34 protein-coding genes and 2 pseudogenes are annotated in these 41587 nt (G+C 57.9%); 19 read left to right on the top strand and 17 right to left on the bottom strand.

Features of this window, described 5'->3' with window-relative positions; genetic code table 11:
- Nucleotides 1-408: 408 nt before the first annotated feature.
- Entirely contained in the window at nucleotides 409-666 is a 258-nt protein-coding gene (locus BMZ42_RS15460; RefSeq protein WP_091524252.1) for a DUF6074 family protein, read from the bottom strand.
- Nucleotides 667-905: 239 nt separating this feature from the next.
- Between BMZ42_RS15460 and BMZ42_RS15455 the strand changes: the two genes are divergently transcribed.
- Nucleotides 906-1859: a Gfo/Idh/MocA family protein gene (locus BMZ42_RS15455; RefSeq protein ID WP_091524249.1), complete on the top strand. Its 954-nt coding sequence runs from the start codon at nucleotides 906-908 to the stop codon at nucleotides 1857-1859.
- Between the two features lie 86 nt (nucleotides 1860-1945).
- On the opposite strand, the gene mnmA is transcribed toward BMZ42_RS15455, so the two are convergent.
- Nucleotides 1946-3136 (bottom strand): tRNA 2-thiouridine(34) synthase MnmA, encoded by a 1191-nt coding sequence (gene mnmA / locus BMZ42_RS15450; protein WP_091524247.1) that lies wholly within the window; start codon nucleotides 3134-3136, stop codon nucleotides 1946-1948.
- A 280-nt stretch (nucleotides 3137-3416) separates the two neighbouring features.
- Here mnmA and sciP point away from each other — a divergent pair, with 280 nt between their 5' ends.
- Nucleotides 3417-3692 (top strand): CtrA inhibitor SciP, encoded by a 276-nt coding sequence (sciP, locus tag BMZ42_RS15445; protein ID WP_091524245.1) that lies wholly within the window; start codon nucleotides 3417-3419, stop codon nucleotides 3690-3692.
- A gap of 262 nt (nucleotides 3693-3954) precedes the next feature.
- Here sciP and BMZ42_RS15440 read toward each other — a convergent pair whose 3' ends face one another.
- On the bottom strand, nucleotides 3955-4329 hold the full coding sequence (locus tag BMZ42_RS15440) for a flagellar export protein FliJ (protein WP_091524242.1): 375 nt from the start codon (nucleotides 4327-4329) through the stop codon (nucleotides 3955-3957).
- Nucleotides 4330-4777: 448 nt separating this feature from the next.
- Between BMZ42_RS15440 and ctrA the strand changes: the two genes are divergently transcribed.
- Complete coding sequence (ctrA, locus tag BMZ42_RS15435; protein WP_091524239.1) at nucleotides 4778-5473, top strand: response regulator transcription factor CtrA; 696 nt, start codon at nucleotides 4778-4780, stop codon at nucleotides 5471-5473.
- 112 nt (nucleotides 5474-5585) lie between these two features.
- On the opposite strand, the gene BMZ42_RS15430 is transcribed toward ctrA, so the two are convergent.
- Both BMZ42_RS15430 and chpT read right to left on the bottom strand, forming a co-directional pair.
- On the bottom strand, nucleotides 5586-5954 hold the full coding sequence (locus BMZ42_RS15430; protein WP_091524258.1) for a response regulator: 369 nt from the start codon (nucleotides 5952-5954) through the stop codon (nucleotides 5586-5588).
- 197 nt (nucleotides 5955-6151) lie between these two features.
- The gene (gene chpT / locus BMZ42_RS15425; RefSeq protein WP_091524237.1) at nucleotides 6152-6781 is read right to left on the bottom strand and encodes a histidine phosphotransferase ChpT; all 630 of its coding nucleotides are present in this window, start codon (nucleotides 6779-6781) and stop codon (nucleotides 6152-6154) included.
- Nucleotides 6782-7107: 326 nt separating this feature from the next.
- Here chpT and BMZ42_RS15420 point away from each other — a divergent pair, with 326 nt between their 5' ends.
- Together BMZ42_RS15420 and BMZ42_RS15415 are read left to right on the top strand one after the other, a co-directional pair.
- Nucleotides 7108-7698, top strand: coding sequence for a DUF1134 domain-containing protein (locus BMZ42_RS15420; protein WP_091524234.1), 591 nt, complete (start codon nucleotides 7108-7110; stop codon nucleotides 7696-7698).
- Nucleotides 7699-7815: 117 nt separating this feature from the next.
- Nucleotides 7816-8925 (top strand): coiled-coil domain-containing protein, encoded by a 1110-nt coding sequence (locus tag BMZ42_RS15415; protein WP_091524232.1) that lies wholly within the window; start codon nucleotides 7816-7818, stop codon nucleotides 8923-8925.
- Nucleotides 8926-8972: 47 nt separating this feature from the next.
- On the opposite strand, the gene BMZ42_RS15410 is transcribed toward BMZ42_RS15415, so the two are convergent.
- The 10 genes and pseudogenes from BMZ42_RS15410 to BMZ42_RS15360 all read right to left on the bottom strand — a co-directional run bounded on the left by BMZ42_RS15410 (nucleotide 8973) and on the right by BMZ42_RS15360 (nucleotide 18178).
- The gene (locus BMZ42_RS15410; RefSeq protein WP_091524229.1) at nucleotides 8973-9776 is read right to left on the bottom strand and encodes a TrmH family RNA methyltransferase; all 804 of its coding nucleotides are present in this window, start codon (nucleotides 9774-9776) and stop codon (nucleotides 8973-8975) included.
- Between the two features lie 14 nt (nucleotides 9777-9790).
- On the bottom strand, nucleotides 9791-10141 hold the full coding sequence (locus BMZ42_RS17820) for a heavy-metal-associated domain-containing protein (RefSeq protein ID WP_244523290.1): 351 nt from the start codon (nucleotides 10139-10141) through the stop codon (nucleotides 9791-9793).
- On the bottom strand, nucleotides 10119-10427 hold the full coding sequence (locus BMZ42_RS15400; protein WP_091524222.1) for an ArsR/SmtB family transcription factor: 309 nt from the start codon (nucleotides 10425-10427) through the stop codon (nucleotides 10119-10121). The genes BMZ42_RS17820 and BMZ42_RS15400 overlap by 23 nt, the downstream gene beginning before the upstream one ends.
- A 161-nt stretch (nucleotides 10428-10588) precedes the next feature.
- The gene (locus BMZ42_RS15395; RefSeq protein ID WP_091524219.1) at nucleotides 10589-11374 is read right to left on the bottom strand and encodes a HugZ family pyridoxamine 5'-phosphate oxidase; all 786 of its coding nucleotides are present in this window, start codon (nucleotides 11372-11374) and stop codon (nucleotides 10589-10591) included.
- 33 nt (nucleotides 11375-11407) lie between these two features.
- On the bottom strand, nucleotides 11408-12565 hold the full coding sequence (locus BMZ42_RS15390) for a CaiB/BaiF CoA transferase family protein (protein ID WP_280139877.1): 1158 nt from the start codon (nucleotides 12563-12565) through the stop codon (nucleotides 11408-11410).
- 17 nt (nucleotides 12566-12582) lie between these two features.
- Nucleotides 12583-13344, bottom strand: coding sequence for a 3-hydroxyacyl-CoA dehydrogenase (locus BMZ42_RS15385; protein ID WP_091524215.1), 762 nt, complete (start codon nucleotides 13342-13344; stop codon nucleotides 12583-12585).
- Nucleotides 13345-13475: 131 nt separating this feature from the next.
- Nucleotides 13476-14119, bottom strand: a pseudogene (locus tag BMZ42_RS18515) (GGDEF domain-containing protein).
- Between the two features lie 947 nt (nucleotides 14120-15066).
- Nucleotides 15067-16248: a choline ABC transporter ATP-binding protein gene (choV, locus tag BMZ42_RS15370; protein WP_091524210.1), complete on the bottom strand. Its 1182-nt coding sequence runs from the start codon at nucleotides 16246-16248 to the stop codon at nucleotides 15067-15069.
- Nucleotides 16245-17105 carry a choline ABC transporter permease subunit gene (gene choW / locus BMZ42_RS15365; RefSeq protein WP_091524207.1) on the bottom strand — a complete coding sequence of 287 codons (861 nt, stop codon included), beginning with the start codon at nucleotides 17103-17105 and terminating at the stop codon, nucleotides 16245-16247. Before choW ends, choV begins: the two co-directional genes overlap by 4 nt.
- A gap of 125 nt (nucleotides 17106-17230) precedes the next feature.
- Complete coding sequence (locus tag BMZ42_RS15360; RefSeq protein WP_091524205.1) at nucleotides 17231-18178, bottom strand: choline ABC transporter substrate-binding protein; 948 nt, start codon at nucleotides 18176-18178, stop codon at nucleotides 17231-17233.
- 202 nt (nucleotides 18179-18380) lie between these two features.
- Here BMZ42_RS15360 and BMZ42_RS15355 point away from each other — a divergent pair, with 202 nt between their 5' ends.
- From BMZ42_RS15355 to BMZ42_RS15295, 13 genes are all read left to right on the top strand, one after another.
- Nucleotides 18381-18992, top strand: coding sequence for a thymidine kinase (locus BMZ42_RS15355; RefSeq protein ID WP_091524202.1), 612 nt, complete (start codon nucleotides 18381-18383; stop codon nucleotides 18990-18992).
- An 85-nt stretch (nucleotides 18993-19077) separates the two neighbouring features.
- On the top strand, nucleotides 19078-20103 hold the full coding sequence (locus tag BMZ42_RS15350) for a fatty acid desaturase (protein ID WP_091524201.1): 1026 nt from the start codon (nucleotides 19078-19080) through the stop codon (nucleotides 20101-20103).
- 100 nt (nucleotides 20104-20203) lie between these two features.
- A complete protein-coding gene (locus BMZ42_RS15345; RefSeq protein WP_091524198.1) occupies nucleotides 20204-21292 on the top strand; it encodes a hypothetical protein in 1089 nt (362 codons plus the stop codon).
- A 27-nt stretch (nucleotides 21293-21319) separates the two neighbouring features.
- Complete coding sequence (locus BMZ42_RS15340; RefSeq protein ID WP_091524195.1) at nucleotides 21320-22465, top strand: hypothetical protein; 1146 nt, start codon at nucleotides 21320-21322, stop codon at nucleotides 22463-22465.
- Between the two features lie 12 nt (nucleotides 22466-22477).
- On the top strand, nucleotides 22478-24388 hold the full coding sequence (locus BMZ42_RS15335; protein ID WP_091524193.1) for an AAA family ATPase: 1911 nt from the start codon (nucleotides 22478-22480) through the stop codon (nucleotides 24386-24388).
- Complete coding sequence (locus BMZ42_RS15330; protein WP_091524191.1) at nucleotides 24388-25680, top strand: DUF6638 family protein; 1293 nt, start codon at nucleotides 24388-24390, stop codon at nucleotides 25678-25680. Before BMZ42_RS15335 ends, BMZ42_RS15330 begins: the two co-directional genes overlap by 1 nt.
- A 3-nt stretch (nucleotides 25681-25683) precedes the next feature.
- Entirely contained in the window at nucleotides 25684-26805 is a 1122-nt protein-coding gene (locus tag BMZ42_RS15325) for a DUF2333 family protein (protein WP_091524189.1), read from the top strand.
- Nucleotides 26806-26945: 140 nt separating this feature from the next.
- Nucleotides 26946-28625 carry a formate--tetrahydrofolate ligase gene (locus BMZ42_RS15320; protein ID WP_091524187.1) on the top strand — a complete coding sequence of 560 codons (1680 nt, stop codon included), beginning with the start codon at nucleotides 26946-26948 and terminating at the stop codon, nucleotides 28623-28625.
- A gap of 20 nt (nucleotides 28626-28645) precedes the next feature.
- Entirely contained in the window at nucleotides 28646-29356 is a 711-nt protein-coding gene (locus BMZ42_RS15315; protein WP_091524185.1) for a phosphatase PAP2 family protein, read from the top strand.
- Nucleotides 29357-29565: 209 nt separating this feature from the next.
- Complete coding sequence (locus BMZ42_RS15310) at nucleotides 29566-31755, top strand: anthranilate synthase (RefSeq protein ID WP_091524182.1); 2190 nt, start codon at nucleotides 29566-29568, stop codon at nucleotides 31753-31755.
- Between the two features lie 2 nt (nucleotides 31756-31757).
- Entirely contained in the window at nucleotides 31758-32663 is a 906-nt protein-coding gene (locus BMZ42_RS15305) for a cation diffusion facilitator family transporter (RefSeq protein WP_420492478.1), read from the top strand.
- A 113-nt stretch (nucleotides 32664-32776) separates the two neighbouring features.
- Complete coding sequence (locus tag BMZ42_RS15300; RefSeq protein WP_091524179.1) at nucleotides 32777-33247, top strand: group III truncated hemoglobin; 471 nt, start codon at nucleotides 32777-32779, stop codon at nucleotides 33245-33247.
- Nucleotides 33248-33442: 195 nt separating this feature from the next.
- Nucleotides 33443-35455, top strand: a complete 2013-nt coding sequence (locus tag BMZ42_RS15295) for a GumC family protein (protein ID WP_091524176.1) — start codon at nucleotides 33443-33445, stop codon at nucleotides 35453-35455.
- 527 nt (nucleotides 35456-35982) lie between these two features.
- Here the strand turns inward: BMZ42_RS15295 and BMZ42_RS15290 are convergent.
- Together BMZ42_RS15290 and BMZ42_RS15285 are read right to left on the bottom strand one after the other, a co-directional pair.
- Entirely contained in the window at nucleotides 35983-39570 is a 3588-nt protein-coding gene (locus tag BMZ42_RS15290; RefSeq protein WP_091524174.1) for a diguanylate cyclase domain-containing protein, read from the bottom strand.
- Between the two features lie 219 nt (nucleotides 39571-39789).
- A complete protein-coding gene (locus BMZ42_RS15285) occupies nucleotides 39790-40056 on the bottom strand; it encodes a DUF982 domain-containing protein (protein WP_091524171.1) in 267 nt (88 codons plus the stop codon).
- A 1308-nt stretch (nucleotides 40057-41364) separates the two neighbouring features.
- Here BMZ42_RS15285 and BMZ42_RS15275 point away from each other — a divergent pair.
- A pseudogene (locus tag BMZ42_RS15275) lies at nucleotides 41365-41587 on the top strand (IS21 family transposase); the annotation flags it as partial.

Below are 41587 nucleotides of genomic sequence, written 5' to 3'. Positions count from 1 at the left end.
GAAACCGGAGGCATTTTGATGACCCCACGTTAAGGGGTCCCGTTTGGACGAAAATCACCCCTTAAACAGGGTCCTCATTCCATGAAAAATCACAGACATCATCCGTCCTCCGCTACCATCAAATCGCTAGTGCGATTTAACCGTCATCTTAGCGTTTTTTATTATAAAACTCTGACACATATCGAGTTTTGTCCGGTAATTGCGGGACAAGAGTAGTGTGTCTTGAGCGTGCGATTTCAATCGGTGCGCTGGTGCATCGGACGATGTTCTCGACAGCGAATGTCGCTATCTAGTCGTGCATGGATCAATGACGAGCGCCTATCCGCTAACATGAAATAATCAAATAGCCCGGCGATGCTATTTGCAGCGCGGGCTATTCGGTAACTTGAAGCGTCTGAAGTGAACGCTTTACGCGTTGAGCGCACTGGCGCCTGCCTGGTGCGCGCGATGCTGGATTTCGTACTGAACAGCATCCTGAAGGCTCAGGATCTGCTCGCGAATCGTGTCGTCATTCAGTCCGTCTGCACGCAGCCCAGAAACAATTCCGGCTATGCGCGTACGCCAGTAGGTGTTGGCTTGAGGGCCGTGAACCTGATCGAGTTCATCGGCGATTGATCGGATCAGTGAAATACGCCGCGCAAGCGGGAATGGAATCGAGTTGCTCATGATTCACATGTTCGTCTGATTGTGGTTTATCAATTGTAAACACGCGAGAACATGATCCATCGTTGGGCCGCCGTTTCGAACTGCGGCAGAAAACAGGGCGATTTCAACGTCGAGTCGAACGAACTTCATCTGGAAAATGCGCTTGCACGGTCAAACTCGTGTCTTTTCGCATTTGCGGGGTTGAGTTCATGGAGCCGCAAGATTATGTCTCCAGTCAAACTTCTCCGGTCACAGGGTCCATGAAACCGCGTATCGCCGTCCTCGGATGCGGCTATTGGGGTTCCAATCACATCCGCACGCTGAAATCGCTTGGCGCCTTGCACGCCGTCTCTGATGCCAATGCGGCTCGGGCGGAGGGCTTCGCCAGCGAACAAGAGTGCCTTGCGATTGCGCCCGATGAGCTGTTTGAGCGTCAGGATATTGACGCGATTGTCATGGCATTGCCGCCGCAATACCATGCTGATGCTGCTATTCGCGCCGTCGAAAGCGGCAAAGACGTGCTCGTTGAAAAGCCGATCGCGCTGAATGTAGCGGACGCTGAGCGCGCTGTGGCGACGGCTCGCGCCCGGAACCGCATTTTCATGGTCGGCCATGTCCTTCGCTTCCATCCCGCCTTCGAGAAGCTCAAGGAGTTGATCGACACCGGTGAGTTGGGAACGATCAAATACATCCACTCGCACCGTCTTGGGCTGGGCAAGTTCCACACCGAAAGCGATGCTTTGTGGGATCTGGCCCCGCACGACCTGTCGATGATCCTTGCGATTACCGGCGCAGCGCCAATTGATATTCGCGGGGAGGGGGCAGCACTTCTGGACCACCTCAGCGATTTCGCGCATGTGCACATGCGTTTTCCTGGCGGATTGCGCAGCCATCTGTTTGCATCGCGGCTCAATCCATATCGTGAGCGGCGCCTTACCGTTGTCGGCACCAAGGCGATGGCGGTATTCGATGACGTCGAGGCGTGGGATCGCAAGCTGGCGGTCTATCGCCATGCGGTCTGGCAGGACAGTGGGCACTGGGCGTTCACGACACATGAGCCGTCATATGTTCCGGTCGAGCCGGGCATGCCTTTGACGCGTGAACTGGAGCATTTCATCCAGTGCATCGAGACGCGCCAGGAGCCACGCACTGATGGTGACGAAGCCATCGGCGTCTTGCGCATTCTGACAGCAGGCTCTGTGACGCACGACTGATCTGGTCGCGGACCCATTCACTTAAAGATCACTGATGAAGATGATCCATCCTCGAAAATCGAGGATGGAAAATGTCTGCTGAGTGCTTACGCGCTCTGGCGCTGCGCCGGCATGGCTGCCAGGCGGGAGAGCATCGCTTCTGCCTCGGCGTCGCGCTCCGAGCGCTCAATGAACCCACCGCCGAAAACGCGGGCGTGGTTGCCGTCGTCGGAATAGAGCACGCAGGCCTGTCCGGGCGCGATGCCGCTCTCACCGTCGACCAACTCGACCCAGGTCATGCCATCGCGACGATGCAGAACCGCCGGGCGAGGGGGGCGCGTGGAGCGAACCTTGGCGAAGACTTCAATGCCTTCCGGTGCAGTTGCGACAAGCGGTTCGTCGCCCAGCCAGTTGAAGTCGCGCAGGAAAATCTTGTGCGTCTGCAAAGCCTCTCGCGGTCCGACAATGACACGGGCGCGTTCAGCGTCGAGGTGGACAACATAAAGAGGCTCGCCGGAAGCGATGCCGATGCCGCGTCGCTGACCGATCGTATAGTGCAGGATACCTTCATGACGACCGAGCACGCGGCCATCAATGTGGACGATGTCACCCGGATTGGCCGCCGCAGGCTGAAGCTTGGCGATGATATCCGAATATTTTCCCTGCGGCACGAAGCAGATGTCCTGACTGTCCTGCTTGGTGGCAACCGACAGCCCCATAGCTTCGGCCGCTTCGCGGACCGCCGGCTTGGAAAGGCCACCGAGGGGAAAGCGCAGGAAGTCGATCTGCTCCTGTGTGGTGGCAAACAGGAAGTAACTCTGGTCGCGGTCGGCGTCGACAGGGCGATAGAGTGCGCGATGTGCCCCGTTCTGCTTGCTGCGGATATAGTGGCCGGTGGCCAATGCGTCAGCGCCCAATTCGCGCGCGGTAGCAAGAAGGTCGGCGAACTTCACGGTCTGGTTGCATGAAACGCAAGGGATCGGCGTCTCGCCAGCCACATAGCTTGCCGCGAACGGATCGATCACTGCCTTGCGGAAGCGCTCTTCATAATCGAGCACATAATGTGGGATGCCCAGCGTTTCCGCCACGCGCCGAGCATCATCGATATCTTGACCAGCACAGCATGATCCAGCACGGTGAACCGCCGCACCGTGATCATAAAGCTGCAGCGTCACGCCCAGAACGTCATATCCTTCCTGTTTCAGCAGGCCGGCAACGACAGATGAATCCACGCCGCCGGACATGGCGACGACGATACGTGTGTCTTCCGGGCGACCGGGAAGATCGAGGCTGTTCATGGTTCTGGCTCCATCTGGGCCGATTATCAGTCTGGCTGGCGGGGCGGCTGGCTCTCTTGCCGCCTAAATGTCGCTCCGCGCAAGATACGTCAAGGGCGCGCACTTCACCAGTATGTGTGGAGGGCAGAGATAATCGTTCACATTTGACTAAACTGGCCGCCCAAACCCTAACGCGGGATTCATACTCGTTACTTAAGCATTAGGAGGCGCTTAGGCAATTTTTAAAGCTGACGCGCTAATGTGGTGTCGATTGGTTCCTTGAGTTTGTGTAGAGAGTACGATGACCGATCTGGTTAGACCGCGGGTAAAATATGTCATAGGGCCAGATGGCAGTCCGCTTACTGTCGCAGATTTGCCGCCTACAAATACGAGGCGGTGGGTTATTCGACGGAAGGCGGAAGTTGTCGCGGCGGTTCGTGGGGGGTTGCTGAGCCTTGAAGAGGCTTGCCAGCGCTACAAATTGACGGTCGAGGAATTCCTGTCCTGGCAGGCGTCCATTGACGAATACGGCCTTGCAGGGCTGCGCACAACGCGCATCCAGCAGTACAGGCACTAGTTCAGGTTTGTTCGCCCGGCAAATTGCGGTCGGGTGCGCAGGCTGACTAGGAACAGTCGAGAATTGATGAGGGCCGTGTCGTCGAAACGATACGGCCCTCATGGTTTGTGACGATGAATGTCAGCGCAGCATAGCGGACAAAAAGGGGCCATCTGGCCCCATTTAATGCGTGTCGCGTCCTGCCGGGTTCGCTAGACACGCCTAAAGTCGCGAATGTCTTTATCCGAGACCGGTTCCCACTTTCGGGAGATATGCGGCAAGATCACCCGATCATTGCCGATCTGCCGGTGTCGACATCTCTGCCTTTCACATCGCGAGATTCTAGCATCTGAGCTTTTTCCAGCTCCGACTGGGCTTCTTCGAGAGCATCTTCTGCGGCCTGACGCTGTTGTTGAAGATCCGTCTGCGAATTGTTGAGATTGTCGCGGCGCAGCCGCGCGGCCTTGGCAAAGGTCGGATAAGCAAAATGACTGGTATCTGTGATGCCAGCCTTCTTTTCCTCGGAAATGATCTGATTGTCGAGTTCGTCGGCCATGCGCTTGAACTCGGCGATCATCAAGTCGAGTTGCAAGAGCTGCTTCCGCTTCTCGTTGACCTGAAACTGCTTGAGCCGAACCAGGTTCTCACGTGGTTTCATCACTTGCTACTCCCGAACGCGTACTCAGCGCCGAAAACGCCGGCGCACTCCTACAAAAAACCTCTGTGCAGGGATTATTCGCACAGAAAGCAAACAAATTCCTAATGCGGCGCGTCGCTGGTAACCATTCGTTTACGCGCATTGTTAATCATAGGGGTGAGGACTTAAGGGCGGGTAAAGAATGCCGCATCTGGGGTCGCAAGTCGTAAAGTGACTCATTTTGAATCGCTTGCGATAATTTATTAACGCAACACATTAACTTTTAGATTCTGTGATTGCGGAATGAATTCAAAGGGATGCAGGGGAAAGCTGAAAGAACCGAATATCGCTTGCAATTGGGAATCATATTTTGTTAACCATTGCGTGGCAGCCTCGGATTCAGGCGATCACTGCTCCAAGTGCCGGAAGCTCGCCAAACCTGCTTTGGCGGCGTGAAAAGGGGACATAAATGCGCGTTCTGCTCATTGAAGACGATAGTGCTACGGCGCAGAGCATCGAACTGATGCTGAAATCTGAGAGCTTCAATGTCTACACGACTGACCTCGGCGAAGAGGGAGTCGATCTTGGCAAGCTCTATGATTACGACATCATCCTGCTGGATCTGAACCTGCCGGACATGTCGGGCTACGAAGTGCTGCGCACTCTGCGCCTTTCGAAAGTCAAGACCCCGATCCTTATCCTGTCCGGAATGGCTGGCATTGAGGACAAGGTTCGTGGCCTCGGCTTTGGCGCCGACGATTACATGACCAAGCCGTTCCACAAGGACGAGCTGGTTGCGCGCATCCATGCCATCGTTCGGCGCTCCAAGGGACACGCACAGTCGGTCATCAACACTGGTGATTTGGTCGTCAATCTGGACGCCAAGACGGTTGAGGTTGCAGGCCAGCGTGTGCATTTGACCGGCAAGGAGTACCAGATGCTCGAGCTGCTGTCGCTGCGCAAGGGCACGACCTTGACCAAGGAAATGTTCCTCAACCATCTTTACGGCGGAATGGACGAGCCAGAACTGAAGATCATCGACGTCTTCATCTGCAAGCTGCGCAAGAAGCTTGATGCCGCATCCGGTGGCCAGAGCTTCATCGAGACGGTCTGGGGCCGCGGCTATGTGCTGCGTGAGCCGGAAGAAGTCCGCGAAAGCGCCTGATTTAGACGTTCCGCACCAGCGACGGGTTCCGTTTGTAACCCAGTCCGAGATATTGATGAAAGCCGCTGCCTGTTCAGCGGCTTTTCTGCTTTTGGGAACGTGGCAACGCTCCTTAGGACGCTATGTCCATCTCGCGGAACTGCTCCAGCAGTTGCGTTCGGTCGAAGGGCTTGAGGATGTATCCCTTGGCGCCTGCGCGTTTGGCGCGCATGATCGCACCTACGTCGAATTGGATCAGGCAGATGTGGATGCTCGGCTTCGTGAGCGGGTGAGCGGCCATTGCCTGGCGAATGAAGTCTTCGACTTCCATGTCGGGCAAGGTCGTGTCGACGATGATGATTTCCGGCATGTGTGACCGGCACATCGCAAGAGCGTCTCGGCCATTGGACGCTTCGATGACTGCAAGATCAGGTCCAGACAGGATCCGCTTTGCCACTTTCCTGATGATGTTTGAATCATCAACGATCATGCAACGTTTCATCATACCACCCCCTGGTATTTGTTTCGCGCCTGTCTGTCCGTTCGCCGCGCCCACGGTGCGACACCTTAGGCTTGGCAAGGTAAAAGACAGGGTAAGGGGTTAGCTGAACCGTTGGTTAATCCACGAAGACGAACGGCCGCGAACTTGTCGCGGCCGTTGATGATGTTCGGTGAAAAAGAGGGTGGTCGGGTGCCAGCCTATTCGGCTGTCATCACGATCTCTTCGGCGCTGGCATGGATCGAGATTTTCATGCCCGCCTCGCGTGCCAGCAGCAGCGTATAATATGGCTGCACCGAATGGGCATCGATGGGCTCTTCTGGCTTGACGCCCGAATGCAGCTCGAGGAAACGTGCCGGGACGCGAACCATCGGCCCCTTTGCAGTCAGCGTAAAGCGCGGCGCTGTGTCGACGTCATGAAGCTCGACCGTCAGCTTGCCGCCGCGCGGAATCGTGACATTGGCGATCATCAACAGGTTGAGAAGCAGCTTGACCTTGTTCTTTGGCAGGAGGGCACGGGTTCCCTTCCACTCCAATTCCGGCTTCTCGTTGGCAAAAAATGCCTGCGCTACTGCCTCTGCATCGCCGGTGTCGATCTGCATTCCGGCCGAGCCTGCCGCGCCGAAGGCGATACGGGCGAACTGGAGCCTTGCGGATGCGTTGCGCGCACTGGTCTTGATCAGGCGCATCGCATCTTCATCGGCGCCGCCCTCTTCGAGCAGTTCGAGGCCGTTGTTGATGGCGCCGACAGGGGAGATGATGTCGTGGCAAACGCGGCTGCAAAGAAGCGCAGCAAGGTCAGGTGCGGAAAGGGTCAGAATGTCGGCCATATGGAGTGTCCCCGTGATGCGAAAAAACAAAGTGACCTGATTGGCGGGTCGCGGTTCGATGCGCGCGAATCAGTCGTGCAGCGGTTGCGTAGAAGTTACACAGGCGGCGCGCCATCACAAGGAACCGGCAGCGGTTCGCGGCAACGGCGCGCGTCCTGACGTTCCAGCTTTCTCAACCGGTGCGCATGCGTGTTCGAAAGCGTGGCAATGGTTAATGGTTGGATAAGGTTTGCGTCATAGTTTGGCTGTGATTGGCGGGTCGATACGGCCTTGGAGCCGTCCGCCCGGAGGTGCTCCGGAGCGGTCCGATACGGAGAGTAAAAGCCATGTTGAACAAGCTGCATTTCAGAAATCTTCTACGCAGTTTAGGTGCACTTCTTCTGGTCGTCGTGCTCACGGCGGGACAGTCTGAGAGAGCCGCCGCCGATGCGAGCGGATCATTCAGTGCGCAGGAAATCCTCGATTCCGGACATCACTTCTTCGGTTCGACCTCCGGTGGTCTTGCGAGTGTGGTGGAGCAGATCTTCTCCTCCTACGGCATGCCCAACGGGTATATTCTTGGTGAGGAAGGGTCCGGGGCTCTGATCGGCGGGCTGACTTTTGGCGAAGGAACGCTCTACACGAAGAATGTCGGAGATCATCCGGTGTTCTGGCAGGGACCGTCGATCGGCTGGGATTTCGGCGGTCAAGGATCCCGGACGATGATCCTGGTCTACAATCTGGACAGCGTCCCCAGCCTTTATCGACGGTATGCCGGTGTTGCCGGATCCGCCTATGTGGTGGCTGGTCTGGGATTCACGGTCCTCAAGAACGGTCCGGTCATGCTGGTGCCGGTACGTACCGGTGTTGGCGCTCGGCTGGGACTTAATGTGGGCTATCTGAAGCTGACGCAGTCGCCAACCTGGAATCCGTTCTGATATAGTTGGACCGGTAACTGCATCTTTGGTGGCGAGGACTGGATTCTCGTCCCTGCAGTGTGGCAGAAAGAAACCCGCATCGAAAACTGACCTTGCGACGAGAATGGACTTGCAGCAGTGATCCAGACGGCGCTTTTTTTCATTCTCGGCTTTCTCAGCGCTGTTTTCCTGGCACTGCTGGTGGCGCCGGCCATTTGGCGACGGGCGGTGGTGTTGACTCGCCAGCGCGTTGAAAACTCTCTGCCGCTGACGATGGCCGAAATCCAGGCTGACAAGGATCGGCTGCGTTCCGAGCATGCGGTTGCGACACGTCAGCTTGAAATGACGATCAAATCCCAACACGACAAGATCGCCGCTTTCATGATTGCGGAAGGCCACAAGCGAGAAGAGGCTCTCGCCCAGGCTGAACAGCTTGCTGAAAAAGCTTCCGTCCTTGAGAAATATGAAGAGCAGATTCAGGAACTGCGCGACAAGATCGAGGCTGGTGCCGCGCGCGAGAGTGATCTGAGTGCCGAGATAGCGGCGCTGCAGGACAAGGCTGGAGCGCAATCTGCTCATGTCGAGAAGTTGGGCCGCATGTATGATGAGGCCAGTTTTTCTGCATCGACACGGCAGATCGAGATGGTTGCGCAGGAAACGAAACTGGCAAAGCTTGCGGACGATGTTGCGCTATTGCGATCAGACCTTAAAGCCGCTCACCAGCGCAAGCGTGAGGCTGAGGTGGAAGCCAAGTCTCTCAATGTTGCGTTGAAGGATGAGCATAAGAAAGTGGTCGGACTTGAAAACAAACTGGCGCGCATGACCTCGACCTTGACCGATGCGGAAGAGCAGGGCGAGCGTCGTGACAAGGAACTCGCCCGTCTGCGCGAACAGTTGAAGAGCAAGGCAGGTGCGTCTGCTTCCAGTGCAGATCTGGATCGACTGGAAGCGCGCGCCAGCAAACTTGTCGCAGAGAACAGGCGTTTGCGCACCGCTCTCGAAAGCGGTCAGGGGCAGGGCGCAGGTTCAACGGAGAGAGAGTTCCGCGACACGACAATGTTGCGTGAGCAGATCGGTGCGCTGGCCGCGGAAGTCGTTCACCTCACCGCTTCGCTGGAGGGGCCGGACTCGCCGATCTACGGGGTCATCGACGCCGACAAGCAGGACCTTGCCAACAAGGTTTCACAGCGCAGCCTTGCCGATCGAATCCGAGCGTTACGCGCAGCGGAGACCGCGCGCAGAGACTAGCGCATGTCTTGATCCTGAAACCGGTCCCCGTTTTCGGTGGGTCAGGTTCACGCGCCGTGCCACAGTCGGTGGAGTGCGATGGCCGAAGCCGCCGCGACGTTCAAGCTGTCGAAGCTTTCAGACATAGGAATTCGCACGGTTTGCATTTGATCCATCAGCAGTGGAGGCAGCCCCTCTCCTTCGGTCCCCAGGTACAACGCGTTGCGACGCGCTGCAGCTAATGCGCCGATGTCGTCTTTGCCGGAGGGCGATAGCGCCAGCTGGCGAAAGTCGTGCTCCGCAAGGGTTTTGGAGATGTCCTGGTGTGTTGGCAATACAGCGTAAGGCACTTGAAGGACCGCACCGACGGAGACTCTGATCGCCTTTCGGTAGAGGGGATCGCAACTGCTGGCATCGAGCAGGACGGCGTCCGCGTTGAATGCAGCTGCATTGCGGAAGATTGCGCCGACATTATCATGATTGGAGATGCCCACAAGCGCGACCACAAGCGCTTGATCGGGAAGGCCGGAGAGGAGGGCATTTGCGTCTTCGGCAGGTCGCTTTCGCCCGAGCGCGAGTATACCGCGATGGATATGAAATCCGGCAATCGCGTCAAGAACTGACTGTGTCGCAACATAGACGGGCATGTCGACGGGCGCGGTTGCGAGAGTCTGCTGCATTCCTACCAGTCGCTGCTCGAGGATCAGCACAGACTCGACCTCGAAACGCCTGCTGTTGAACAGGACGTTCAGCACCACCTTGCCTTCTGCGATGAACCGGCCCTCGCGTCCCACGAGATCTCGTTCGCGAATCGCACGGTAGGGTGCGATGCGCGGATCGTCCTGGTCCACAATGTGAGCGACCGGGTTCATCAGGAGTTACGCGATCAGTTCTGCACGCGCGCAGTGTAGCCTGCGGCAGTCAGGGCATCCGCGACAGTCTGCGGTGCAGTGCCGGTGCCCGCCGTCACGATGGCAGAGCCATTTGCGAGGTCCACTGACGCCATGCTGATTCCTGGCTGGGCCAGCAGGATGCGTTCGACCGCCGCCTTGCAGCCTCCACAAGTCATGCCTTCGATATTGAGACTGATTTCCATCTCATCCTCTTTTTTGACTTTGATCGACGGTGTGCTGTCGCACGCCTGCGATTGAGATAGAGATTCCAGTAGGTGGAAGGTCAAGAATGCACTTGTGCTTGCCAACCCGGCAATGGGGTCAGGAGCCGGAAGCTTGCGCACCAAATAAGCTATCCAGCGTCATCATGATCTTTTTCACCTGCAGCGAATTGCATGAATAGTAAATCATCTGGCGGTCCCGGCGTGTCTCCACAAGGTTCATTCCGCGAAGTTTTGCCAGATGCTGGGAAAGAGCCGATTGGCTCAATCCGACTTTTTCAGCAATTTCTCCAACCGAAAGCTCTGATTCAAGCAGGTGACATACGATTGCCAATCGTTTTCCGTTGCTGATCGCTGACAAAAAACCAGCCACCTCGTCGGCGTTGTCGACAAGTTGTTCCGAAATCATTTCATCCCCATTGCCGCATGATCCGGCGACGCCGAGGGGTATGACGTCGTACGGAACACAAATCAGGTGCCCGCATCCTCGTCGCGCGCACTTGATTGGACCGTAAACAGAAGCGCGCCGATCACAAGTGAATATGGGCGCGCGTTGGGTTCGTACAGAACTTACTGTTCAGCCTGTGGCGTTTTTGCCAGACCCTGCCGTGCCTCGATCGCCATTGATACCAGCCGCTTGTGCATGTCTGTTGCGTCCGCCAGCGGTTCGGTGAAGAATATGCGCATCACCCGGTCACCTGCTGCAAGGTCGAAACCGTCCGGGTCAACGCCGGTCATGGTCCAGTTCGCCGCTTCCGACGCTTTGCCAAACCATATTGCATAGTTTGCGACGGCGTCGGCGTGATCCTCGTTCATATGGCCAACGGCGCCGGCTTCAGCCGCAGCGACGGCTTCAAGCGCGGGCGCTTGCGTTAGCGCGTTTTCACGGGTCAGCGCATATGCACGGGCAAAGCCACCGTTGAGGCTGATCGTCTGGACTTCAAGCCGGAAAAACGAAAAATCGCCAAGGTCGACGTAGAGTTTCGACTTGGGGTTATGGGAGAGGAACCGCCAGCGAATTCTGTCGTAGCCGGGATCTTCGCGCCCGACCTTTTCTGCACGGCAAGTTATGGTCATGCGTGCGTGAGCCAGCGGGTCGCCCTTACCAGTCTCGCCCAACAAAAGAGAGCAGCGCGGGTCGGCCTCAATACCTCTGGTGTGAGCAGCCAGACCGGAGACCAGAATCACCGGTGTTCCGTCATGGTCGCTGGCAACTGCGACGCGGGTGGCGACAGGCGCGCCAGTCTCAGGATCGAGGACGGCAATGGCTCCATAACGCGACGTGCGCAGCAGCGTCTTTGCCAGCCCGATCGCTTCATCGTCCGTCTCTCGAAGGACGTCTTTTTTCTTTTCCACCTTGGCTCCGATAACTTGACTAAAGTAGTCCTATTATCGGCCGATTGTGCCCCGCTTTGCAAGCTCGCCTATCTCATCCAGGGTCAATCCGAATGCACCCAGCGTCGAATTGGCGTCTTCGATGATGGCTGTTGTTGCCGTGCTTGCGGTGCGGGAAAAGCGAGGAGCGGGGGCAGGGCGAACCATCGCGTCGCTGTGCAGGTGTGTGGTCCTTGCCTTGTTGTGCGGATGGTCAGGGGCTTCGGTGAAAGACAGCACGGGCGCCACGCACGCGTCGGTTGATTCGAACAGCTGGCTCCATTCATCACGGGTCCGCTGCACGATCCGCTCGGCGATTGCACTTCTCATCGCGGGCCATTGGACCTGATCATATTGTGCGTTGGAAAACCGTTCTTCGAGCGGCAGCAATTGACAGAACTCGGCAAAAAACTGCGGCTCCAGGCACGCGACGGCGACATATTCGCCATCGGCACATTCATAGGTGTCGTAGAATGGTGCGCCTGAGTCGAGGAGGTTCGTTCCGCGTTTCTCGCTCCAGATCCCGGCGGCGATGAAGCTGAAGAAGGGAGCGGCCAACATCGACGCGCCGTCGATCATTGCGGCATCGATCACCTGACCTTGCCCGGAGCGTCCACGCTCCAGCAGCGCGGCGAGAATGCCCATGATGAGGAACATGGTGCCGCCGCCATAATCGGCAGCAAGGTTCAGCGGTGGCACAGGTTTCCCGCCTTTTGTGCCGATGGCTCCGAGCGCGCCGGACAATGCCAGATAAGTCAGGTCGTGGCCGGCCTTTTGAGCCAGGGGACCATCCTGCCCGAAGCCGGTCATGCGTCCATATACCAGCCGCGGATTGACCTCGTGCACGGCCTCCGGGCCAAGCCCCAGACGTTCCATGACGCCGGGGCGAAAACCTTCCAGCAATGCGTCTGCCTGGGCGATGAGGCGCATCACCAGCGATGCGCCTTCGGAAGATTTGAGGTCTATGCGGAGGATTTCCCGGCCATGACGGTCGAGATCGAGCGGGGGGGGTAGGTCGAGAAACGCCCTGCCGGATCCAAGTCGCTCTATTCGAACGACTCGCGCGCCAAGCTCTGACAGGATCAGGCCGGCGAGAGGCACCGGCCCCAGCCCGGCCATTTCAATGATGGTGAATCCGGCCAGCGGGCCGGATTTTCCTGTAGCTTTCTCCACGGTGCGCTCGCCCCTGATTATCGAGGAGCCATGCGGATCGCCCCGTCAAGGCGGATCACTTCGCCGTTCAGCATCTGGTTTTGGACAATCTGCAGGGCAAGAGCGCCATATTCTGCCGGCTTGCCGAGACGCGGCGGGAAGGGAACCTGTTGTCCGAGCGAGGCCTGTGCCTCTTCGGGCAAGCCCGCCAGCATGGGGGTAAGGAACAGACCCGGTGCAATTGTCATGACGCGAATGCCGGAGCGCGCCAGATCCCGGGCGATGGGAAGGGTCATTCCGACAACGCCGCCTTTCGATGCGGAATAGGCAGCCTGACCGATCTGGCCGTCATAGGCAGCAACGGATGCCGTGTTGATGATCACGCCACGCTCGCCGCCATCCCGCGGATCGAGCTTTTCTGCGCGAACAGCAAATAGCCGGATCATGTTGAAGGTGCCAAGCAGGTTGACTTCCAGGACTTTGCGGTACGCGTCAAGCGGATGTGCGCCGTCCTTGCTGGTCGTCTTCATTGCGATCGCGATGCCTGCGCAATTGACCAGAATCCTGGCTTCGCCGAGCTTGTCTGCAACCGTTTCGAACCCGCTTTCCGCGCTCTCTGCGCTGGAGACGTCACATTTGATCGCGATTCCGCCGATGTCGTTGGCAACCGCTTCGGCCGCCGACATGTTGACGTCGAAGATGGCGACGTTTGCGCCGTTTGCGGCGAGTGCGCGTGCTGTTGCCTCACCAAGGCCGGAACCACCACCTGTGACGACGGCAATTTGTCCTGCTGGGTTCATGAATGTCCTCCAAATATACTCTGAAATGCAGCGATCAGCTGCAATCTAGAGCAGGTTCTTCGATAGTGGTACCGAAATCAATTCAAGTTGGCGGGTGGACCAAAGACAGCCATGTCCTTGTCCAGCAAGGTCTATGATTCTGCATTCGCCAGTTTGAGCGTAGATTGCGTGTGACGACGATCATTGGCAATCTTGCCAAGCACCACCATGTTCCGGCCCTGAGCTTTTGCCTTGTAAAGAGCATCATCCGCTGCTGCCAGGAGATGATGGAGGGGGCCGGTGTTGCCGGGTTCAGTAGCGAGCACCGCCGCACCGATACTGACCGTCACGCCTATCGTTTCGCCATCAGGTGTCGGGAAGCGCATCGTCTCGACGGCAGCACGAAGGCGCTCGGGAACAGTTGTAATGTCGTCTTCGGATTTCACATTGCAGAAGGCCGCAAATTCTTCTCCACCGACGCGCCCAACAGGTCATCGCTGCGCAGCGCAGAACTCATCGCGATCGTCGAATTCCGCAACACGAAGTCTCCCGTGGCGTGTCCGTATTGGTCGTTGATAGCCTTGAAGTGATCGAGATCGATCATCAGTGCGAAAAAAACGGACCGCGTCGAGTGCCCCTTGGCCAGTTTCGCCTCACTCATTTCGAGAAATGCGCGACGTGACAGAGTTCCGGTGAGGGCATCATGTTGAACAATATGCTGCAGGCGCTGGAGCAAGTCGTTTCTCGCGCTGTCAACGATCGCAACCGCAAGTGGGGCTAGTGCAAGAAACGCCATGCCGAGCCGGATCGACACTGTCACCAAAGTATCATTGCTGGCAGGCAAAGAGGAAATGCTGCCGGTCGCAGTTGCAATGAGACTTGCCAGGCAAAATGCCATTGTCACGACGGACGTCGTGAACAGGTTGTAAGCCAAGGCACACCAGATCAATGCGGGCATTGGATAAACAAATGCCCCTGGTCCTCCAACGAGAAAGCCGCCGGTCGTCGCGAGCGCCAGGGTTGCTGCTGGCATCCAATCGCGGATGCGGAATTCGTAATTGTGCAGTGTGGACCACAAGGTGCCGGCTGAAGGGGCGGTGAGGATCACTGGGAGTATGATGATCGAATTGACGAGATCTGAGGTGAACCAATAGGCAAAGCCGGTCAAAAGGCTTTGTCCGAACAGAATGTGGGAGGCGGCGCTACCGGTGACGCCGGTTGTCGCTGCGGCGATGCCGCAGATGCAGAACATGCTGACTACAGACATCGGTCTGCGAAGCTGGCGATCCTCCGCGTCCAGATGTTTGAAGAGATGATATCCGACTGCCACCCCGGTCAGGTTTGCACCGGTCAGCCAGAGCGTGACGTACACCTCCCCGCCGGTCATCAGATCCGCAGTCAGGTAGGCTAGAAGCGCGGCAAGCCAGCACTCTGCTCGGGCGAGTTCCTGACGGCGTATCATGAACGCCATCAGAACTGCATTTGCAGGCCAGACGGCGGCAAGGAGTCCCATCGGACGCGTCAGGATACCGAACAGGGATGCTATGAGAACGACAGCAAATACGAAGGCTGCATTGTACAAAAAATACGGCTTCTTCGAAATTGGCCATCGGTCAATATTCGCAGGCATTTCCGGCTCCTCGGCGAAAGTGCAGTTCCACCCTACAGATGCGCGGTTCAAGGAGTCTTAACAAAATATATATTTTGGCGACGCTGCCGACTATATCGACTTACTTGGAATTCCTATCGCCGAATGACGGCCTGCAGTACGTCGCGAACGCCTATTGCGCCGACAAATCGCGAGCTGTCGTCAAAAAGCGCGACCGGAGCAGTTTGCGATTGATGCATCGCTTGCATGACCGCTTTGAGCGAAGTTCCCGAGCGCGCCCAATAGACCTGGTGCGCGTCGGCGGGCAGGGGGTCGAACGGGTCACAGGAAGCCCAGATGGCGGGCTGACCATTGCGTTCGGCGGCAATCACCAGCCCGTTCGCGTCAAGTTGAAACCGGGTTGTCCGTCGCCTGTCCAGCCAAACCCAGTCGTTGCCATCTTGCTCCAGGTCGCGTCGGTCGCGCATCACGTTCCAGGCAGTCAGGACGGACAGCGGATTCACATTGGAGATAAAGTCGCGCACATAGTCATTGGCAGGGGTGAGCACGATCTCTTCGGGCGTTCCTGTCTGAACAATGTGGCCGCCGTCCATGATCGTAATGTGGTTGCCGAGCTTCAGCGCCTCTTCGAGGTCGTGGCTAACAAATATGATTGTTTTTTTCAGACGTTGCTGCAGTTCCAGCAACTCGTCCTGAAGCTTTGTCCGGATTAGTGGATCGAGTGCCGAGAATGGTTCATCCATCAGCAGGATCGGCGCTTCTGTCGCAAAAGCACGTGCAAGACCAACGCGTTGCTGCATGCCACCTGACAATTCGTGCGCATATTTGTCAGACCATTGCGACAGGCCCACGAGTTCCAGTTGGGCCTTCACACGCTCTGCGCGTTCTGTTGACGGCACGCCTGCCAGTTCAAGGCCAAAGCCAACGTTCTCGGCCACGGTGCGCCATGGCAGCAGTGCAAACTGCTGAAAGACCATCGCAACACATTCGCGGCGGATTCGCCGCAATTCCGCGGGGGTACAGGAGGCGGCATTGGCGGACCAGTCGCCATCATGGACGATGACTTCGCCGCGGGTCACGTCGTTGAGCCCATTGACCGCCCGCAACAGGGTTGATTTCCCTGATCCTGACAGTCCCATCAGAACCGAAATCTCACCCTGGCTAACGGTCAGGTTTGCCCCGGCGCATCCGACGACTGCTCCCGTCTTGTCCAGGATCTGGGCGCGGGACGCGCCAGCGTCCAGCATCTGCATTGCAAGTGTGAGATCCTTGCCAAAAAGAATGTCGACGTCGCGGAATTCAACGGCAATGCTCATTTTTGCTCCTCACGGCCAATCCGGGCCATTCGGTCGAGGATGATTGCCAGAATGACGATGGCAAGACCGGCTTCCAGGCCGAGCGGAATGTTGACCGAGTTGAGCGCACGCACCACGGGGCGGCCAAGTCCGTTTGCGCCGATCAGCGCGGCGATCACGACCATCGACAGCGAAAGCATGATGCATTGTGTCAGTCCGGCCATGATGGTCGGAAGTGCCGAAGGCAGTTCGACCTTCCACAATAGCTGACGTTTTGTTGCGCCAAATGCTTCACCGGCCTCAAGCAGTGGCTTCGGGACCGAGGTGATGCCGAGATAGGTCAGCCTGATCGGAGCCGGACTTGCGAAGATGATTGTGACGATCAGTCCCGGCGCGATGCCAAGTCCGAACAGGATGAGCACCGGAATCAGGTAGACGAAAGTCGGGAGCGTCTGCATCAGGTCGAGGATGGGATGCAGGACACGGTACAGGCGTTCATTATGCGCCGCCCAGATACCGATTGGCACACCGATCGCCATTGAGCAGGTGGAGGCAGCCACAACCAGAACGAGCGTTTCGACGGTTTCTTTCCAGAGCCCCTGGTTGATGATGAATAGAAGGCCGATCAGGACACCGAGCGTGAGCTTCCACGATCGCTGCAGCACAAATGCCAGAAGTGCAATCGCGCCGACGACGAATAGAGGGGGCAGATAAAGGAGTGCTGCGACCAGTCCGTCGAGAACGGTAGATAGCCCCAGTGCAAGCGAGTCGAACAGCCATGCGAAATTCGTGGTCAAAAAATCGAAGAACTCGCGTCCCCAACGTCCGATCGGGATCTTGTGCTGCCGCCTGGAAATCCAGTCTGAGATGGGGTCCATGTTACCTCACTGTTCCGACAACAAAATCCGGCGGGGCGATGTGCCGGGCGCGGCCAAGTCTGGCATGGCAGAGATTGCGGGCAACGACGAAAAGTCGTTGCCCGCCTGAAGCTGGGATTGGGGTGTCAGAGGCCCAGAGCGGACTTGACTGCGGCAGCACCGTCGCTGCCATCGAACGTGGTCACGCCGGCCAGCCACGGCTCGATGCTGGCAGGGTTCGCCTTCAGCCAAGCCGTTGCAGCGGCTTTCGGCTCTTCACCATCGTCAAGGATCGAGCCCATGATCTCGTTCTCCATGTCGAGCGTGAACACGAGATTGGTCAGGAACTTGCCGAGATTCGGGCACTCCTGGACGAAGCCCTTGCGCGTGTTGGTCAGGACCGAGGCGCCGCCATAGTTCGGTCCGAAGACATCATCACCGCCGTCGAGATAAGCCATCTCGATATTCGAGTTCATCGGATGCGGCTCCCAGCCGAGGAACACCATGTCCTGCTTGCTGCGCGCGCCGCGCATCACGGCAGAAAGCATTCCAGCTTCCGAGCTTTCGACCAGCTCGAAATTGCCCAGATCGAATTGGTTGGCCTCAATCATGTCGAGGATCAGGCGATTGCCGTCGTTGCCCGGTTCGATGCCGTAGATCTTGCCTTCAAGCTTGTCCTTGAACTTGGCAATGTCGGCGAATGTCTTGAGGCCGGCGTCAAATGTGTATTGCGGCACGGCAAGCGTGTACTTCGCACCTTCCAGATTGGTCACGATCGTTTCCACCGTGCCTTCTTCGCGATAGGCGGCGATGTCAGCCTCCATCGTCGGCATCCAGTTGCCGAGGAATACGTCGATGTCACCATTCTTCAGTGAGGCATAGGTCACCGGCACGGACAGCACCTGCACGTCCGGCTTATAGCCCAGCGCTTCCAGAAGCACGGTCGCCGTTGCCGTCGTGGAAGTGATATCGGTCCAGCCGACATCCGAGAAGGTCACGCTCTGGCAGGACGCAGGATCCGCTGCGAGCGCCGTCCCGGTACCCAGTGCGATGGAAAGAGAAAGCGAGATCAGCAATGGTCTGCCAAGCGACATGAAACGTCTCCCAATTTTGTGGCTCGCGGCATTTCGCCGATGATTATTGATATTGTGTTGAGCCAAACATCATTTGGAGGTGGTTTCAACCCGACTCATCATTCTGATTGCGTCACGAACTGGTTTTTATGCGACGGTACGATTTTCGTGGATGGGCCGGCTATGCTCTCCCCTGCCTGCCTGAAACTGGTTTATTAGACTGATGGCCAAGCTCTATTTCAGCTACTCGGCAATGAATGCCGGAAAATCCACGCTGCTTCTGCAGGCGGCTTACAATTATCGCGAGCGCGGTATGTCGACGCTTCTGTTTACAGCTGCACTCGATGATCGGGCCGGCGCGGGGCGGATCGCATCGCGAATCGGGCTTGAGGCGGACGCTGAAATGTTCACGGCGGAGGACGACCTGTTCGAACGCGTCGAGGAGACCTGTGCCAGCGGCCCGCTTCATTGCGTCTTTGTCGATGAGGCCCAGTTTCTGACAGAGGATCAGGTGTGGCAGCTGGCCCGCGTCGCCGATCGCTTGTCCATCCCGGTGATGTGCTACGGGCTCCGGACAGATTTCCAGGGCAAGCTCTTTCCCGGCTCAAAGGCTCTGCTCGCGCTGGCTGACGATTTGCGGGAGATCCGCACATTGTGCCGTTGCGGTCGCAAGGCGACGATGGTGGTGCGTCTGGGTGCCGATGGGAAGATCATGCGTCAGGGCGCCCAGGTCGAGATCGGCGGCGAAGAAAAATACGTTTCACTATGCCGTCGCCATTGGGAAGAAGAGATGGGGCGGATGCCGGCCGAGGATCTGATTGGCTTCAAGAGCTGAAGCCTTTAGCGCGACATAAGGACGCCAGGGATATTTAAGCAAATGCGCACTTGAGCCGCGTCGCGCGCAATGCCTATAAGCGCCGATGAATAGACCGCTTGAACACCCTCCTGTCAGCCCTGACATCCGCCGTTGGACGAAGCTTCTTGCAAATTACCGCACCCCTGACAGGCGCCGTAGTGCAATGGAACTGGCCATCACAATATCGGCATTCTGTGCATTGTGGGCACTGTGTTGGGTCTCGGTCTATTACAGTTTCTGGCCTGGTCTGCTTCTGACCATTCCGGCAGCTGGCTTTTTACTCCGCCTTTTCATGATCCAGCATGATTGCGGCCATGGGTCATTCTTCGCCCATCGCAAGAGTGACGACTGGACCGGGCGCATCATTGGTGTCCTGACCCTGACGCCATATGCCTACTGGCGGCGTGCCCATGCTGTCCATCATGCGACGGCTGGAAATCTCGATGAGCGCGGTCTTGGCGACATCTCGACACTGACCGTGGCCGAGTATGAGGCCCTGAGCGGTTGGGACAAGCTCCTGTATCGCCTCTATCGAAATCCAGTTGTGATGTTCGGACTTGGTCCCATCTGGGTATTCGGTCTGAAGCAGCGTGTGCCGGCAGGCATGATGAATGAAGGCAAGGACCCGTGGATTTCGACGATGGCGACAAATGTCGCGATCGCGGTCATGTCGGGCATCATGATGTATCTCGTCGGCGTGGTGCCGTTTCTGCTCGTGCACGTGCCGATTGTGTTTTTTGCAGGCGTGGCGGGCATCTGGCTATTTTACGTTCAGCACCAGTTCGAGGATACGCACTGGTCAAATGGCCCGGAATGGGAGTTTCGTGAGGCGGCCCTGCACGGTGCCTCCTACTACGACCTTCCGCCTCTGCTGAACTGGCTGACCGGATATATCGGCGTGCACCATGTGCATCATCTTGCCAGCAAGATCCCCTGCTATCGGCTGCCGGAAGTGCTGCGAGACTTTCCCGAATTTAAGGATATCGGTCGCATCACCATCGCGGAAAGCCTCGGCTGCGTGAAGCTGTCGCTGTGGGACGAAAACAAGCGCCGTCTCGTTTCGTTTCGGGAAGCTGCGGCGAAAGCCTAAAGAAGTACGATAATGATTGGGGTGCGTGTCTTTCAATGGAAGCACGCGCCACATATATTCGCCATCCTGTCAGTTGTCCCGAAGGTGGAGACCAGAACGCATGGCTACATTGCAGAATTTCGATGCCGAGATCGCCAAGACCCGGCAAGTTGTCGAAGACATGCGGTCGAAGATCGATGCGTCGAGTGGCGTTCTGGATCAGTTCGCGGAAGCCGATCGCCACATCGGCGCTGCGGATTTCGACATCGAGAATGCGCGCATTCAGGACGTTCTGGCCCAGCAGAAGGTGATGGAAGGCAACATTGCCGATCTCATCATCGGCCTTGAAGACGCGACCAACATTTTCGGCACCGAATTTGAAAGCATGAAGAGCTATACCGGCTGGGAATCCTTCGTCGGTATCTTTTCGGCGCAGCGCAAGCAGCGCATGCGTACCGAGCGCGTGCGCAACATGTCACTCGCAGGCAACCTTCAGGAATTGCTGGCCAAATCCGACACGATTGTCGGCATCCTGAAGGAGCAGAAGAACGTCCTCGATCAGCGTTACAAGACGTCCGAGGCGAGCCTGAGCCAAGTGATCCAGCGCCGCAAGGCCACCATTGAGAACCTGACCACGACCCAGAAGCGGATCGAGGAACTCAACCCGATGCTGCTGGACGTCGAGAACCGCATCGCCGCGTCGACCGACCAGACCCAGCGCACCGAGCTGGAAGGCGAGCGCTCGAAGCTTGCTACCGAGTACAACCAGGCGCAGGCGAAAGAGCAGGAATTGCTGGCGGAGAGCCAGACCCTTGAGCGCTATACGTCGATGTTCCAGACCTTTGTGGATTCCCTCAACAACCAGATCGCGGCGCAGAACACGCTGATCAACAAGCTGACCATCGACACCGAGCAACGTATCGTTCTGTACAAGGCGCTGGAGGACTCGCTGAAGACGGCGGCCCAGCAGGACGTTGCGCACAAGATCAACACGCTCGGCAGCCAGGTCGACAACACAGCTGAGCAGACCATGGCGGGTATCGGCGCGGCTGCGCAGCGCCATATCGGCGACCTGCTGGAGCTCCACGAGAAGAACATGGTGGCGACCGCCGATATCCAGCGCCGCAAGAAGCTCGCTGACGAGGCATTCGCGCGCCGTTTTGATGAGGTTCTCAAAAAGCACAATTCGGCGGATTACGTGCGGCCGTAAGCAAGCAGACGCAGAGGCACCCCGCTCATGTCTCCAGCCATTGATGCTGCCACGCGCTATTTCGACGCCATATCGGCAGCGTTGACCGGTCTTGACGTATTCCTGCGGGACGACCGGTCGCCGATGTATCGGCATGATCTGGTCGCGAAAGTGATGTCCGAGTACATCGCCCGCCTGGAGAATTCGTTCTCCTGCTGGCGCAATCGCCTCGGCTTCATGGACAGCTTCCGGATCAGTCGCGCCGAGAGCGGCTATCCGGTGTTCCAGAACGTTCTCGAACTGGAAAACGACCGGCGCACCGCAGACAAGCGTCTTGCGGCCATTCCTGCGCCCGACGTGCTGCGCGCCGAGATGGCCGATTTCATCCTGCGTCAGCGCGCCATGCCCGACGCGCTTCGCAAGACGATGGCGGAGAGGCTGTATCTGGAGGAGATTGCTGGCGGCGAGACCTTCGCTCCGTTTGTCCTGCCGCAGACCGTTCGCGTTACCGTCAATCCGAAAACGCGCCGCCCGCTCTATGTCGTTCACTGGGGGGCGTTCGATGGATCGGCAAACATGCCGATGGTTTACATGGTGACGTTGGAGGATTCATCCGAAGACATCGTCAAGACGCTGGTGACCAACGATGGTCGCCTCAATGAACGTGTTGCGATCCCGCTGCCGGTCGATGGTCTTCTCAACCCCGACCTGGCGCGCCGCTTTGACGATTTTGCCGAGAAGAATTCGTCCTATTCACTCTCTCCGGCCACGATTGGCACCAATCTCGACAAGGATTTCGAGGCACTGCATCCAAAGCAGATCAGGCGCGTTGTCCTCGGACCGTTTTATTCCGCTGGCATCACCGAGAACAATTCGGTGGTTTCGGAAGTTCTCTCAAAGGTGCGGCGTGCAGACAATGCATGGCTGCTGACCTGGACCGTGCAGGAAATATTCTCGAAGGCCGAGCAGCCGGCACGAAAAGGGTTGTTTTCGCGACAGCCGGCGCGCGAGGAGTTCCACATCAATACCGATGATCTGGAAGCTGCCCGGATGGGCGTGTCGTCTTATGAGAAACATGCACTGGTTCCGCATGAAGCCTATCAGGCGCTCTACGCGGCAGGCGAGGCGGATTCGGTATTCGGTGGCTACAAGGTGCACATCATCTCCAATGGCCAGGTGATCAGCGATGTTTGACGGAGATGTTTCATGGACACCGGCCTGACCACGCTTTCCGAAGCTGACATCGAAAAGCATCGCGCGCTGGCGCAAAGCTTCATCACGCGGATCGTCGTTCTGGAAGATTCCTCGGGCCGCTCGGCAACGGAACTGGCGGGCACCGGCCGCCGGTTCGTCTCGACCGTGTCGACTGGATCGGTCCGACGCACCCGAGAGGTTGAGCTGACGAAGACAGTTCAGTCCGTTCGTCCGGACGATCTTCTCATGTCGATCCCCCAGCATTCGCTGCTCTATCGGGCGCGGCGTGGATTGTCGGTAGCGCTTGCGGTCGGCGATGTATTTGCCAAATCGACCGCGCTGGAGGATCTGCAGGCGAAGAACGCCCGTTCGCCGCTGGAAGGCGACGATGTCGCGACCTACAAGAAGCTTCTGTCAGCCGCAGCTTACGTTTCGGCGTTCACCTTTGCCTCCTACCTGCTTCAGACCGTGGAAAGCGAAGCCGAAGCCCCTGGCGACGTCCAGGAGCCTGAATATGTTTTTGATACGCAGCAGGATTCGCTGAAGGCGTTGATTGGCGGGCTCGAGGCAGCATTGCGCGGCGCGCAAGACGATCTCGATCTGCTCGCGCGCACCCGCGCTTTCGCCACCGCCACGCTTGAAGGGCTGTTGCAGCGCAAGAGCCGTTTTGACGCGCTCGGTGCGTTTGAGAACACGCATATCCGCATCGAGAAAGACGACTTCACAATCGACGGATTTGATGTTGCGCCGGGGCGCAAGTCCAAGCCGCTTTCGATGACGTTCAAAAAGCCGGAAGAAGTCGTCGGCAACCATATCGCCAAATATCAGTCGCTCAAGCTGGCGAAGATGCTGATGGCCTACGACTTCGACCGTCAGCTCAACCCCTTCGTTGAGCTTGGCGGCTTCCTCTTCACGTTCATTGGCGATGGCTCACCCGGAACCGGCAAGACGACGCTGATCCAGATGATCGCCGGTATCGTCAACGACTATGCGCAGATTGCCGGGGTGCCATTCCACTACGAAAATTTCGGCGTCGACCAGATCTCGTCTTATCAGGGAAAATCCGGCCAGAACTGCCGTCAGTTCGTCAACAATGTGCTCAATCCGCGCTCGATAGGCTTCGGCACCATCGATGATATCGATCAGGTGGCTGCCAAGCGCTCGGACGACCGCGCCTCTGCTGGCCAGCATGAGATCACCGGCGTTCTCATGGACGCATTTTCGGGTGCCGGCACCGTTGTGCGCGGCAATTGCTCATTTGGAATGTTTTCCAACTATCCGGAGAATGTCGATGACGCCTTGCGCCAGCGGGCAGGCGCGCGCTGGCTGGTCGATGGGCCGCAAACGCGCGACGACTATATCGACATCTTCGTCCTGCTCGCCGGCAAGAACCACAAGATCCCGCTAGGGGAGCACGAGCTGTTTTCGGCGCAGGAAATCAAACGCGCCGTCGAGACTGCCTACGAGCAATATTCCAAGCCACAGGAAGAGGGACTGAGGAAAGTCTACGACCGCTTCATGGACCAGCGGGGCGAGCCGAAAACGCTGGCGGATGTGGGCGATTACCTTCATCGGATCAAGGAGGCCGAACCGCGCTTTACAGGTCGGGCGATCAAGAATGTCACCGACGCCATCAAGATGCGCGCGATGGATATCGAATTGCCGGACGAGTGGTTCGAGACGCCAGACGCGTTCATGGGCAAGGGCTACGATGAGAAGCTGGCGATGATCGCAGAACTGCGCCGCCCGTTCACGATGGACATGGTCATGCAGGAGATCAATCGCTACGCCGATTCCGAGTTCCGCTATTCGGACAAGTCGGATGATGTCGCGGTGGAGAAGCTCGTTCGTGATGCGCGTTTGCGCGAGCGCGCAATCGCCGACATCGAAGCCTTGAAGGCCAAGGGGCTGTGGGGCGCCTGATGGACCTTTTGCGTGACAATGAGCTGATCTATGGCCGGCTTCTTCCCATTGAGGAGCCGCATCTGATCGAGCGCTACAACAAGGCGCTCAGGGCGTTCGGTCTGACCCCAACAACACGGGAGCGGATCGATGTCGACCGCACTGGCTTCTCGCCGCAGGTGGCGGAAGATCTGGGCGACATCCACTATCTCGACCCCAACGAGATCAACCGGCGCTTCATCATCCTCAGCCCGCAGCAGATAGACCATCCTGTGGTGCATACGGCGTTCTCAAACACGTCGCAGCTTCTCTACGAGTTCATGACTGCGAACGCGCGGGCGATCAACGCGCTGACGATCAAGGATGTGATCTACGGCGAGATCGAGGATTCGATCAGCAAGGTCGAGGATATCGAGGATCTGCTGTCGATCAATCAGGTCGAGTTCAAGGTGCTGTCGGCGGAGGACGTGACCGGCAAGGCGACCGAGCTTGCCACGCTTGTCGACAGGCTCAGGCAGGAGCCGGATTTCTGGCGCGACACCGCATCGCTCGAACATATGGTCGAGTTGGCAAAAGTGACCGGCGACATCCGCAACAACGCCCTTGTCCCGGATCAGGTGATTTTTCGCCACCGGACCTATTGGACCAGCCATTTCGGCGGGCTCTACGTCTTCATCGATCCGCAGATCACGACGGTGATCAGCGACCCATCTGCGCCGGGATTTCGCCGCTCACGTCCGTGGCAGGTCAGCTATCTGTCGCTGCACGATGCAGAGCGGGTGTTCGATTTCCTGATGGAAACGGGGCGCATTGAGTTGCCGCGTTCTTCCTGGATTGATGCCTCGGGTTATCTGGAACATCGCGCGGAAATGGCTGTGAGGATGTTGATCCACCAGGCCGATCCCGGTCGCGATCTCGCGAAGCTGGATCGCATCTGGCTGCAGACATGGATCCACAGCAATGCCGACCTCATCAACCGTGAGGGCACGTTTCCGTTCCTGAATGCGGCCAAGCGCGAACTGGCTCAATTTGGCCAGATCAAGCTGGACAATGTCCGGCCGGATCAGCGCTTCTTGCTGGTGCGTGCAAACCCGTCTCATTCGGACGCCTGGTTGACGAACCGGCTGATCTCCGACTTCGTTCCGTTCGACTTCCTCGCCCGCTATGTCTTCAACAAGCAGGGCTTTTATTGTGACTACCAGAACTTCAGCGAGAAATGGCGACATCAGGTCGTGGATGTGCTGAAAGATAGTTACCTCAAGGATAAGGCGGGGCTTCGTGCACGCCTTTATGGCCTTCATGACAGAGGATAGATCATGCTCGATCCCATCGTGAACTTCTTCACCCGCGTCTTCCAGGCGATTGGCAAAGGCATCGGGCTGGTTATCGCCTGGATCTGCTGGCCGTTTGTGGCTGCGAGCCGCTGGTATGCCCAGCGCGGCTGGATCATCAAGGGGCCGATCGGGATCATCCTGCTTGGGCTCGTGGCGCTCTATGGATATTTTTTCTGGGTCACGCAGAGCTGGAATAATTTCAACACCGATTATTCCGCTGCATATGGGACGGCATCAGGTCGCAATTCTGCACCTGGTACGCCAACTGCAACCGCAGCTGGCACCAACAACGCCAATAGTTGCACTCCTTCGGCCATCACGGCCGCGACGGCGGATCTGATCGACTACAACGTCAACCAGAATCCGTGGATTTCGTCGATGGTGGTGTCGAAGATGGGCCTTTTCGGGCTTGAGTGGCGGCGCACGCCATTCTTCGACAATCAGGCCGCATTCCAGCTCGGCATCAATCAGGTGCTTCGCCGGACCACGACCGAACTTGTCGACACGCTGGGGCGCGTCCGCGGCACCTCGCAGATCGACCAGAACCTTCAGGACGCGCGCACGGCCATGTCCTGGAGCGAAACCGCCTGGTACATCGGATGGCGCGGTCCGACGCGCCCTTCGCCCAGCGTCTATCGCGAAGGAATGCAGAAGCTGCGGGCCTTCAATGACAGCCTTGCAAGTTGCAACGCTACTTTCGATGCGCGGGCCGACAATTTGATGCAGTTCATCGACCGCATCGCCGGCGACATCGGTTCGACCTCGGACATCCTGCGCCAGCGCATCGAAGCCTCGGATGCCGGCTGGTTCGACACGCGCGCCGACGACCGGTTCTGGTTCGCCTATGGCCAGCTTTACGCTTATTCGGGGATTCTTGCCGGTGCGCGGTCGGACTTCGCCAGCGTGATCGCAGAACGCAATCTCTCCGCTCTTTGGACTCGCCTTGAGCAACAGCTGCGCGCCTCGTTGAACGTACAGCCATGGATCATTTCCAACGGCAACGAGTCGAGCGCGTTCTTCCCCTCGCATCTTGCAACCATGGGCTTCAATCTTCTTCAGGTTCGCTCAAATCTGGTGGAATTGCGGCAGGTGCTGGATCGCTAGTTGATCAGATCGGCTATAAACGTCGCAAACGGCCCATTGCGCGGCATTTCTGGAATGGTGCGCAATGGGGTGGCCGGGTTTTGATAGGCTGACAAGAAAGCCGATCAAGGCGACACAGGATCAAGGTCCGGGGGACATTCATGAGCGAATTCAAATCCGACATCGAGATTGCTCGCGGGGCAAACAAGAAGCCGATCATTGAGATCGGGGCCAAGCTGGGCATTCCGTCCGAGCATCTGTTGCCCTATGGGCATGACAAGGCCAAGGTGTCGGCAGAGTATATTCGTCAGGTCAAAAGCAAGTCCGATGGCAAGCTGATCCTTGTCACTGCGATCAACCCGACCCCTGCCGGCGAAGGCAAGACGACGACCACCGTGGGGCTGGGCGACGGCCTCAATCGCATTGGCAAGAAGGCGATGATCTGCATCCGTGAAGCCTCGCTCGGACCGAATTTCGGTATCAAGGGCGGTGCGGCAGGCGGTGGCTATGCTCAGGTCGTGCCGATGGAGGACATGAATCTCCACTTCACCGGTGACTTTCATGCGATCACCACCGCGCACAATTTGCTGTCAGCGCTGATCGATAACCACATCTATTGGGGCAATGAACTGGGCATCGACACTCGCCGTGTCACCTGGCGTCGCGTCATGGACATGAACGACCGCGCGTTGCGTGAGATCGTCTGCTCACTCGGTGGCGCGGCCAACGGCTTCCCACGCGAGGCGGGGTTCGACATCACGGTCGCGTCCGAAGTGATGGCGATCCTGTGTCTGGCGACCGACCTTGCCGATCTTGAAAAGCGTCTGGGCGACATCATCGTCGGTTACCGTCGCGACAAGACGCCTGTATTTGCGCGCGATCTAAAAGCCGATGGTGCCATGGCGGTGCTGCTCAAGGACGCGATGCAGCCCAATCTCGTCCAAACGCTGGAAAACAACCCGGCATTTGTTCATGGCGGCCCCTTTGCCAATATTGCGCATGGCTGCAACTCGGTGGTCGCGACCACGACAGCGCTGAAGATCGCCGATTTTGTGGTGACCGAAGCTGGCTTCGGTGCCGATCTGGGTGCGGAGAAATTCTTCGACATCAAGTGCCGCAAGGCGGGTCTCAAGCCGGCTGCAGCGGTTATCGTCGCAACTGTTCGTGCTCTGAAGATGAATGGTGGCGTGAAGAAGGAAGACCTCGGCACGGAAAATGTCGAGGCGGTGGTCAAGGGCTGCGCCAATCTCGGCCGCCACATCGAAAACGTGAAGCAGTTCGGCGTCCCCGCCGTTGTTGCGATCAATCACTTCCACAGCGATACCGAAGCTGAAATTCAGGCGGTCAAGGATTTCGTTGCCACGATGGGTGAAGAAGCGATCCTTTGCCGCCACTGGGCCGAAGGTTCGGCAGGCATCGAAGAGCTGGCGCATAAGGTTGTTCAGCTTTCTGAAAGCGGCGCTTCACAATTCGCGCCGCTCTACGGCGACGACATGGGGCTGTTCGACAAGATCGAGACGGTCGTCAAGCGCATCTATCGTGGTTCCGAAGCGGTGGCCGACAAGTCGGTGCGCGCGCAGTTGCACCAGTGGGAAGAGCAGGGCTACGGCCACCTGCCTGTGTGCATGGCCAAGACGCAGTATTCGTTCTCCACTGATCCAAACCTGCGCGGCGCGCCGACGGGACACGTGGTGCCGATCCGTGAAGTGCGTCTCTCGGCCGGTGCCGGCTTCGTCGTCGCGATCTGCGGTGAGATCATGACGATGCCGGGCCTGCCCAAATCTCCGTCGTCCGAACGGATTTTCCTCAATGAGCAGGGCCATATCGAAGGCCTGTTCTAAGTTGACCGATAAGGGTGTGAATGCCGGCAACCCGCTTCAGTGATCTCGTTCGTGGCATGCGCGACCTGCGTATTGCCACGGTTCCCGTGCTGCTGATGGCGCTGTTGGCTGGTGGGATCTACACTTTTGTCGCTGTCGCCAACGATGTCAGCGAGAACGAGCTGCAGCGTTTCGACAACGGGCTGTTGCTGCTGTTCCGGCAGCCCGGCGACGTCTCCGCGCCGATCGGGCCGTCCTGGGTGGCGCAGAGCGTGGTGGAGATCACCACGTTGGGCGGGTATCCGGTTCTCGTGACGCTGGTGACTGCAATCGCCGGGTTTCTGCTCGTTTACCGCAAGTTTGGCCCGGCCATTTTCATGGTTGCGGCAATCGTCAGCGGCACGGGGGTCAGCCATCTGCTCAAGATCGTCTACGACCGACCGCGTCCAGATATCGTCGATCACCTCGTGGCGACTCACACGGCGAGCTTTCCCAGCGGTCACGCCACGATGAGCGCTGTCGTCTATCTCACGCTTGCCACGATGATCGTTCGCCTCGTGGATGACGTTGCGGTTCGTATCTATGTCATCCTGATGGCGGTTCTGCTCACCTTCATGGTGGGAATGAGCCGCATCTATCTTGGCGTGCATTGGCCAAGTGACGTGATTGCCGGTTGGGCGCTGGGCACGGCGTGGGCCTGCTTGAGCTGGCTCGCCGTCACCGCCTTGCGGGCTTTGCGCGCTCGCGGTTGAATCTTCTCTTGCGGCCACTGCCTTTCGGCTCTATGGGTTGGCCATGAACACGTTCTCGAACATCAATCTTTGGTGGTGGGCCAGCTAACAGCGGCCAACGAACACGTGCGCGTGAAATTTTGGATGGCCGCAGCGGATTTTCCGGGCGGCCATTTTGGTTTTCATGCTGGTTCGGAAGCGCAATGTGCGGCGAACGGATGGAGATCTGAATGACAGTCGAACAGCTTGAGGGCGGCGCCGAACGTTTCGTGACGGCCGGGGGGATCGCCATCACGCGGCAACGCCACGACACGCCCTATGCGGGAGCGATCGAGGCCTATATCGATGCGCTCGATTCGCGCCGTGGCTGTGTTTTCTCGTCCAATTACGAATATCCCGGCCGTTACACGCGCTGGGACACCGCGATGATCGATCCGCCGCTGGTGGTCAGCGCTCGCGGTCGGGCCATGCGCATCGAGGCGCTCAACGCGCGCGGTGAAGTGCTGTTGCCGGTCATCGCCAGCCGGATCGAGCCGCTGTCCGAGGCGACGATCGGCGAAAGGTCGGCGCGCTTGCTCGCGCTGCAAGTGGCAGAGCCAGGCCGCATCTACGCGGAGGAGGAACGCAGCAGGGCACCGACCGTGTTCACGGTGCTGCGCGTTCTCATCGACCTGTTCCGCACCAATGACGACAGCAATCTCGGCCTCTATGGCGCTTTCGGTTACGACCTTGCGTTCCAGTTCGATCATGTCGAGCAGAAGCTGGAGCGGGCGCAGAGCCAGCGCGATCTGGTGCTTTACCTGCCCGATGAAATCCTCGTCGTCGACCATCATCAGGCGAAGGCCTGGCATGATCGCTACGACTATTCGGGCGAAGGGTTTTCGACAGAGGGCCTGCCGCGCGACAACGCGGCCGATCCGTTCAAGCCCTCCGACATCACGCCGCCGCGCGCCGACCATGAGCGGGGCGAATATGCCCGGCTGGTCGAGAAAGCCAAGGAGAGCTTCAAGCGCGGCGATCTTTTCGAGGTCGTTCCGGGACAGATGTTCTTCGAGCGCTGCGTCTCCAAACCGTCGGAAATCACCCGCCGGCTGAAGAAGATCAATCCGTCGCCCTATTCGTTCTTCATCAATCTGGGCGAGGGCGAATATCTCGTCGGTGCGTCGCCCGAAATGTTCGTCCGCGTCAACGGCCGCCGCGTCGAGACCTGTCCGATCTCCGGCACGATCAAGCGCGGCGGCGACGCGATTTCCGATTCCGAACAGATCCTCAAGCTGCTCAATTCCAAGAAGGACGAGAGCGAGCTGACAATGTGCTCGGATGTCGACCGCAATGACAAGAGCCGCGTTTGCGAGCCCGGTTCCGTGCGTGTCATCGGGCGCCGTCAGATCGAAATGTATTCGCGCCTGATCCATACGGTAGATCACATCGAGGGCCGGCTGCGCGACGGCATGGACGCGTTCGATGCCTTCCTGTCCCATGCCTGGGCTGTGACCGTGACCGGTGCACCGAAGCTCTGGGCCATGCGCTTCATCGAGAACCACGAAAAGAGCCCGCGTGCATGGTACGGTGGTGCGATTGGCATGGTGCACTTCAACGGTGACATGAACACGGGGCTGACCTTGCGAACCATTCGCATCAAGGATGGCATTGCCGAAGTGCGCGCCGGTGCAACGCTCCTTTACGATTCAGACGCCGCCGAGGAAGAGGCCGAGACGGAGTTGAAGGCGTCCGCGATGCTGGCCGCCATCCGCCAGTCATCGGCGGGAGACGCCAGCGATGAGGAAGGTGAACGAGCCCGTGTGGGCGAGGGGGTGTCGATCCTTCTTGTCGATCATGAAGATTCCTTCGTTCACACGCTCGCCAACTATTTCCGCCAGACCGGCGCGAAAGTCTCGACTGTTCGCTCTCCGGTCGCCGATGAGGTGTTTGACCACGTCAATCCCGATCTCGTCGTCCTTTCGCCAGGGCCAGGCAGCCCGAAGGATTTTGACACCAAGGCAACCATCGACAAGGCGCTCAGCCGCAACCTGCCGATTTTCGGCGTCTGTCTCGGCCTGCAGGCACTGACGGAAGCTTTTGGCGGCGAATTGCGGCAGCTTGATCTGCCGATGCACGGCAAGCCGTCGCGCATCCGCGTTACACATCCCGGTGTTGTCTTCTCAGGCTTGCCGGAAGAGGTTACGGTTGGCCGCTACCACTCGATTTTTGCAGATCGGCAGACATTTCCGGAAGAATTTCTGGTGACTGCCGAAACCGAGGATGGTGTTGTCATGGGATTGGAGCATAAGAGCGAGCCGATAGCGGCTGTTCAATTCCATCCGGAATCGATCATGACGCTCGGACACGATGCCGGAATGCGCATGATTGAAAATGTTGTCGCGAAGCTGCCGCGCAGAAATCGTCCAAAGGTGGAATAGTATTGGCAAAACAAAGGATACGGCGTCTCGCTGCATGGTCCATCGTCATCGCTTTCGGCGTGATGGGCCTGAAATTCGTCGCGTGGTGGATGACGGGTTCGGTTGCGCTCTATTCGGACGCGCTCGAATCTATCGTCAACGTGATTGCAGCGACCGCCGCCCTTTGGGCCATCTCCGTAAGTCATAAGCCGGCCGATCAGGATCACCAGTACGGACACCACAAGGCGGAGTATTTCTCCGCGGTGCTTGAGGGTGTCCTGATCGTGGTGGCAGCGCTCCTGATTATCGCAGAAGTTTGGCGCTCATGGCAGGCGCCGGCTATCCTCGACCAGCCCTGGCAAGGCCTTGCCGTGAACGGTCTCGCCGCTGCAATCAATTGTTTCTGGGCTCTTTTGCTCATCCGGATCGGTCGCAAGGACAAATCGCCTGCGCTGGAAGCAGATGGACATCACATCATGACTGACGTGGTTACATCGGTGGGTGTGATCGTCGGTCTGGTGGCAGCGGTACTCACCGGCTGGCAATTTCTCGACCCGCTGCTGGCGTTCATCGTTGCGATCAACATTCTATGGCAAGGTTCGAAGGTGATCACCTCGTCCCTTGGCGGCTTGATGGATCAGGCGGTTTCTGTCGAAGAGCATATGCAGATCCGCGACATCATCTCGGCCAATTCACGCGGGGCGCTTGAGGTGCATGATCTCAAGACTCGCATCGCCGGGCGCGCAACGTTCATCGAATTTCACATGGTTGTGGATGAATCCATGACCGTGGGCGAAAGCCATGCGATCTGTGACCGGATCGAAGAAGCGCTGGAGCAGGAAATTCCATCGGTTCGCGTTGTCATCCATGTCGAGCCGGATGGCGAGGCCAAGCTACCGCTCGGAACTCCCGCAGTTCCATTTGCATAAATTTCGCCAATTGCGCCAAGACAAAGCGGCGTTGTCGTGCCCGATGTTAGTGTTTGAGCCAATTGGCGATGCGAAGAACGGCGCAAACGCTCTGATGTCGGGAGAAGCAGCACATGAAGGGACGACCCGCACCCCAACGCACGATCCTCGTTGACGGCAAGCCACTTCCGGAAATTCTCGATGAGCGGATGGTGCACGACGTGGTGCACGGCTTTTATGACCTGATCCGGGGTGATGACTTGTTGGGGCCGATCTTCAACGACCGTATCCCGGCCGAGGCTTGGCCGCAGCACCTTTCCCGTATGTGCGATTTCTGGTCGGCAACGCTCCTGCGCACCGGGCGTTACGATGGACGACCGCTGCCACATCACATTGCGATCCCTGATCTCGGCGAAGCACATTTTCGCCGTTGGCTGGCGCTCTTCCGCGACACGGTGCGCGGTCTTTGCCCGCCGGAAGTCGCGGATCTGTTCATGGACCGGGCGTTGCGTATCGCTCATTCGTTCCGTCTGGCGATTGCGTTCAGTCGGCAGGAAGATACGCTGGGAATAACTCCGATCCGCGAGCAAGACCTGAAAGTCTAGCGCATGCTTCCCGACAGACAGGGGCGCGCTTCAGGCAGGGTTTGACCTGCCGTTTCTTGTCGTACGGCGGATAAATTGTAATTTACTGCGAGTTCATTATTCTGTCTGCGGGCAGCATCATTCTGCGCGTTGCTTTTCAATCGTCAATTGAGTGTCTGCCCCTGAGACGTTGCCGCGAAGCTTGGGGGAAGCTACATGGGCGGTCAGGCATCGGACGAACTCAATCTCCGGGATCTTGCGGGCGTGTTGCGCGCCCGCTGGCGTGTGGTTTTCCTAGTGTTCCTCATCTGTGTCATTGCCGCTGCAGCGGCGACGGCGCTCTTGCCAATACGCTATTTTGCGGCTGCCTTGGTTTTCGTGGACGTCTCTCGCAAGGATTTGCTGGACCCCACCTATCACACCCTCAACGGCAATTCTGAAAGTGCCCGCGTCGACAGCGAGGTTGAAATTCTTGGCTCTGACGGTGTGCTGATGCAGACAATCCAGAGCGAAGTTTTGGTCGAGGATCCGGAATTCAATCCGCCTCCTGGGATGTGGAGGCGATTGCGAGAGGCGGCGGGAGAGGACGTCGAACCGTTCAGCGCCGAGACTGCCGCAGGCCTTGTGCTGGCGCGCTTTCGTGACGCGATATCGGTGCACCGCAGGGGGCAGACGCATGTGATCTCGGTTGGCGTGCGTTCGCGCGATGCAGCCAAGGCCGCGCGATTGGCGACGGCTCTGGCGCGCATCTACATCGCCAATCAGCTCGACACGAAGATCGGCAATCTGCGTGCAGCGCGCGATATCATCGCCATGCAGGCGGAGGAGGCGCGTGCGAGCCTCATTCGCGCTGAAACTGCATTCGGGCGGTTTGTCTTCGACAATCTCGACGAGATCGTTGCACTTTCCGGTCGGGCGGAACTGCGTGAGAAACAACAGCGCATTGCTGCCCTTGCGGCGGAGCGTCTGGAGCTTGCCAATCAGCTCACAGCACTGCGCGAGAGGATCGGCGCGCAGAACCGGACTGTCTTCGCAGAAGCGGCGACCTTTCAACCACCCAAGGTCACCGAGCCCGCGCGCTTCAAACTGGACGAGGGCGATCTGACGGTTGCGCTGCGCGAGCAGGTTAGCTCGATGACGGCAGCGCTGGATGCCGCCGAGATCAGTGTCGCGACTGAGCGGCAGGCGCTGGCGAGTGCGGTGATGACGACAACGCTTCCGCCTCACATTCTTGCGCAATTATACGGGCTGCAGCAGGCCGCGCGCAACGAAACCGCAAACTATCAGGCGCTTCTGGCCCGCTCTGTTGATCTGGAGACGCAAGCATCGCTTCAGATGGCTGACAGTCGTATTGTTTCAGCAGCATTGACGCCCGCAAATCCGAGTTTTCCCAATGTGACGCTGGTGCTGGCTCTGTCCTGTGTTGGCGGGCTCGGCCTCGGGGTCATCTCAGCTTTCGTGCTGGAGAATATGGCCGGCGGTTTCACGTCCGTTGAACAAATGCAGTCTGTGCTCGGACAGAGTCTGTGCGTCGCGCTGCCATTCGAAAAGAGGCCTCTGAATGGCTTCAGCGTGGCTCATGCAATCGACGGCTCAAGATCATCAGCGTTTGTCAGTGCCGTGCAACGCTTGCGCACCACCGTCGACGTTGCTCAACTGAAGATGGCCGGCGCCGCACAATTACAGGATGCGACAGGCAGGGTAACCTTGGTTGCGTCCTCTGTGGCGGGAGAGGGGAGGTCGACCATTGCGCTGGCTTTGGCGCGCACCTACGCTTTGAGCGGGATGCAGGTGCTCATCATCGACGGGCACCGTGGACCGGGCGGCGTCCAACGCTTGCTAGGTGTCGAAACGGCATCGCAAATGGAAGATATGTCTTTCAAGCGGTGGCCCACAGTCGAGGATTTTCGTGCCTTCGCTCTGAAAGATCCTCATTCCTCGGCGGTTTTGGTGTCTGCGCGAACAGACGTGCCAAGGCCAACACTCGACCCGTTGATTGCTGCCGCACGCCAGCTATTTGATCATATCATTATCGACGGCCCGCCGGTCGATGAGATTGTCGAAGGGGTCGGCTTGCCCGCCCGCGCAGATACGATTGTGGTTGTCGCCCGCGCTGGCCGGACGGCACAAGCAAAGGTGCTTGCGTCAATTCATCGTCTGTCGGCATTCATGCAGTCCGCAACCGACCCTGTGGTCGTGCTTAGTCAGACGCCAAAGGCGAGAGGATGAGCGGGGATTGGTCGCTCACGATTTCACAAGCGGCCTCACCGTCCTGCCCCTCAAGATGTTTGTAGCATCACCGGCACGATTCGAACCTGTCACCACTGCCGTTCAGGTTACGCACATTCCAGCGTATTGTGCGCGTTAATCCATTGATGCCCGGCGCGTGATCGTCTAAGACGCATCTATCCGGATGCACCCGTAGCTCAGCTGGATAGAGTGCTGCCCTCCGAAGCTGTCAAGGCGCGCATTCTCTAGCAATCGCAACACCTTACCTGACAAGCTTTCTCTCAAGATCTACTGCGTCGTCGACACTTCCTCGGCACAATCCCGCCACTTATAAGCGCTCGATAGCGGATTATGTTCACTCATCTCAGTAGCTGAGGTTCTTGACTTGGCCTTGATGAGACAGAAAGTGGCAGCACTGTGCGTATTGGTTTTAGGCTCCCGGCTGCACGCTTTTTTTGACGCACCATCTCGAGCTACGCCACTAGTAACCGGGTGGAGCTCGAATTTCATGTCACTCGGGTGGGCGATCAAACGGTTGTTGGACGGAAACCGCAGAGCCTCGCAAAATCCTTGGCGGGCATTGGGCGGTGATAGAAATAACCTTGAGCATAGCGACATCCCCATTCGCGCAGCAACTCGCCTTGCTCGGCGGTCTCGACACCCTCGGCGACCACATCGATACCCATGTTTAGCCCCAGGCCAATCATCGACTTCACGATAGCAGCATTCGGCCCTTCCCGCATAAGGTCGCGCACAAAGGTCTGGTCAATCTTGATCTCGTTAACCGGCAGTTGTTGGAGATGGGTCAACGATGCGAATCCGGTCCCGAAATCATCCAGCGACACGCGAACGCCATGACGCCGAAGATCTCTAAGCGCTTGATGGCTCTTCCTGGATAGTTGATCGACGAGCACACGTTCCGTGATCTCGACGGTCAGCTGATGGGTTGAGATGCCGCTCCGTTCTAGTTTCTTGAGCAGCGATCGGGACAGCCCTGGCTGTGTTAGGATATCGGTCGACAGATTGATCGACACACTGCCGAATTCTTCTGGCCACGGTGTCCACTGGGACAGATCTGACAGGACAAGAGCAATCATCTTGTCGTTGATCGACTTTCCGATCCTGGGCGCGTCCAATGCCGCCCAGATCATGCTCGGCCCTTGAATACCCAGGCTTGGGTGATCAATCCGCAGCAGGGCCTCGGCGCCTGCAATTGCACCGTTACGCAGATCCATCTTCGGTTGATAAACCGGCATGATCCAGCCCGACTTGAGTGCTGCCCGTGCAAGTTCGATTTGATCGAAGCGGTCTTCGCTGGCCTTAGGTAGGGCCGGCGTGAACAGCGCAATCGATGAGTTGGGGTCCTTTCTGGCCGCGCTCAACGCCAGGCGAGCGCGGCGCACGACCTCGTCAGCCCCAATGTCTCTTTGAGCCTCCACGCAACCGATGCTAACGCCACACAGACGAGTTTTGGTGCTCTTGCTGAGCTGATACTCCACGGCCTTGCCGATCTTCTTGGCAAAGCGTTGCAGTGTCTCGGCAGGTGGATAATTGGTTAGGAGGACGACAAACGCATCTCCTGCGATCCGTGCGACCATATCGGCTTGCGGCATCGCTTTCCGAAGATATCGTCCAAACAGGCGGAGGGCTGCATCACCTGCTTCGTGCCCAAAACGCTCGTTGATCGTCTTGAAGCCGTTGATGTCCAACATGAGCACGTTGATAGCAGCGTTGTCCCGCAGGCGACCGGCGAGTCGCTCTTCGAAAGCGCGGCGATTAGGCAACCGGGTTACTTCGTCCTGATAAGCCTGTCGACGGAGGCGCTCGGTCGCCTGCTCGACATCGTCGATGTCTTCAACGGCCCCATACCATTTGAGGATCGTTCCCTCTTTAGTGCGCCGTGCAGACGCACGTGCACGGACCCACCGATATGATCCGTCCTTCAGGCGAATGCGAAACTTAACATCGACTGGCTGCCCGGTTTTCAGATGTTCGTTCCAGTAGGCAACCAGACGTTGCGTGTCGTCGGGGTGAAGCGCCTTGAACCATCCGTTGCCGAGTGCGTCTTCAACGGGGATGCCGGTGGCCTCCACCCATCGCGACGAAACACTGAGAATTCGACCTTGAGGGTCCGACGTCCAGGGAATCTGTGGATTATACTCTACAGTGAACCGGTGATGTTCTTCGCTCTCCTCCAGCGCTTCATGCGCTCGAGCCTTGATGATGGCGACTGCTGCGAGCTGTCGAAGATTTTCTAGGCTTTCCAGCTCTTCCGCCGTTGGTGCCCGGACTTCTGAGAAATAAAAGCCGTAAGTCGCTAGAACGCTGTCATCCGTGCCGTAGACGGGGCGAGACCAGCATGCTTGCACGCCGAGAGGTTCAAATGCGGCACGCCAATCATCCCACAGAGGATCGCGGGAGATGTTCGCTGATACGACATCGCGCTTCTCGAAAGCTGCTGTGCCACAAGAGCCCACGCCAGGTCCTATCTCCATCCCGGTGACAAGCTCTTGAAGTTTTTTCGGAAGAAACGGCGCAGCGCCCCCATCAAAGCGTTTGCCATCCTGCGAGACGAGCAGCACTGAACACCGGCTACCAGGCAATTGCGTCTCTCCGAGGCTGCAAAGGGCCTCTAGGATCGTTTGCACAGGCTCTCCACCGGCGACCATCTCGAGAATTTCAGCCTGCGCACGTTCCCGTTTTTGCATACCTACGACCTCGTGGATGTCGATAGAGCATCCGATCCAATGGCTAGGGCTTTCGGCTATCGAGTTTGCGCTGACCATATGCCAGCGGAAGACGCCATCACGGCGTTTTATCCGCATCATCTTCTCAGAGACTGGGTTCTGCACGTTCGACTTTGGCGGCCAGAGAGCCATCAGCGTGTCGAGATCCTCAGGATGAAGAGCTGACATCCAGCCATGAGCACCCGACTGTTGGCGACTAAGACCAGTATAGTCGCACCACGCCTCGTTGACGAATTCCACTTTGCCATCTTCGTCTGCCACCCACACGATGCCGGGCACGGAATGAGTGAGGACGTCGAAAAGCTGGCCGATCGTAGCGGAACCACCGAATGCCCTCGAGGCGTAACCCAATGTCGTGTCTGCCCCGGAGTCTGCCGAGGCACAGGAAGATGAGAGACTGACCGACCGCTGGATCTCTCGTGGATCAAAGCCGACGGGGTTGAGATCTGAAACGTGCGACACCGTGGGCTTTAATGTCGAATCGAGCGTGGCCATTACGACACGGTTTCGGCCGAGCTTCTTAGCGCGGTAGAGGGCTTTATCTACCGCTGCAAATACGTCTCCCGGCTCGCCAGGTCCGCTGAACAGACCCAACCCCATTGAAATAGTCACGACGCCATGGGGTTGATTCCAGGCATGGAGTATTCTGGCCTGCTGGATAGACCCAACGATGTTCTGGTGGTATTGAATCGCCGCTTCGTCGTTCGGATGCACAGAGGCGATCGCGAATTCCTCACCGCCGATCCGGAAAGCCTTATGCGAAGTAAGATTGGCTCCCTTATCGAGGATCGCACCGACTCGCTCGAGAACAGCATCGCCCCCGGCGTGTCCATACCGATCGTTGAATGCCTTGAAGTGATCCACATCGATCAGAGCGAATGCCTTGATCTGAGCGGAGTGATCTGAAGCCATGAAACCTGGTATTTCGCGGCCATAGGCGCGGCGGTTGAGGAGACCGGTCAGCGGATCAATCCTCGCGCCCCATGCTTCAGTGAAGTCGCTGAATATCCAAATGCGGCTGGAGCCACTAGCGCCGCTCTCAAGGGCAACGCTACGGCGCTTGAACACCCGTCCGTCCCTGAACGTGATTTCGTCCTCCGACGATTCCGGACTTTGATAGAGCCGCTCGACCGCGTTGAGAAAGGTCTCCGGACTTTCTAACTGTCCGAGAACATAATCGAGCATGGCTCGATCACCTTTGACGACGATTTCGTTGGGAATGTGCCAAAGTCGCTTGAAGGCGTCGTTGAGATAAACCACCTCCCGACGCGAGCCGATTATCAAAACACCGTCGGGCAGCAGATCCAGTGTTCTGCGCACGAAAGGGTGCACCGCTTCTGACTGTCGCTTTTCCGTTAAATCTAACATTCCGGTGTTGCCCGTCGCTCTCGACTGAGCATTGGGCTACACAAAGGATTGAGATAGACTTAAGCAATTAACTCCAGATTGAAGGGGAACTCACTTATACGCTCCCGGCTATCATCACTGCCCCTAGACGGGAGTGGTGACGATTACTGCGCCAATGACGATGAGCACCAAGCGCCAATCGCATCCGTTCAAAGTCGATGGATCTCGCGGAGAAGCTTGTTACTTGCTTCCGTCGTAGAGCAGGATCCTTGCATCCTTTGCAGCCGCGATGAAAGCATTTCTGGCAAAGCTCGGTGGCTTCTTACCTCTGATAACAGCGAGACAGGCGCGCATGGCTTTCTCACGGCGTTCCCGAGCCTTATCGTCCGGCCAATCGCGCAATAAGACCATTGCAGCATCTCGCGTGGACACAACTACCCGATCACGGTCGATCCGGCGTGGCTGCACGATCACTGGCTTGTGAAACAATCCTCGTCCTCGCCTCATGCGCCAACTCTCTCACGACGAGGAAAGGAGTCAACAGGGAGTATGATACCACTAATGACGGCTTTTGAGATCTATCATGTCCTGCCGTGACACGTTCAAGTCATTCATAGCCTGCGACACCGCCAGCATTCAGCGCTAGGCTTCGCTTCGAGGGGAACTGAATTCGGCGGGCGTGCAGTTGCATCCGCGACCGACGAGGTTTACGTGGGGAGTAACCCGTTTTCGGGAGGCTTTTATGGTGCATGGTTTTCGGGAAACTATCGCGAGCCTTCTCTTCGTCCTTGCCAGTTCAGGTGCAACCATCGCTGCCGAGAAGGGCACGGCGATGGATCCCAGCAGAGTAATAAAGCAGCAGGACGGAACAACGGGCGCTGCAGCTAAAACGCGCGCGACTGGAACTACCGGCGCCCGAGCGACGACCGTCATGCCACTGACGGTCGGCAAGTGCACGGCACTGAAGAGCGAGGTGAAAGACAGCAGCTTTTGCAACAGTGGCAAAGCCTGCGTCAGAACGGATGAAAACCATAGGGCGCATTCCACTGTATCAGTGCCGCCGAATAGCGGCAGGTTCAGGTTAGGAGATAGTCATGAATAGCGGTCTGACGGCTCTCGGTGCATGGGTCGCCGTGTTCCTGATGACGCAGCCGATACACGCGCCACAAACATCTCCCCTGATAGCGGGGCCACAATGAACAAAGAGCGCCGCGTGATCGTTCGCCCCAAAGTAGGGCCTAACCGCGACGCAAGCGGCGTTCGAGGCGCGCCAGCTACGGTAGCCGTTCCACTTGCGGTCACCGAGTGCCAAAGTCTTGGTGGCAAAATTGAAGGCCATTCCGGATGTGGCACAGGTTTCACCTGTATCACGGTCGACAAATCTGGCGACATAGGGTTTGCCTGCGTGACGGAAATTAAATAGCGTAGGACACCGTCGGATCCCATCATCGCCGCGCCATCCCTGTCACCATCTAGCGAGAGTGGCTCTCACGACGATCCGACGAATGATACCGACATGGTCCTCTTAGCGCCGCTACCACCACCCAGATAGAGTCCTCGCGGCTGCCTACCGCTTCCGCCCTGAACCCGCTTCTCTGGTTCCGGCCAGGCGAACGGCTATGAATGGTATCATATCCGGGAGCTCCAACTCTCCGGATGTTGTTCGCGCGTTTCAGCACAAGTTAGAGTATGTCCGGACTGTGATTTTTCATGGAATGAGGACCCTGTTTAAGGGGTGATTTTCGTCCAAACGGGACCCCTTAACGTGGGGTCATCAAAATGCCTCCGGTTTCATCGGAGGCATTTGTGTTTTGGATGTTGATTGTGGAGACGATTGCAAAGATACGCCGGCTTTCGCGGGTTCAGGGCAAGTCGATCAAGGCGATTTGCCGCGAGTTGAAGGTTTCACGGAAAGTGGTGCGCAAGGTGCTGCGCTCGGACGAGACCGAGTTCCGCTACGAGCGCAAGCATCAGCCCTATCCGCGGATGGGGGCATGGCGCGAAGAGCTTGACCGGATGCTGACGACGAACGTGGCCA

The organism is Aquamicrobium aerolatum DSM 21857 (assembly GCF_900113935.1).
Taxonomy (GTDB): Bacteria; Pseudomonadota; Alphaproteobacteria; order Rhizobiales; family Rhizobiaceae; genus Aerobium; species Aerobium aerolatum.
This window is presented reverse-complemented; position numbering and strand designations above follow the sequence as displayed.

Excerpts from the sequence above, each read along its gene's own strand:
- BMZ42_RS15420 (WP_091524234.1), top strand. The coding sequence starts at position 7,108 with ATGTTGAACAAGCTGCATTTCAGAAATCTTCTACGCAGTTTAGGTGCA.
- BMZ42_RS15460 (WP_091524252.1), bottom strand. The coding sequence starts at position 666 with ATGAGCAACTCGATTCCATTCCCGCTTGCGCGGCGTATTTCACTGATC.
- BMZ42_RS15430 (WP_091524258.1), bottom strand. The coding sequence starts at position 5,954 with ATGAAACGTTGCATGATCGTTGATGATTCAAACATCATCAGGAAAGTG.
- BMZ42_RS15455 (WP_091524249.1), top strand. The coding sequence starts at position 906 with ATGAAACCGCGTATCGCCGTCCTCGGATGCGGCTATTGGGGTTCCAAT.
- BMZ42_RS15340 (WP_091524195.1), top strand. The coding sequence starts at position 21,320 with ATGTCTCCAGCCATTGATGCTGCCACGCGCTATTTCGACGCCATATCG.
- BMZ42_RS15285 (WP_091524171.1), bottom strand. The coding sequence starts at position 40,056 with ATGAGGCGAGGACGAGGATTGTTTCACAAGCCAGTGATCGTGCAGCCA.
- BMZ42_RS15325 (WP_091524189.1), top strand. The coding sequence starts at position 25,684 with ATGCTCGATCCCATCGTGAACTTCTTCACCCGCGTCTTCCAGGCGATT.
- BMZ42_RS15335 (WP_091524193.1), top strand. The coding sequence starts at position 22,478 with ATGGACACCGGCCTGACCACGCTTTCCGAAGCTGACATCGAAAAGCAT.
- BMZ42_RS15310 (WP_091524182.1), top strand. The coding sequence starts at position 29,566 with ATGACAGTCGAACAGCTTGAGGGCGGCGCCGAACGTTTCGTGACGGCC.
- choV (WP_091524210.1), bottom strand. The coding sequence starts at position 16,248 with ATGAGCATTGCCGTTGAATTCCGCGACGTCGACATTCTTTTTGGCAAG.
- choW (WP_091524207.1), bottom strand. The coding sequence starts at position 17,105 with ATGGACCCCATCTCAGACTGGATTTCCAGGCGGCAGCACAAGATCCCG.
- BMZ42_RS15315 (WP_091524185.1), top strand. The coding sequence starts at position 28,646 with ATGCCGGCAACCCGCTTCAGTGATCTCGTTCGTGGCATGCGCGACCTG.
- BMZ42_RS15300 (WP_091524179.1), top strand. The coding sequence starts at position 32,777 with ATGAAGGGACGACCCGCACCCCAACGCACGATCCTCGTTGACGGCAAG.
- BMZ42_RS15350 (WP_091524201.1), top strand. The coding sequence starts at position 19,078 with ATGAATAGACCGCTTGAACACCCTCCTGTCAGCCCTGACATCCGCCGT.
- BMZ42_RS15290 (WP_091524174.1), bottom strand. The coding sequence starts at position 39,570 with ATGTTAGATTTAACGGAAAAGCGACAGTCAGAAGCGGTGCACCCTTTC.
- BMZ42_RS15440 (WP_091524242.1), bottom strand. The coding sequence starts at position 4,329 with ATGAAACCACGTGAGAACCTGGTTCGGCTCAAGCAGTTTCAGGTCAAC.
- BMZ42_RS15400 (WP_091524222.1), bottom strand. The coding sequence starts at position 10,427 with ATGATTTCGGAACAACTTGTCGACAACGCCGACGAGGTGGCTGGTTTT.
- BMZ42_RS15355 (WP_091524202.1), top strand. The coding sequence starts at position 18,381 with ATGGCCAAGCTCTATTTCAGCTACTCGGCAATGAATGCCGGAAAATCC.
- chpT (WP_091524237.1), bottom strand. The coding sequence starts at position 6,781 with ATGGCCGACATTCTGACCCTTTCCGCACCTGACCTTGCTGCGCTTCTT.
- ctrA (WP_091524239.1), top strand. The coding sequence starts at position 4,778 with ATGCGCGTTCTGCTCATTGAAGACGATAGTGCTACGGCGCAGAGCATC.
- sciP (WP_091524245.1), top strand. The coding sequence starts at position 3,417 with ATGACCGATCTGGTTAGACCGCGGGTAAAATATGTCATAGGGCCAGAT.
- BMZ42_RS15345 (WP_091524198.1), top strand. The coding sequence starts at position 20,204 with ATGGCTACATTGCAGAATTTCGATGCCGAGATCGCCAAGACCCGGCAA.
- BMZ42_RS15410 (WP_091524229.1), bottom strand. The coding sequence starts at position 9,776 with ATGAACCCGGTCGCTCACATTGTGGACCAGGACGATCCGCGCATCGCA.
- BMZ42_RS15360 (WP_091524205.1), bottom strand. The coding sequence starts at position 18,178 with ATGTCGCTTGGCAGACCATTGCTGATCTCGCTTTCTCTTTCCATCGCA.
- BMZ42_RS15330 (WP_091524191.1), top strand. The coding sequence starts at position 24,388 with ATGGACCTTTTGCGTGACAATGAGCTGATCTATGGCCGGCTTCTTCCC.
- BMZ42_RS15295 (WP_091524176.1), top strand. The coding sequence starts at position 33,443 with ATGGGCGGTCAGGCATCGGACGAACTCAATCTCCGGGATCTTGCGGGC.
- mnmA (WP_091524247.1), bottom strand. The coding sequence starts at position 3,136 with ATGAACAGCCTCGATCTTCCCGGTCGCCCGGAAGACACACGTATCGTC.
- BMZ42_RS15320 (WP_091524187.1), top strand. The coding sequence starts at position 26,946 with ATGAGCGAATTCAAATCCGACATCGAGATTGCTCGCGGGGCAAACAAG.
- BMZ42_RS15385 (WP_091524215.1), bottom strand. The coding sequence starts at position 13,344 with ATGAACCCAGCAGGACAAATTGCCGTCGTCACAGGTGGTGGTTCCGGC.